Raw genomic sequence first — 57671 nt, forward strand, 5'->3', positions numbered from 1 at the left:
AATAGTATTCGTGTAACATTCGATTAAATTTATAAAATGAAAAAAAATGCTTGTAAATTTTGTGGTAAGACATTGACGGGAAGATCGGATAAGCTGTTTTGTGATTTGCACTGCAAAAGCTCTTACCATTACAGGAGATCTTTGGAAGAAGCACCTCGGTTTTATAATAAGGTAGATAATCAGCTAAAACAGAACAGACGAATCTTAAAGGCCTTTAATAAGGCGGGTAAGGCAACCGTTAGAGCTAAAGTTTTAACGGAGCAGGGGTTTAACCCCAAGTTTTTTACGCATTACTGGAAAAACAATAAAGGAGATATTTACTTGTTCGTATACGAATACGGTTTCATAAAAAGGATGGAGAACGGCAATGAAAAGTACGTTTTGATCCAATGGCAGGATTATATGAATTAAATTTTAATTGATTTGTGTGAAGAAATAAATAATATTGCCTGTTTCCATGTCGTAATGTGGGTATTTACCAAACTGATCATTTGGCAAATTGTTTACCGGAAAATAACGCTTAGTAAGCAATGCCTTAAGTTCTGCGATATCATTTTTGGAAGCAGGTTTGTTCTCCTTTTTTGTTAACAAAGATTTCACACCGTCAGCAGCTAAACTACCTAAAGCGGCATTACCAATACCGGCATAGGACATATTCGGTTTGTTGTCTTTGGACTTTTTTTCTGGTAAATTACCACTGTCTTTTTTCTGGGGCAGGGGTGGTTTGGATGTGCTTTTTAGTGTCCAATACCTGCTTCTACACGAATTGCAGCAAAATTTTTGTACACCACGTCGCTTAGGTATGTAATCATCGCCACAATGCAAGCATATTTCGGTTTTTTTCATTTTTATGCGTAAATTAAACGTTTAATTTACGCATAAATACAAATTTTTAATTTAATGGTCAATTTTAAAAACAGCTTTTAGAATACTGTTTTCAGATTCTTCTGGACTAATAAGGGGTATTTTTTTGGGTTTATCCTTATTTTTTGGAACCGTTGGAGTAGTGGAGTCCACCTTTTTAGGAACCTTGTAAAGCTCGGATTGATTTTCTTTTGAAATGACCTGTTTTAAATCTTTATAATGGCTGTTAATTAAATTTTCCAGATTTAAATTAACTTCGGTTGGTTCTGGTTTTTTAGAACAAAAATGTTCTAGGTATACCTCATGGTGCGCTTTGTAACTATTTTTTTGTAAAGCAAAAAGGCCAAAGGTGTCATTATTTGATGTAATATAATTACCAAGGTTGTTGTTAAGCCAATTCGTGATATAGGCCAATGTTTCTATTTGCTCTAAATATTTTTTAGAAACATAGTCGAATTCGTAAGGTTCCAGCTTAGCTTTTTGCTGCAGCAGATTGAAAATATTTTGTTCTAGAACGGCATTTTTTAAAACTGTTTTGGACCTGTCGTGGTTATCCCGTAAAATTATTGGACCTCTATGGTAATCCAAAACCAAAACGGTATTGTAAAGCTTGTTTTCTTTAAAGAGATCTATTTTTTCCAATGCATGTTTAAATAGTTTGCTATTTGGTATATAGAACACAAAATCAACCCACAGGTTTTTAACGAGCTCTAAATAGTAATCGTGTAAAGCCGTTCTATGCATGTGATGGTTTTAGCATTTCAGAATAATCTTCAGGTAATTCGGCATCGATGTCCCTTAAATATTTTTCAAGGGCCGACATCGTTGAATGGCCGGTAATGAGCATCAGCTTACTTTTGGCCTCAAAAGGTGACGAACCTTTGGCCAAAGCACGATATAGTTTGGTAATATAGGTATGCCTAAAACTGTATAGCCCATAATCTGCACCCAAGTTAAAATGATCTTTCACTACTTTTTTAAATCGTTTGGAAAAGTAGTTGCGTTTATTGATAACGGCGGTGTCCCAATGGCCTCCAATTTTATCGGGAGTGAACAGCATAGCGCCTTTATCCAAATTCGATAAGTCAGGCAGGTCATTCCATAAAATTTCAGGAATAATTTTAGTCTTTACCGGACTGTTTTTAGCTTTGAACTGTATGGTTCGATCGGCAAGATCAATATCCTTTACCTCCAACCGGCAAACCTCAATGGGCCTCAGGAAGTTGTAAGAGATAAATTTTATATATAACAGCAGTATCGGATCTTTTTCTTCGAGGTATTGGAAGATGGCTTCTTGAGTGCCCAAAGAATAGGTTTTGTTTCGCTCCGGTGTAGACTTCAAGACCGGTATTTTCTTTATGAAGTTGGTCTCTGCAATATCGTTGTCTTCCAATACCTGCACAAGGCTGCTCAGGTCGGTGCGGTAATTATTTCTGTTACGTGCACTGGTTCTGTCCAATATGTCATTTAAAAAGGCAGAAACCACTTTTTTATCCAACGAATTAATAGTTTTAATATCAGGATAATTTTCATCCACCCATTTTAAAAACGAATCTGCCCTGTTTTTGTAACCTCTTATTGTGGTCTTGCTGAGTAGTTTCTTTTTTATGTTTAAAGAAAACTCAAAAGCTTCGGTCAGGGCCATGCCTTTGTCTTCCTTAAAGGGTATTTCTTGGTTTTCAACAGGGCTGTTTGGTGTCTCTTTTTTAGAATTGAGTTTGTTGTACAGTGCGGTATTGTCTTCAAATGGATTATAACCAAGTTTAAGGAGTTTTAGTAAAGTTTTTCTATAAATGGTTAATACTTCCATACGTTCTTCTTTGGTTTTATACTTATTGGTTTCACCATAGAAGGGAGTAACACGTTTTAATTTTCCTGTTTCAGGATTTCGAAACGAAAAATAGACGTACCAGCGTTTGCTTAAATTACCGTTGGCCGTGTAGATTTTAGGTATTGAAAAATTCTTTTTTTGGGACAAATCGTATGCAGTTTCGTATTCACTTTCGTATGCAAATGTAAGTATTTGTTTAAATGTAAACATAAAAAAAACGGTTTAGAAAGGCTAAACCGCTTGTTTACATGTAATTGATTTTTGTAGCGAGAGGGGGGCACGATCCCCCGACCTCCGGGTTATGAACTCCAAAATCGTGTTCAATAAAACACGTTTACTGGGGTTCCCAAGCTATATTTTTATGAAATCGTGTTCAAAACCGTGTTCAGGTTGTGTTATAAAATTTAGAAAATTAAACAATAGCAACAAAATGACCAAATAAACAAATTAGTGAAAGTTAAATTTTCACATTTTTAGCGCTATTACTTTGTTCATTTTCTTTTTATTTATTTGTAAGTGTTTTATAATTGAAAACATTTATATTTACTAAATATCTTTATATAATTGTATTAAAATATTTTGATTATTAGTGAAATAGGAGACCATGAAAATTTATTAGAATCCCTTAAAAATGGGGATAAAAATGCTTTTAAATCCATTTTCAATATTTATTACAAACGCTTATGTGTTTTTGCGTTACATTACGTGGACGATCAGTTTGCTGCAGAAGAAATTGTTGAAATAACTCTGCTCAAACTTTGGCAGAAACGCAGTAAAGCCGATAAAATAAAAAATCTGAAATCCTACCTATATACCATGGTTCGCAATGCATCAATCGACCATAACAAAAAAGAGAAGAAATTTGTTCGATTGGAGATTGAAAAACACGATTCGGTTTCACAAAAAAATCAGTTTATAATTGAAGAGGAAACTCACGCTATATTGTTCCAAGCATTAGAGAAATTGCCAGAAAAATGTAGAAAAGTTTTCGAATTGTCATGTTTAGATGGTATAAAATATAAAGATATCGCAGAAGATCTTCAAATAAGTTTGAATACTGTTAAATCCCAACGAGCACGGGCCATTGAACTCTTAAAAAAGGAGTTGAAATATCACCCTTTATTTCAAATTTTACTTGCTACTTTTTAAAAAAGTTAATTTTTTTCCACCCTAAATGGGTTTTTTTAAGTCATATTAGTAAAGCAACAGTAGTTTAATTGTTTTTTTGACAAATACTAGATGAAAAAATTGAGATATTGGTAAATCTGAATTTTTTAAAATATACCAGACTAATGAATCAAAACACCCTTTCTGAATACCAAATAGCAGAACTTATATACAAGTCTATCGCAAAAGTTATAACTACGGAAGAGCAAACTCTTTTGGATAATTGGTTGAGCGAAGAAAGTAATCTGGCTTTATACGAGAAAATCACTAACAAGGAAAATATTCAAGATAAGTTTGCAATATACAAGCAAATTGAAACCGATCGGGTTTATAAAAATATTGAAAATAAAATATCAAAAAGTGATAAGCAGTTTAAAGAAGCCAGGTTTTATAATGTACTTAAATATGCCGCAGTTTTTTTGATTTTTTTGGGGCTAGGTTATCTTTATTACACGGGATATTTTAGCAACGATTCCAATGTGCTGGTGATGCCAAATGAAAGCATAACGTTGCAATTAGAAAATGGTGCTACCAAAATAATAAAAGAGAATAGTTCTTCTAAGATTTTGGATGCCAATGGGAATGTTGTTGGTGAACAAGATGGAACCCAGATTGTTTATAGTAATGAGACCAAAGGAGAGCGTTTAGTTTATAATACATTAAAGGTTCCTTATGGAAAACGATTTGAGGTTAAGCTATCCGATGGGAGTTCGGTGCATTTAAACGCCGGAACATCACTTAAGTATCCTGTTAAATTTTTAAAAGGACATAAGCGGGAGGTGTTTTTAAAAGGTGAAGCCTTTTTTGACATTGCAAAGGATGAAAGCCACCCTTTTTTAGTAAATACAGACGCATTGGGTGTTGAGGTTTTGGGTACACAATTTAATTTTTCAAGCTACCCAGAAGACTTAGAAACCGATGTTGTTTTGGTTGAGGGGTCCGTTAATTTATTCGCTATTGAGGATAAGGGCAACAGTGTAACGCTAGAACCTGGATTTAAGGGGAGTTACAATAAAAAAGAAACTGAACATATTTCTACAAGGCAGGTTATAACCAGTATTTATACTTCATGGATTGACGGTGAGTTGGTGTTTAGAAACATTACTTTTGCTAACATCCTTAAAAAATTAGAAAGACATTTCAACGTTGAAATTATCAATAGAAACGCAGAGTTGTCAAATGAAAAATTCAATGCCAGTTTCAGAAATGAGCCAATAGAAAAAATATTGGAATATTTTAAAATCACCTATAACATAGATTACTCGATCAGCGAAAATAAAATTTTAATCAACTAACTAAACTAAATAACAATCAGCCTATGATTTAGCTACATAAAAAAACAACCAAACCAAAAAACATCTTTCGCTCCTTTATTTATTACTGCGAGCAAAAAAAACCGGAAAATGGTGACGCATTTCCCGGCCATTTAAAGGTGTTATTAAAACTAAACCAATAACCACAATTAAACTCTTAAAAGTATGAAAAAACTTCTTGATAAGAAAAGAAGCCATCATTCTTCACCGTTAAAACTCGATTTAAAGATGAAGTTAAGTGCATTATTTATTTTTGTTGTGTTCTTTACCCTACACGCAAACACCTCGTATTCACAAAAAGCGAAAATATCTTTAAGCTTAAATAATGTTACCGTTGGCGAACTTATAGATGAGATTGAAAGCTCCAGTGAATTTAGATTTGTTTACAAAATAAAAGACGTAAACCTAAAAAGGAATGTTTCAATAAAAGTTGAAAAAGAATCTATCAACACCATTTTAAATGAGGTGTTTTCAACAACAGATACAGCTTACAATATTGTTGATCGACAAGTATTTTTGTTGAAGAAATCAGAAGATGACAGTTTAAAAAAGGCTGAAAGCTCCAGTACTACAGCCACGCTGCAAACTTGGGCGGTAAAAGGTTCCGTTGTCGATGATTTAGGTCAACCTTTGCCAGGAGCTAATATTCTTGAAAAAGATACAACTAACGGAACACAAACAGACTTCGATGGAAATTTTAGTTTAAATGTTTTAGATAAGAACGCTGTTCTTGTAATATCATATATAGGGTATCTTACTCAAGAGGTTTCTGTTAATGGTCAACCTAATTTAAGTGTAAAGTTGCGAGAGGACACTGCAGCATTAGATGAAGTTGTTGTTATTGGTTACGGTACGCTTAAAAAAGCTTTGGTTACCGGTGCCAGTGTACAGGTGAGCGGTGAAAATATTGAAAAAATGAATACTGCAAATGCTATTCAGGCTCTTCAAGGCCAGTCACCCGGTGTGCAAATTACGTCTACTTCAGGCCAACCGGGAGAGAGCTTAAATGTTGTAATTAGAGGTGTGGGTTCTACCTCAGGAAGTAACCCTTTATACGTCGTTGATGGTATTTTAACCGGAGACATTTCGTATTTGAACAATGCCGATGTAGAATCCATTTCTATTCTAAAAGATGCGGCATCAGCCGCTATTTATGGTTCCCAGGCATCAAATGGTGTGATTTTGGTTACCACAAAAAAAGGAAAAAAGGGTCAAGCTGCCCAAATAACGTTCGACCAGTTTTATGGACTTCAGTCTGTGACGCGAAAAGTAGACTTGCTTAATGCTACTGAGTATGCCACTATGATTAATGAAGCGGCAATGAATTCAGGAAGAAATCCATACTTAACCAATGCCGAAATAGCAGAATTGGGTGAAGGCACCACTTGGATGGACGAAATGTTTGTAGATAATGCGGCCACAAAAAATTATTCTTTAGGTGTCACCGGAGGATCAGAAGCCTCAGTGTATTCATCTTCTTTATCATACTTTGGTCAAGAAGGAGTAGTTGGAGGTAAGGATTTATCAAATTACGAACGTTATAATTTTAGGTTTAATTCCGAGCATAAGCTTTATAAGGATGTCGTAACTTTTGGTGAAAACCTAAGTTTTGCATACATTAAAAAAAATGGTATTGGAGTAGGCAACCAATACAATAACTCATTAAGGAGCGCATTTAGGGTAAGCCCACTATTGCAAATGTACGATGAGAACGGAAATTTTTATAACACTACAGGTGATAGTGAACCATGGTTAGCAGGCAGTGCAAACCCCTATGCGGAAATGTTGTTTAACAACCAAAATGAAAGTAATGACCAAAAATTATTAGGTAATATCTATTTGCAAATAGAGCCAATTAAAGGTTTGACCTTCAAAACTACTTTAGGTTTGGATTACTATGCGGGCGAAGGGCATTCCTATGGTCCAATATATGAGCTGTCTATTTATTCAAATAGAATTCAGGACAATACAAACCAAAGCATGAACAAAGGAAAAACTTTGACATGGGATAACCTATTAACTTATAAGTTTGAAATAGATGAAAGGCACAATTTTGAAACTATGGTTGGTTCATCTTCTATAAACTTTGATGGCACTTATATTAGTGGAAATAATGTGGATAATGTGTTTGTAGGACTAGGTACTGCTTGGTTGGACAATACTACGAACCTAGAAGGCGCGCCTTTAATGAGTATTGGAGGAGGAAAATCTGAAAACAAAAGGATGTCTTATTTTGGTAGATTAAATTATAACTTCAATGAAAAATATTTAATAAACGCTACGTTTAGAGCAGATGGTTCTTCAAATTTCCACCCTGATAACCAATGGGGCTATTTTCCCTCAGTTTCTTTAGGTTGGATAGCAACCAATGAAGATTTCTTAGGAAGTTCAAATGCTATTAATTTCTTCAAGTTAAGAGGTAGTTGGGGACAAGTAGGAAATCAAAATGTTGATGCTTTTCAATTTTTAGCGCCCATTCAAACTTCTACAACAAATTATAATTTTGGGAATGAAGAAGGTGTATTAACCCCAGGAGCATATCCTAATAGGTTGGCTAATCCTGATTTAGCCTGGGAAACTTCAGAACAAACCAACATTGGTTTTGATGCCAGATTATTTAACAATACCTTAAACGTTAATTTTGATTGGTATAAAAAAACTAATAAAGATTGGCTGATAGTAGCACCTATTTTGGCTACAGCCGGAGCCGATGCCCCTTTTATTAATGGCGGTAATGTGGAAAACACCGGTGTAGAATTAGCCTTGAATTACAATAATAACTTTGGTGACTTTTATTATAATTTAGCGGTTAACGGAGCTTACAATCAAAATGAAGTGGGTAAAATACCAACCGGAGATGGTATAATTCATGGTGAAACTAACCAATTGTTTGATAATGCGCCAGAATTTTATCGTGCACAAGATGGCTTCCCATTATGGTATTTTTGGGGATATGAAACAGCAGGTGTTTTCCAGAATCAACAAGAAATTGATGATTATGGAGTTCAGCCAAATGCAGCACCTGGAGACATTATTTACCGAGATGTAAATGGTGATGGAAGCATAAGTGATGCTGATAAAAAAATGATAGGTGATCCCAATCCAGATTTAACTTATGGTTTTTCTATTTCTGCAAGCTATAAAGCATTAGATTTCTCTGTATCTGCAAATGGTGTAGCAGGAAACCAGTTGGTGCAGTCCTACAGAAATCCTGGAGCTTTAGGAAATTATACTTCGGCAATTTTAAACCGTTGGACAGGTGAAGGGTCATCAAACACCATTCCTCGAGTAACGGAAGATGGAAGGAATTTTGCCCAGTTTTCAGATTTATATGTTCAAGATGGCGATTTTTTAAGAATTAATAATGTAACTCTTGGATTAGATTTAGCAAAACTAAACACTGGTAAAGCGTTTTTTGCTCGCGAATTCAGGGTTTATGTATCGGCATTAAACTTATTCACATTTACCAAATATGATGGTATGGATCCGGAGGTTGGTTTTGGAACAGGTGAGGGAACTGCGTCTGGTGTAGATATAGGGTATTACCCTAGACCTAGAACCTTAATGATGGGCTTAAACGTTAAACTTTAAAAAATACAGAAAATGAAAAATACATATTTATATATTTTATGTTTAGGGTTATTGACTCTAGGGTCTTGTAGCTTAGAAACAGAGCCTTTAACGCAAGTAACAGATTCTAATTTCTATTCAACTACCGATGATGCTTTTAGCGCATTAGTTGGTTGTTATGACGGATTGCAAATAGCCACAGGAGGTATTGGAGGTTTATCTTTTCCTGTCGCAAGTGAAGTTTTGTCTGATGATTGTTTTGGAGGCGTAGGAAATGCAGATGGTTTTGGTTTTCAAGCTGTAGATGAGTTTGATAAAAGCCGCTCACCTGCTGATGTTGATTTATTTAACTACAACTGGGTAACCTATTATAAAGCATTATATCGATGCAATGTTTTTTTATCGAAATTGGATCAGATTGATTGGGGCGGTGATGATGAATTAAGAAACACATACGAGTCTGAAACTAGGTTTATAAGAGCTTATCTTTATTTTGAAATGGCAAGATTATGGGGTAATGTTCCATTGCTAACTGAGCCAACTTCTGAAAATGTTCCACAAGCCTCACCAGAGGAGTTATATGCGGTAATTGCACAGGATTTAGCTTTTGCTTCAGATAATCTACCATCTGTAGCTTACAGTTCAGTTGAAAGTGGGCGCGTTACTAAATGGGCGGCAAAAGCCTTATTAGCGCGGGTTTACTTGTTTTACACGGGGTATTATGGTGCTTCTGATTTAGCAGGAATAATTAATCAAGTACAAGCTTTAGGGCATTTGGAAGATGTTATAAATTTAAGTGGTCATGGATTGGTTGATGATTACGCAACACTTTGGCCTGCTGCGTCTATAGAAAACTATGTTGGAGAAAATAACAAAGAAGTGGTTTTTGGAATTAAATACACATACACTAGTGATTATAATGGAAACACAGATGGAAACCATTGGATGGTTATGTTTGGTATGAGAGAGTTTACATCTTACCCATACGGAAATGGATGGGGTGTTACTGTTAACCCAAAATTATGGGATGCATTTGATGAGAATGATACCAGAAGAACAGCATCGATAATTTCGATTGATGATGAAGAAATTCCTTTTGATAAAATTGAAAATCAACGTGAATATACTGGATATTATAATAAAAAGTATTCTCCAATGTCTGATGAAGATGGAAACAGTGCGGTAACTGCTTTTGGGGTTACGGATTTTCAAATTAATCAATTCCAAGATTATGTTGTTATGAGGTATGCAGATGTTTTATTAATGGCAGCAGAGTTAGGCAGTCCAAATGCACAATCTTATTTTGACCAAGTAAGACAACGCGCTTACCAATCTAACTTTTCATCGATTACAGTTTCTCAAGAAAATATAATGGTTGAGCGCCATTTAGAATTTGCTTTAGAAGGTGTAAGGTATTGGGATTTATTACGACAAGGCATAAGTACAGCAGCATCAACTATTGCTGAAACTACAGAATTGTTAAGTGGAGGGGTTGCTGATACAAAAACTATCACTGCTGAAAAGATTCAGGCAACTAACGGGTTGCAACAAATACCAAATACTCAAATTACATTGTCGGATAACGTATTGAAACAAAATGCGGGTTGGTAATTATAACTAAACTAAATTTTAAACCATGAAAAAAATAAGAATATTAATCGCATCATTTTTGATGCTGGGAATAGCTTTCTTTGTACCATCGTGCAACCCAGAAACAGGAGCTTTAGGAGAGCTTCCAGATAAGTCAGAAATTCAGTTTGAGATAAAACAAGATTTTACTGTTGACCCAGGTGGAAACACGGTAATTATGACAAACCAAACACCCGGTGTCACTTTAACTTGGGACTATGGTACTGGGAAATCCAACAAAGCTATTGAAACTGTTAAATACGCTTTTAAAGGTGATTACACTATAAATATCGCAGCGGTAACAAAAGGAGGTATTGTAGAGCTAGACCCTGTTACTATAACAGTTACAGATGATAACTTAAGTTATGTTGACGATCCACTTTGGAATCTCCTTTCAGGCGGTGTGGGCAATTCAAAAACATGGGTGCTCGATTTAGATGCAGAAGGCGTTTCTAAGTATTTTAATGGTCCAATGTATTTTTACGGTACGGATAACGCTTGGCTAGAAGGTGGTGACGAAGGTTGTTATGGAACAGATTGTTGGAACTGGAGTCCAGATTGGAAAGGAAATGAATGGATAGCAACCCAAGGTGATTACGGAAGCATGACGTTTAGTTTAGATGGTGGGCCATTTTTAACCACAAATCATCTAATGATTCCTAGCTACGGCGAAGAATCTGGAACCTATTTTTTAGATGCTGATGCCAAAACACTTTCAACATCAGACGCAACTATTTTACATACTAATGAGAATGACGCCTGTGTAGATGATTGGAGAAATATGAAGGTGTTTTCAATTACTGAAAACACCTTGCAATTAGGAGTTTTAAGAAAGGAAAGCTGCGATGGTTTTGCCACATTAGTATTTAATTTTATTACTAAGGAGTACAGTGATAATTGGGTGCCAGAAGATTTGCCAGACCCAGACCCACCAATTGATTTAGATGGTGAAACCGTTGATGATTTATTATCTACAACAACTACAACAAGCAAAACGTGGTATATGAGTCCAGATAGTCCTTTTGATTGGACCGATTTAGACGGAAACCTGTTAAATGGTTGGCAAACTGTTGAAGATTATGAAGCCGCAGGTTGGCCAGGTTATACTTCTGCCGATCAAGCTTCGGTTATTGAAAATAAAATAACATTTTCAAATGACGGTACGGTTACGACAATAGATAGTAATGGTACAGAAATGGCGGGAAGTTATTCAACCAGTACTGATGGAACCAATATTATTACATTTACTGATATCACGCCATATTTCCCTATCGGTGGCTCTTGGGCAACCGTGGGTACAACTTCTCTAAATCAGTGGAAAATTGTTAAAACTGCAAAAACTGATGGAATAGTTACCGATATCTGGTTTGGTAAACGCGATGAAACTGGCAAAAATGAATATATGGTTTTCCATTTTGTTCTTGATGATAACTCATCTAATGCCGGTGGAGGCGAAGAAGAAGGTACAGAAGTGGCTGTCGATAACTCAAAAATAGCATATGGCGATTTGGAAGGAAATGGTAATTTCAGAATTGAATTCTTCAATGAGTTCGGATCTACATTTGCTGATCCACCAATCAATCCTGAGGATATAGCATTTGGAGATAGTATGGAAATTACCTTCACACTTTCGGGCATAAGCTTGACGAGTGGAGCTGTCGGTAGCTATACTGCAGATTATCAGTTTGCTTCTGATGGATGGGGTTTTCAATATTGGGGAGAAGGCACTAAAAATACTGGAGATACTACAATAACCGGTGATGGTACTTATACCGTTACATTTACTCCAGGTACAGATGTTTCTGGTCCAATTGTATTCACCATTGATATTTTTGGTTTGGGTGCAGATATTGAAGATATCTCGGCCGTTACAACTACAATTGAAAGTATAGTTATTAAATAAAAGTTGAGTTAAAACCACTGTGTTATCGGCACAGTGGTTTTTAAATTTCAGTTTTTAGTCCACATTTAAAATTTTCTTTCTATTAAATAGGATGGGGTTTAAAACGATAACAATCGTTAATTATCTCGCCTATAAGGGGATTTTAATGCCAAAAAGTAACAACCGAAAAAGTAAAAAAAGACTATATATGTTTATTTACAAACTAAGATTTAATGCATTATTTCTGCAAGCTGCTTTGCTGTTATTGGCAAATAGTGCGTGGGCTCAAATTCAAAATACAAATGTTTTAAATGAACCGCCAGACATTAGTAAAGATTTTGAGGATTACAGAAACACATATTATTTAGCTGATGAATTAGCTTCCTTTAATCCTGAAACAGGGGAGGGAACCATTAAATACCTCAGACATAATTATGCGACTCGTCAGGCATTTAATAATATGTTAAGCAAGTTGGCGCCTTCAGAAGCTAATGAATTTCCAACAACCGAATATGCAGTTTCGCCAGAACTACCGTTTTCAATTGACTTTGTTTCGGACAGAACCTTACGCATAAAAGCCACATCCGGTCCTCAGTTTAGAAATGAACAATCCTCTTTAATGTTGGTTGATGGCGTGGCGAAATACGCCAGAAATTTATGGTCGTATTCCAAAGTGGACAATGGCCATAAATACACCAGTAGCAAGGGTTCGGTGGTCATAACAGAAAAGCCATGGCATATTTATATTTACGATGCTCAAGGGAAGTTATTGACCAGCACGTTGCATCTAGATGATGTAAAAAGCACATATACACCAGTAACACCGTTTTCATTTGTAAGGCGTGCTGAGGATTACTCAAGAAGTATGGGTGTTGTTTTTTCCATGTCGCCCGAAGAAAAAATATTCGGATGCGGTGAGTCGTTTACCCAATTTAATAAGCGCGGACAAAAAGTGGTGTTATGGACCGATGATGCCAATGGGGTGCAAAACGAAACCATGTACAAACCCATTCCATTTTACATGAGCAGTCGTGGTTATGGCGTATTTATGCACCATTCAACACCAATTACGGTCGATTTTGGTAAATATTTTAATGGCGCAAATTCAATGATGATTGGTGATGACGAAGCCGATTTGTTCGTTTTCATTGGAGAACCAAAAGATGTTTTAGATCAATACACGGACCTCACGGGAAAACCAGACATGCCACCACTTTGGTCATTTGGATTTTGGATGAGCCGTATCACTTATTTTTCTGAAGATGAAGGAAGAAACATTGCAAAAAACTTAAGAAAGCATAAAATACCCAGTGATGTCATTCACTTTGATACCGGCTGGTTTGAAACCGATTGGAGGTGCGATTACGAGTTCTCAAAAAATCGATTCGACAATCCTGAAAAAATGATTGCCGATATGAAAGACGAGGGCTTTAACGTGTGTTTATGGCAATTACCATATTTTACGCCGAAAAATACTTTGTTTGATGAAATTGTTGAAAAAGGATTGGTAGTAAAAGACCAAAAAGGTAACATACCCTATGAAGATGCTACTTTAGATTTTACTAATCCTGAAACGGTGGCTTGGTATCAAGATAAAATAGGAAGTTTGCTAAAACAAGGTGTTGGTGTTATAAAAGTAGATTTTGGTGAAGCAGCACCAGCGTCAGGAATTTACAGTAATGGCAGAACAGGGTTTTATGAGCATAATTTGTTTCCGTTGCGTTATAATAAGACGGTTGCCGATATAACAAAAAAGATAACTGGCGAAAGCATTATTTGGGCACGAAGCACTTGGGCCGGCAGTCAACGTTACCCATTACATTGGGGTGGTGATGCCGCAACTACCAATACGGCAATGGCAGCAACGTTACGCGGGGGGCTGTCATTAGGCCTATCTGGGTTCTCATTTTGGAGTCACGATGTGGGCGGATTTACCACCAAAGCTCCCGAAGATCTATATAGAAGATGGACACCTTTTGGTATGTTAACATCTCATGTGCGCAGCCATGGGGAGCCACCAACAGAACCTTGGGAATACAGTGAAGAATTTTTGGAAGGTTTTCGAGCTGCCGATAATATGCGATACAGATTAATGCCATACATCTACGCACAAGCAAAACATGCTTCAGAAAATGGCTTGCCCATGCTTAGAGCATTATTTGTTGAATATCCAAACGACCCTGGGTCTTGGTTAGTTGATGACCAGTATTTATTTGGTTCGGATATGCTGGTGGCACCATTGTTTGAAAATGTTGCCGAACGGAGTGTTTATCTTCCGGAAGGTAAATGGATAGATTATCAAACAGGAAAAGTTTACGAAAAAGGTTGGCAAACAATTCAAGTGGGCGACATCCCAATTATTGCACTGGTTAGAAATGGCGCGGTAATTCCACATATAAAATTAGCGCAATCCACAAAAAACATGGATTGGAGTAACATTGAACTTAAGGTTTATGTTTCTAATACCAATGAAGCAAAGGGAAAATTATTTTTACCAAGTGATTCCAATTTATATGAATTGACTTTAGATAGACAAGGTCAAAATTTCGTCCTAAAAAACAATCCGGTTTCGAAAAAAACAAGATTCAAAATCACAAAATAAAGAGAACAAAATGTATAAACAGTTTTTAGTGACTTTCTTTGCGGCCATGAGTTTTTCTTGTGCCCAAAAGGAAAAAATAGATAGTTACAAGCTTACATCGCCAGATACTAAAAATAAGATTGTTTTTAAACTGGAAAAGGGCGTTCCTACTTATGAAGTGGGACATAACGAGAAAAATGTATTAAACACCTCGAAACTTGGTTTTGTTTTCAAGGAAAACGATTCGCTATGCAACAACTTTGAAGTTATAAGTGCCGAAGAAACCGCTTTTGATGAAACATGGGAACAAGTGTGGGGCGAAAAGCATAATATTCGTAATCATTATAATCAACTTTCGGTAACGCTTCAGGAAAAATCAGGTTCTAAAAGAAAAATTGAAATCCAATTTAGAGCCTTTAATGATGGTATTGCTTTGAGGTATATCTACCCAAATCAAGGCCAGAGCGATTTGGTAATCATGGACGAACTAACCTCATTCAATGTCGCTAACGATGGCGATACTTGGTGGATTCCTGCATACAAAACCAATCGCTACGAACATTTATACACAAAATCCAGATTAAGCACGATTGATACGGTACATACACCATTAACCATAAAAAGTGATAATGGATTATACCTGAGTTTCCATGAAGCCAATTTAAAGGACTATGCCAGCTATACCGTGGCACATAACGAGGGAACGCATTTTGATTTAGACCTTATGCCATGGAGTGATGGCGACAAAGTAAAAACAAATGGTAGCTTTACAACCCCGTGGCGCACCATTCAAATAGGAGAAAGACCAGGTGATTTAATTGAGTCGTATTTGGTTTTAAACTTAAACGACCCTAACAAAATAGAAGACACGAGTTGGATAGAAACCTACAAATACCTTGGTGTTTGGTGGGGTATGCACATTTCAAAATACACCTTTTGGGAAGGGCCAAAGCACGGAGCGAGCACCAAAATTTCAAAAGAATATATTGATGCTTCAAAAAAACTGGGTATTCATCATTTGTTGATTGAGGGTTGGAATAAAGGATGGACACCGGCCTGGTATGAAAACAAAATGCACGAGTTTAGTTTCACGGAATCAACCGATGATTTTGATTTAAAAGAAGTAACCGATTATGCTAAATCGAATGACGTAAAAATTATTGGATATCATGAAACAGGTTCAAACATCATCAATTACAGAAAACAAATGGATGAGGGGATGAAACTATATCACGATATGGGCATCAATGATATAAAAATTGGGCAAGTGGGCGATATGCTGAATATGACCGAATGGCATGGTAGCCAGTTTGGGGTTCAATATTATAGAGATGTTTTGGAAAAAGCTGCCAAATATAAATTAACAGTCAATTTCCACGAACCGATTAAGGATACCGGCGAGCGTAGAACCTACCCCAACATGATGGCGCGAGAAGGTGCTCGAGGACAAGAGTACAATGCCTGGAGCGAAGGCAACCCGCCAAACCACACTACAACTTTACCGTTTACGAGAATGTTGTCCGGACCTATGGATTTTACACCGGGTGTTATTGACGTATTGGAAACAAAAGGGTTTAATAACCGACGGGTTCATACTACGGCAACAAAACAATTGGCACTTTATGTAACCTTATATTCACCCATTCAGATGTTGGCCGATTTACCTGAAAATTATATCGATAAACCAGAGTTTCAATTCTTGGCCGATGTACCCACCGATTGGGAAGATACAAAAATTTTAAATGCCGAAATAGGAAAATACATAACTACGGTGCGTAAGGATTTAAAATCAGACGACTGGTATTTGGGCAGTATGACCGATGAAGACGCTCGAAATTTAGATATCGATTTATCCTTTTTGGATGAAGGAACATTCGAAGCCCAAATTTATGCCGATGCCGAGGGCACAGATTTAAATAACAATCCTTCAAAAGTGGCTATTTCCAAAAAGCAGGTTTCGGCTTCAGACAAAATGACATTAAAATTACCCTCTGGTGGCGGAACAGCTATTCGCTTCAAAAAAATAAAAAACTAAAACGAACTAAAAATGAAAACCAAATTTTTATACATACTTACCTTGGTGGTTACTGTTCAAATAACCTCTTGTAGGGAAAACAAAGCGGTTGAGGTCGCCACGGAAAAAATGATTTCAAAGGAATATGAAGGGAAGCCCATAACCCATGAATATGATGAGAAAATCGATAGCCTTATTGCAGAAATGACCATTGAAGAAAAATCGGGAATGTTACATGGTAATAGCATGTTTGCTACAAAAGCCGTGGGGCGTTTGGGCATTCCTGAATTAACCATGGCCGATGGGCCTTTGGGAGTTCGCGAAGAAATTTCTCTTGATTCTTGGGCTGCCGCTGGATGGGACAACGACTTTGCTACCTATTACCCCGCTGGTGGCGGTTTGGCTGCGACGTGGAATACCGAGCTTTCGTATTTATTCGGAACCAGTGTGGGCGAAGAAGCTATTGCGCGTGATAAAGATGTGTTGCTGTCGCCAGCCATTAATATCATCCGTACACCACTTGGAGGAAGAACTTACGAGTATTTTACCGAAGACCCATTTCTAAACAAAAAAATCACTGTGCCATTTATTGTGGGCGTTCAGGAAAACGATGTGGCGGTTTGCGTAAAACACTATGCCGCCAATAACCAAGAAACCAACAGAGACTTTGTTGATGTTCAAATTGACGAACGCACCCTTCGCGAAATTTATTTGCCAGCCTTTAAAGCGGCTGTTACTGAAGCCAATGCCTATAGCTTTATGGGGGCTTACAACAAATTTAGAGGCGAATATCTCTGTGAAAATAAATACATGCTTACCGATGTTTTGAGAGATGAGTGGGGATTTAATGGTATTGTAATCTCAGATTGGGCGGCTGTTCACGATACTAAAAAATCCATTGAAAGTGGCTTGGATGTTGAAATGGGAACGCCAAAACCGTTTAACGAATTCTTTTATGCCGGCAGCTTGATTGAAAAGGTAAAAGCGGGTGAAATAGCTGAAGCTGATGTCGATAAGGCCGTTAAACGCATATTGCAATTGATGTTTACTTTAAAAAGTATAGACGATAAAGGTCGTGCCAAGGGAAGCATCAATACCGAAGACCATTTTCAAGATGCTTACAAAATAGCGGCAGAGTCTGTGGTACTTCTAAAAAATGAAAAGGGGCAGTTGCCGTTAAACACCGATAATATAAAAAGCATTGCCGTAATAGGTAATAATGCTAAAAAGAAAAATGCATTGGGCGGATTTGGTGCTGGGGTAAAAACTAAGCGAGAGGTAACACCCTTGGAAGGTTTACAAAATAGACTGCCTGAAACCGTAACAATCAATTATGCCGAAGGCTATTTAGAGCGCTATTCCAACGATGAAAAAGCCAAACTTGGAGACATTACTTTAAACGGGCCGGTTACCATTGATGAACTGGAGCCAGAAATGCTTGAGGAAGCCATCGAGGCAGCTAAAAATTCTGATGTAGCTATTGTGTTTGCAGGGTCTAATAGAGATTACGAAACGGAAGCTTCAGACAGAGCGAGCTTAAAATTACCATTTGGGCAAGAAGAGTTAATACAAAAAGTATTGGAAGTTAATCCCAATACTATTGTGGTTATGATTGCAGGGGCGCCTTTTGATATTCAGGAGGTCAGTGAAAAATCTTCGGCTTTAATTTGGAGTTGGTTTAATGGTTCTGAAGGCGGTAATGCTTTGGCTGATGTTATTTTAGGAAAGATTAATCCTTCTGGAAAATTACCATGGACGATGCCCAAAAAACTGGAAGATTCGCCGGCACATGCCACCTATAGTTTCCCCGGAGATAAAAACGTAACATATACCGAGGGTATTTTAGTTGGTTACCGATGGTTCGATACTAAAAATGTTGAGCCGCTTTATCCATTTGGTTACGGATTATCGTACACCAATTTTGAATTTTCAGACCTAAAAACGGTTAAAGAAAATTATGATGCTGATGAAACCATAGAAGTGTCCTTCAACATAAAAAATTCAGGAAGTATGGACGGTAAAGAAGTGGCGCAACTTTATGTTTCAGACCCCGAGTCGTATGTTGAAAAAGCCGCTAAAGAACTTAAAGGATTCAAAAAGGTTGAGGTTAAAAGTGGCAATTCCAAACAGGTCACCATTAATTTGCCGGTAAGCGAATTGGCCTATTACAATGAGGTTAAAAAAGAGTGGTTAGTAGAGTCTGGTATTTATAATATTAAAATTGGAAATTCTTCCAGAAATATTCTAGGCGAAGTTTCTGTTCAAATTAATTAAAATGAAAAAAATGAAAAAATTCAAGAGTAAACTCATATTAGCCTTTTTGTTCCTTTTTGTTCAAATAGGTATGTATTCATGCAGTTCAGACACCACAAATGATGAACCCGAAGAAGAGGAAGAAGAAGTAGCGAAAACATTGACTGCCGATAAATCTTCTATAAATTTTGATAGCACCGAGGGCACACTGGAAATTACCATCTCCACAAATGTGGACACATGGGTAATAAGTACTTCGGGTACCAGTTGGTTGTCTTTAAGTGAATCTTCGGGTAGTGCTGGAACCACATCGGTTTCGGTTACAGCCGAAGCCAACACAAGCATTAATGACAGAACATCAACAATTACCATTAATGCCAATGCGGTGGATGCCGTAAAAGTTCAAGTAACGCAAGAAGGCGTAAATTCAACCAATGGTATTTATCCGGATTATAACCTAAATCCATTACCGGCCGATATGACTGGTATGAGTAGCACTGCTACAGAAATTGCTTCGAAAATATCACTGGGGTGGAACATTGGAAACACCTTGGAAGCTACAGGAGGGGAAACGGCTTGGGGAAATCCTAAGGTTACCAAAGATTTGATTGATTTTGTAAAAGCCAGTGGTTTTGATGCTATTCGAATCCCATGTGCTTGGGACCAATATTTGGCAGATGCCGATAATGCTAAACTTCAAGAAAGTTGGTTGAACCGTGTAAAAGAAGTTGTTCAGTACTGTGTGAATAATGATATGTATGTTTTACTGAACATTCATTGGGACAACGGATGGCTGGAAAACAACATTAATGAAGCCAGTAAAGTGCAAGTCAATGCCAAACAAAAAGCTTATTGGGAACAAATTGCTACCCACTTACGCGATTTTGATGAGCATTTGCTATTTGCCAGTGCTAATGAACCGGCGGTTGAAGATGCCGCTCAAATGGCTGTTTTAAACAGTTATCACCAAACCTTTATTGATGCTGTAAGGGCTACGGGCGGTAAAAATGCTTACCGTACTTTAGTTGTGCAAGGGCCATCTACCGATATTGAAAAAACGAATAATTTAATGACCACTTTGCCAACCGATACGGCTGAAAACAGAATGATGGTAGAAGTACATTATTACACGCCTTGGCAATTTGCCGGACTAACCGAGGATGCCTCTTGGGGTAAAATGTATTACTATTGGGGTAATGGGTATCATTCGGCATCCGATACCGAACGCAATGCCACATGGGGAGAAGAAGCAGATTTACAAAATTATTTCGCTTTGATGAAAACCCAGTTTGTAGATGAAGGAATTCCGGTTGTTTTAGGTGAATTTGGAGCCATTCGTCGAACAAGCTTAACTGGAGACGCCTTGCAACTTCATTTAGATTCAAGGGCATATTATTTAAAATCGGTTGTAAAAGAAGCGAAAGCCAATGGGTTACTTCCATTTTACTGGGACGAAGGCAGTTTGGGCAATAATGGCTTTGGAATTATAGAAAGAAGCAACAATAGCGTTTTTGATACACAAGCATTAAATGCGTTAATAGATGGTTTGAATGAGTAAAATATGATTAATAGTTATTTAGTTTGAGTTAGTTTTTTAAGATTCTGGTCTGTTTCACTATAGGCAAGAATCTTTTTTTATTTTATGACAACTGAATTATATTGATAACCAAAGCAGTACATTTATATTAATGAAAAATCTATTTTTAAAGTTAGTTTGGTGTTTCCTCGTAACACTAAGTGTTAGTGCGCAAGACGCATCCAAATATTTTCCAAAAGAAGATTTAATGTCCATTGGGATATATTATTATCCCGAGCATTGGGACAAAAACGATTGGGAACGCGATGTTAAAAACATTTCAGAAATAGGTTTTGAGTTCATCCATTTAGCTGAATTTGCATGGATAAATTTAGAACCACAAGAAGGTGTTTATGATTTTAATTGGCTTGATGAGGTTATTGGTTTAGCTGAAAAGTATAAGTTGAAAGTCATTCTTGGAACACCAACTGCGATTGCTCCCGTTTGGTTAGGTATAAAACATCCCGAAATTTATGCAATGGGCTCCAACTATTTACGGGCGGAACATGGAACACGCGCGCAACAATCGTTATGCAATGAAACTTGGAGAGATTTTTCAAAAAAAATCATAACAAAGTTAGGTGAACGTTACGGTCAAAACTCCACAGTGATTGGCTGGCAATTGGATAACGAACCCGAAGCTAAAGAAGATTACAGTCCATCATCACAAAAAGCCTTTCAAAAGTGGCTTCAAAAAAAACATAAAACAATTGAAGGGTTAAATCATGCTTGGGGCAATGCATTTTGGAGTCAGACGTATTCTAATTTCAATCAAATAAAAATCCATAACGCCAATCATGTGGGGTGGTGGGGAACCAACCCGCACGCTTTATTGGATTTTAAACGGTATTCTGCCGATACGCAAGCCGGTTTTTTAGATTTTCAAGCTGAAATACTTCGGCCGCTAATTTCAAAAAAACAATATATAACCACCAATTATACGGCAACAACCTATGGAGCAGACCCACAACGAACCGATAAATTGGATTTCAATGCGTTTACCTCTTACCCTAATAAAGGGCAGGCTAATATAGGTGAAAATGGTTTTCGCTTAGGCGACCCGAAAGAATTATCGTTTGCATTAAGCTACTTTAAACAACCTGAAAATGTTTCAGGAATTATGGAACTGCAACCAGGGTTTGTTAATTGGGGGAATATTAATCCGTTGCTACAACCAGGGGCTTTGCGTATGTGGCTGTATCATTGTTTTGGTGGTGATTTATCGTTTGCATGTTCTTATAGATACCGACAAATAAATTACAGTGCAGAGCAATATCACAGTGGTATTACAACATTAGATGGTGTAATATTATCGCAAGGCGGTAAGGACTATAAACAGGTTATTGAAGAAATGAAAGAGTTAAGGGCAGCCTATAACCCCAATGCCAAAATGCCTTCAGAATTAAAAAAACGAAAAACAGCTTTATTATGGAGTCATGATAATTGGTGGGGGTTGTCTCGCCAAAAGCAAACAAGTCAATGGAATACATTAGGCTTTTTTCAGAAGTATTTAGAAATTGTAAAATCGTTTGGGGCTCCTGCGCAAATAATCAATGAAACTGACAATTTGAACGATTACCATGTGGTTGTTATTCCCGCTTTCGAAATGGTTGATAACGCACTTATAAAAAAATGGGAAGATTATGTAAAACAGGGCGGAAACTTGGTGTTAACCGTTAGAACGGGAGTAAAAGACCGAAACGGACATTTATTTCAATCGGCTTATGCAGAAAAAATTTATCCTCTTATTGATGCCAAAATTGAGTATTTCGACCATTTATTACCGCATACTAATGGCACCATTGAAAGCTCAGGGAACACTTATTATTGGAACAATTGGGCCGATTTAGTTGAAGCCAATCACGAAGAAAACGTTTTGGCTACTTACACCAATCAATTCTATACCGGTAAAGCAGCCGTGGTAATCAACAAGATTGGAAAAGGAACTGTAACCTATATTGGTGTTGATACTGACGATGCTGACTTAGAAAAATATATTCTTAAGGCAGTATATAGTAATGCCAACATTTCAACAGAAAATTATCCTGAAGGCGTATATGTGCAGTGGCGCGATGGGTTTTGGGTTGCTGTAAATTATTCGTCAAAAGCATATTCATTAGAATTATCTAACAAAGCCGAAATTCTTATCGGAACAAAAATGGTAGAATCAGGTGGTGTAACTATATGGAAATAATCCAATAAGTTATGAAAGACAACAAAAACACATTAAACTCTTTAGTTATATGTACAAGGAGTTGGTTATTGGTTAAATTGTTTTTTAGCATTCAATTTCTTTTAGTCTTTTTTATAACTAGCACATTGTTTGCACAAAGTGCAATGATTAATGTTTCAGGAAGAAATACTATATCGCTTAACGGCAAATGGTATATCGTTATTGACCCAATGGAAAAAGGCGATTGGTTAAAAGTTTGGGAAGATAAAAAACCAGAAAATAAAACAGATTTTATAGAATATTCGTTTGATGAGGGTCCTGTTATTAATGTCCCAGGAGATTTCAATACACAATTACCAGAACTGGTATATTACGAAGGTACCGTGTGGTATAAAAAGGGTTTTAAGTATCAGTTGAATAAAAGCAAACGCTTATTTCTTCATTTTGGAGCCGTTAATTATAAGGCAACAGTTTATGTAAACGGAAAATTAGTAGGAATCCATGAAGGTGGGTTTACACCGTTTCAATTTGAAATCACTAATTATCTAAGCGCATCGGAAAACACTGTTATTGTTAAAGCAAATAACCAAAGACATGAAGAAGATATTCCAAGTAAGGGATTCGATTGGTTTAATTATGGAGGTATCACAAGAGATGTCTATTTGGTAGAAACGCCAAATTCTTTTATCGAAGATTATTTTATACAGTTAAAAAAAGATTCTTTTGATGAGGTTTTAGGATGGATAAAATTAGAAGGGGTTACTGCTTCAAAAAAAGTAAAATTGAGCATTCCAGAATTAAAAATAAATGTCAATACCAAAACAGATGATAATGGATTGGCTATAATAAAATTTAAGTCAAAATTTGAACTTTGGAGTCCAGAAAACCCAAAATTATATCAAGTTTTAATTCAAAGTGAGAGTGATACAATTCAGGATGAAATAGGTTTTAGAACCATTGCCACAAACGGCACAAAAATCAAGCTTAATGGAGAATCTTTATTTTTAAAAGGAGTTAATATTCTTGAAGAAATGCCAACACGAGCAGCAAAAGCTTATTCAGAAGAAGATGCAAAAACACTATTAAATTGGGCAAAAGAATTAGGTTGCAATATGGTTCGTTTGGCTCATTATCCTCATAGTGAATATATGGTTAAACTAGCCGAAAAAATGGGGTTAATGGTTTGGGAAGAACTTCCAATCTATCAACATATTCAATTTTCAAATAAAAAAGTGGAAGAAAAAATGGGTATTATGCTCAAAGAAATGGTTAAACGAGATAAAAACCGATGTGGCGTGATTATTTGGAGTCTGTCAAACGAAACCTATCATTTTACACCAAATAGAGACAGTGCCTTAATAAAACTATCAAAACAATGTAAAGTTTTGGATTCAACCCGATTAACAACAACAGTTATATCTACACAAGAATATAAAAATAACACATTCAATCTTTGGGATTCTTTGTATAATTATTTTGATGTTATTTCTGTAAATGAGTATGTGGGATGGTACGTTCCGTGGCAAGGTTCACCCGAAAATACCCAATGGGAATTTGTAAATAGTGACAAACCAGTAATTATTTCTGAATTTGGCGGAGAAGCACTTTATGGAAACACCAAGTTACCTAAAGATGCTGCATCAAGCTGGTCTGAAGAGTATCAAGAGCAAATTTACAAGGACCAAATTAAAATGTTTAAAACCACTCCAAATTTAGCTGGAGTATGCCCTTGGATTTTGTTCGATTATAGGTCTTTATCAAGAATGCACCCTATTTATCAAAAAGGATGGAACAGGAAAGGCTTGCTTTCTGAAAAAGGAGAAAAAAAGAAAGCTTGGTACATTATGAATGCATATTATCAAAATTTAAAAAACTAAACAAATGAACCTTTTAAAAAAGACGACCTTTTTATTAGTGTTATGTTTTATAACAAGTTGTTTACAAAACAAAAAAGCAGTAACATATGAACCAAATTGGGAATCGTTAGCTAAATATGATGAAGCTGCCGAATGGTTTAAAGATGCTAAATTCGGAATTTATGCCCATTGGGGTGTCATGTCGGTTCCGGCGTTTGCCAACGACTGGTATGCCCGAAATATGCATATTGAAGGTAGTTATGAGTATAAACATCATATGGAAACTTATGGAGACCCGTCAGAATTTGGGTATCACGATTTTGTGCCGATGTTTAAGGCTGAACATTTTGATGCAGATGAATGGGCAGAATTATTCGAAAAATCAGGGGCTAAATTTGCTGGGTTGGTAGCTGAACATCACGATGGTTGGTCGAACTGGGGTAGTGAAATTAATCCTTGGAACGCCGTTGATATGGGGCCAAAGCGCGATGTATATGGCGAATTGGCAAAGGCTATTCATAAAAAAAATATGAAATTAGTGGCATCGTTCCATATCGCTAGAAACCATCAAATTTTTAAAGAAGAGCCTAGAAAATGGTTGAATGATACATCATATTTTCCGTATAACCCTAAAATGGCGACAGCCTCGGAAGACCCAAAATTGGCTAAAATGTACGGTAATATTTCCAAAGAAAAATTCAGCAACGATTGGTTGGGGCAACTAAAAGAAGTGATTGATAATTACGGTCCAGATTTAATTTATTTCGATAGCCAAACACAAAAAGTACCCGAATCGTACAGAAAGGAATTTGCGGCTTATTATTTTAACAATGCCGTTGTTAAAAACAAGCAAGTCGTTTTTACACATAAAGAAGGCGAATTTCCAAAATCGGTGAGTTTGGAAGATTTTGAAAAAGGCAGAATGAACAGAATCACAAAAGACTTTTGGTTAACAGACGAAACTGTATCTGTAGGTAGTTGGAGTTATACCAATACTTTAGGACTTAAAACTCCGGCCGAAATTATTCATGTGCTGGTTGATGTGGTTAGTAAAAATGGGGCTTTAATGCTTAATGTTTCCCCAAAGGCCAATGGTATTATCCCACAAAACCAACAAGATATTCTTTTGGAAATAGGTGAGTGGTTAAACGTCAACGGAGAAGCCATTTATGGCTCGCGTCCATGGATGGTTTTTGGTGAAGGGCCAACAAAACAGGAAAAGTCAGGAATGTTTTTAGATAAAATTACCTACACCCCTCAAGATGTGCGTTACACCAAGAAGGGAAATACTATTTATGCTACTATTTTGGGTTGGCCAGGGAATGATGTGGAAATTACCCTGAACTCCTTTACCGAGGAAGTTTTGGGTGAAGACATACCAAGTATTAAAAATCTTTCTATTTTAGGCTACAATGAAAATATCGAATTTAACCAAACGAGCGAAGGTTTGAAATTTATAACTCCAGCTAAAGAAATTGATAACAAAGCATTCATCGTTAAAATTCAAACCCATTAAACTTATGAAAATTATCGTATCACTACTATTTTTATGTTTAAGCATTATTTGCCATGCACATGTTGAATTGCCAAAACTGTTTTCAGATGGTATGGTGTTGCAACGCAATAAACCCATTCCTGTTTGGGGCTGGGCAAAACCTAATGAAAAAATAACGGTTTCTTTTAAAAATCAAAAACTAAAAACCAAAGCGGATAAAACTGGGAAATGGAAGGTTGTTCTAAAAGCAGAAAAAGCTGGCGGACCCTTTTCAATGAACGTACAAGGAAAAAATAATATTGTTTTAGATGATGTTTTAATTGGTGAAGTTTGGATTTGTAGTGGGCAATCCAACATGGAATGGCCGGTAAGTCAATCCGATAATTTTGAAGCCGAAAGGAACGACAGCGATTATCCTAATATTCGCCATTTTCTGTTAGAAAAGGATATGGCTGGGAAACCTAAAGAAAAATTGAAAGAAGGAAATTGGGAAGTTTGTAGCAATAATACGGTAGGCCAATTTACGGCTGTCGGCTACTTTTTTGCGAAACAGTTATATGAGAAACTTGAAATTCCCGTAGGAATAATTAATACCTCTTGGGGCGGAACCTGTGTTGAAACTTGGACCAGTAAACAAGCTTTTGAAAATAACGATGAGTTTAAAAGTATGATTGCTGAAATGCCAAATATTGATATCGATTCATTGCAAAGTATTCAAATAAATCAAATCGCTAAGCGAATTGAGCGTATGCAGGGGGATAAAATAGATGTTTCTAATGAAAATTATTTTATGGATTTAGGTTTTAACGATTCAAAATGGCCAGAAATGTATGCCCCTAAATTATGGGAAAACCAAGAATTGGGAGAATTAGATGGTACTGTTTGGATGCGTAAATCGTTTATGGTTTTAAAAGAAGATGCTGGTAAAAAAGCCGTTTTAGAATTGGCAAAAATCGACGACCAAGACACCACTTATGTTAATGGAGTTGCTGTAGGCACCACAAAACGATACGATGAAAAACGTGTTTATCAAATAGACGAAAATATTTTAAAAGAGGGAAAAAATACTATTGCCATTAAAATATTTGATTATGCCGGCGGTGGTGGTATTTGGGGGAATGCAGTAGATTTGCAACTTTCAATAGGTGATACAGTAATCCCTTTAGCTGGAGATTGGAAATTTCAAGTCGTGGACTTTAAAAGTTCACTTTCACCCAATAGTTACCCTTCTTTATTATATAATGCCATGGTAAATCCATTGATTCCTTATGCCTTTCAGGGTGTCATTTGGTATCAAGGCGAAGCCAATGTCAATAGAGCAGAACAGTACAAAAAAGCATTTCCTTTAATGATTAAGTATTGGAGGAACCAATGGAATCAGGGTGATTTTCCATTTTACTTTGTGCAGCTATCCACTTTTGATGAGTTTGGAGGAAACAGTAACAAAGGAAGTAAATGGGCCGAATTACGGGAAGCTCAAAGTTATACCTTGCAAACCGTTAAAAATGCAGGAATGGCCGTAACAATAGATATTGGAAACCCCAAGGATATCCATCCAACAAATAAGCAAGATGTCGGCAGTCGATTGGCAGCAATCGCTCTGAATAAAGTTTATAAAAAGGATAATGTTTATAGTGGACCAACTTATGAATCAATGGCTATTCAAAATAATAAAGTGGTTTTGACTTTTGACAGTATTGGTAGTGGATTAACGACTCCCAATAAATATGGATATTTAAAGGGGTTTGAAGTTGCTGGTGAAGACAAAGTGTTTCATTATGTGAAAGCTGTTATAAAAGGCGATAAAGTTATTATTTCGTGCAAAGCTGTTAAAACCCCAAAAGCTGTTCGATATGGTTGGGCTGATGACGCTGGTGATTGTAATCTTTATAACAACGAAGGTTTTCCTGCATCACCGTTTAGAACGGATCGATGGGATAAATTAACTTCAGGTGAAATCTATAAGTTTTAGGATAATATTATTTTTTTAATTGTACAGGTAATAACTTTGTTTTAGACATCAACAGTTCTCCAAGATCTATTCTTTTTAGGTTTCTAAAGGGGTTAAATAAACCAAAGCTACCCATATACTTAATTGGTATTGTTGTTGTAAATAATAAAATGTCTTCTAAAATTTATTTCATTTGTTTTATAGGGTATATCAGAACACTCATATTCGAATAATGGCTTTAGACCAAGTTCATTAAAGAATTGTTTAATAGTATAAGATTCATCCAGTTCTTTAATAGTCTTAATTTGCCACAATAATGCTACCGATGCGCTTCTCATTAAGGAGGCATACCAAACATTTTCATTTAATTGTAATCTGGTGGTATAATGATTCACTGTATTTCTATAAATACTATCTGTTAACGCGTGGTGAATCTGTCTTTCAAATGATAGTGAATCAATTCTATTAAACCAAGGAAATCTATTGACATATTCTTCATTTTTTCTTAATGAGAATTCTAAGGCTTTACTTTCCCAAAATCTATGTTATCAATAAGGCTTTTAACATATTTAATATCTGGAATCAATTTTTGATATTGTTTTGGTAACTGTTTCTCTGAAGTAATGGTTTCAACAAGTCGGTCATCCAAAAATTTAATGGTACGTGTGCCAAAGGGATTGTTAATTAAATTAGGAGTTTCAAAAATCATCTTATGAGTCACCTTATTTTGGTTTAAAAGCGTTTGGATTGAATCTATCTCGTAACCTTATTTTAAGAACTTATTGCTTTCTTTTATATTAGTTTCTAACTCATTTTCAAGCAATGAAAAAACACTTTCTATATCGTTATTGATTTTGCGTTTTTCATTAAAATTATTTAGCTGCAATGCTATTAGAATTCCAATAACTAAAAGTATAATTTCTCCAAAAGCATATTTAATGTACTTTCCAGTTTTTCCTTCTGAAAGTAAGTTTTGCCTAATTTTTCTAAAGAATTTTATCATTGGTTAGCGGTTGGTCATAATTCTGACTAACAGTAAATTTAGTTATTTTTTGTTCTTATCCTTTTATTCATAGTCGATTAACCTAATTTTTATCTCTTTTTTTTATAAAAAATCTCAAAATTTTAGTGTTATCTGGAGAAATTAATCTCAGTTTTCCGTGATGTGGGGAATGAAGCACAACGTTGTTGTGTATGGTTAGTTGCGTGTTTAAGCAACTAATTTAGTAAACAAAAACGAGCGCGAGAAAATTCCGAAGGAATTTTCCAAATAAGCACTTGCCAAAGCAATTAATTATACACGGTGTTACCACAAGTTTTTTATTCGGTTCGTTGTTCAAATTCAGTCCAATATTTTTTACTTAATTCGGATAGTTGCTCAAAAGTCATTTCGGTCAATGATTGGTCATAAATTTTTATTCCTTTACAATCGAAATTTAAACTTCCTCCTATTAAGGCTGTTTTCGGTTGTTCAATTTCTACGTCGACTTGATATTTTCCGTTTTCGATTTTACAAGTGAAAATATTGTATTCCAATTGTCTGATTTTTTCTAAATCCGATATGTTTTTTCGAGGGAACCCTTTGTCAGACCAAGGTTCGAACTCCAATTCAGTCGGTTCAATTAGGTCAAGGTAAAAAGACTCAAATTCTGGGTTAATCATCTCCGATAAATAGTAACAATCGATTTTTAATTTCAGTCCGTTTGAGTGATTTTTAAATCCGCAAATTGTTCCATCGTGAAAGATTGAAAAAGTCTGTCTGATATTTTCTTTATCGATTGTCATTAAATTTGTGGTAACGGTTGGATAAACGCAATTGCGTTTATCCACATTATATTTATTTAAATATAAATATTATTCCTACAAATAAAACGGTTTTTATAAAATTAAACTATTTTGAGCCTTATATTTTGGAGTCTTACAAATAAATGTAAACCACCTCTTCAGTTTCTACATCGTAAAACGGGCGTCTTCCAAAATTATCATTTGGCATATTTTTGATAGGTAAGTACCGTGTTCCAGAAATAAAAGCCTTTAATTCCTGGATGTCTTTTTTGGTGGCCGATTTGGATTGTATTGGGGTTAGTAATGCCTTTCCTGCTTCATAAGCAACCATACCAACCACTGTTTCACCAACGCCTGTAAACTTCATTGTTTCCTTTTTAGTTATGTTTTCGGGTTTCTCATTTACCGCTGGTAGTTTGTCATTGGTTAGGGCTGGGGTGCTGGGTTTTGTCTTTCTGGCGTGATATGCCTTATTCCTGCAGCTGTTACTGCAATACTTCTGCACACGCCGTCTTTTGGGTTCAAATTCTTTAAAACAATAGGTACAGGTATAAAATCTACTTTCCATAATTTAGCGTAAAATAAACGTTTGTTTGACGTATAATTGAATATTTAACCGTTGATTTTCTGTTTTTCGGTGACATTTGTAACCTTATTTAGGGCCTATATTAAAAACCGATTCCAATAAAAAGGCATCCGCATCGGCATTACTGATTATCTGAGGTTTTTTAGGTTTTATATTATTATTTTTGGGTTTAAGCGTTTCGTTAGAAGTCTTTCCATTTTGATTAAAATGCATTGATCTATCTTGAAAAGGGCTCCCAGTTACAAAACCAAAAAACTTGGTCTTGATTTCTGTATGGTGCTTTAAAAAGGCACCAGATTGTAGCTTAAATAACTCGCTAATGTTCCCAGGTACACCATTGATGTATTTAGCTAAGTGAACAGACATTAAACAGGTTAGGTTCATATGGATATCCAGATGCTCCCAATACCTTGTCATTAAAAACTGAAATTGACTTTCTCCCAACTTCGATTGTGCGTCAATCAATAAAAAGACGTTTTCTTCAAAGACATTACATTTAGTCGATATTTCAAGTCTTTTAAACTGCGCCTCATTTGCTGTAAGCTCACCTTTTCGGTTCATGAACACCACGGTATTTGTAGCCTCTATGGGGATTAAATCTTTAAACTCGGTCTGTTGGAAATCCTTGTATAAGTATTCGGGTATATAAAAAATATATGATCTGATAAGATTGTCCCTAACGGTCTTAAAAATCTCGTTCATGTGCTATTTCAATAAGTGTGAATAATCATCTGCAACAGCGGCATCGATACTGCGTAAATACTTTTCTAAAGCATCCATGGTAGAATGCCCCGAAATCTGCATAATCCTGCTTTTTGCCTCGTGGGGCGGGTATTGTTTTATCAGCGACTGATATAGTTTAGTAATGAATGTATGTCTGAAGCTGTAAAGCCCATAGTTTTCGCCAAGTCCAAAATGGTCTTTGACCACTTTCTTAAAGCGTTTGGAAAAGTAATTTCTCTTATTGTTCTCTTCCGTGTCCCAGGCACCGCCCAATTTTTCAGGAGTAAACAAAAAACTATCGGGATCCAGTTTGCTTAGATCCGGAAGCTCGTTTAACAGCATGTCAGGGATGCGCTTTACCTCAAGGGCACTGTTCTTTGACTTATATTGAAGCAACCCCTCTTTAACATTGATGTCCTTAACTTTTAACCGACAGACTTCTACAGGCCTTAAAAAGTTGTATGAAATGAACTGAATAAAAAGGAGTAGGACGGGGTCTTCCTTTTTTAAATAGTTGAAAATTTTGGTCTGTACAGCTTGGGAATAAGTTTTGTGGCGTTCTGGCTTTGTTCTCAGTGCTTTAATTTTCTTAACAGGGTTTGCACTGATAACATCGTTATCTGCCATGGCCTGCAGTAAAGAACTTAAATTGGTTCTTCTGTTATTATAGTTTCTGGCACTGGTGTTGGAAAGTACCTGGTTGAGGTACTGTTGGATTAAAGGCTTGTCGACCTGTTCAATGGTAGTTGCTTTAGAGTGGTTTTCTTTTATCCAGTCGATAAATTTATACGCATGGAACTTATAATCTTTTAAAGTTCGCTCACTGACAACATTGGTTTTTAGGTGTAAGCTCAGATCGAAAGCTTCTTTTAGGGACTTGCCATTAGGTTGGATTGCTGTGGTTTCATTATTAGAGGTTTCGACTGCAACCGGTTTAGGATTTTGAGGTACTTCAGAACTGGAAGTAGTTTTAACCCTGGTACCGGCCTTTTCTTTTTCGAACAAATGTTCGTTATTTTCAAAAGGACTGTAGCCTTTTTTGAGAAGAATGAGCAGTCTTTTTCTATAAACCGTTAAAACAGCCAATCGGTCTTCCTTTTTTTTATGGGTATTGGCAATCCCATAAATATTTTTCATACGCTCTAGTTTTCCTGTTTCAGGATTTCGGAACGAAAAATAGACGTACCAACGTTTACTTAAATCACCGTTGGCCGTGTAGATTTTTGGGGATGAAAATTGGGGCTTTTTACTCAAATCGTGTTCTAAATCGTGTGCAAAAACGTGTTCACTTCTGTGTTCAAATGTAAGAAAATCATTTAATAAAGACATAAAAAAAACGGTTTGGAAAACCTAAACCGTTTGTTTTGAAATGATTACATTATGTAGCGAGAGGGGGGCACGATCCCCCGACCTCCGGGTTATGAATTCTGAATCAATTGTATCTATATGGTTTTAAATGTGTTTAAAATCAATTGATTATGAGTATTTTGTGTTTTTTGTGGATGATAAAAATTCAATAAAAATCATGAAAAAACACCAAATGTTGTACCTATGTTGTACCTGAATTTTGTATCTTTATACTAATAAAAACAAGAGCTATGTCAACAATACAGGCAGTTTTGAGACGAAAACCAAACAGCGCAGGTTTGTTTCCTCTAGCCATTCGTCTTACCAAAGATAGGAAATCTTCTTATTTATACACAGGTCAGTATATTGATGAAAAATATTGGGACAGTAAGCATAGTAAAGTAAAAAAATCTCATCCCAATTCTAAGCGATTAAACAATTTGCTACTTAAAAAGCTTTCAGAAGCGAATGACACCTTATTGGATAGTGATAGTAGTCGTGTAGACCAATCTGTAAGTAAAATAAAAAAGACAATAGTAGGAGAAGATAAAAAAGAGTTTTTTGAGATAAGTACAATATTCCTCGGTAATCTCTTAAAGCGTAAAAAGTTCAATCAACATTACAATCAAAGTAAGAGAATTGAGATTTTTAAAAACTTTATTGGTCGTTCAGAATTATCTTTTACTGATTTAGATTTCACATTGCTAAAAGGATTTGAAGCACATCTTCTATATGAAAGAAAGGTTTCACCACGGACAGCCGTTAATTATCTCATGCTTATTCGTACAATCTACAATTTTGCCCGTAAGGAATTTAATGTAAACGATAATAACTATCCGTTTGGTAAGGGTAAAATTCAGATTAAATTTCCTGAAACAGAAAAAATAGGTTTGAATAAAAAAGAAGTTCAACAATTAGAAAATGCTGAAGGTATAACCCAAGCTCAGCAACATGCTGTCCATGTTTGGTTGGTTAGCTTTTATTTTGCAGGTGTCAGAGTAGGGGATGTTCTTAAACTTAAATGGTCTGACTTTAAAGATGGTCGCTTATATTATCGTATGGGTAAAAACCAAAAACTTGTTTCTTTGGCTGTCCCAGAGAAAGCACAGATAATATTAAATTCTTACGAAGAGGAAAAAGGAAATAAGAATGGTTTGGTTTTTCCATTTCTAAAAGGCACTAATTTAAAAAATGAGAAAGAGGTTGCAACCAGAGTTAAAACAATAACAAGAAACCTTAATCGACGATTAGCAATAGTGGCAGAAAAACTTAAAATCGATAAGAAGTTATCTATGCATATTGCTCGACACAGCTTTGGTAATATTTCAGGAGACAAAATTCCAATACAGATGTTGCAAAAGCTTTATCGTCATTCTTCCATAACAACTACGATAAACTATCAGCAAAACTTCATGCACAAAGAGACGGATGATGCGTTGGATTCAGTTATTAATTTTTAAAACAAAAAGAATGAGAAAGTTTTCTAAAGAAGAAATAGAAAAAATATTTAATGACGCTCCTAAAATAGCACCAGAATTAATTGATGAGATTTATGAGGTTTTAGAAAAAGATGGGGTTGAAGCAGTTAATACTTTATTTGATACAAAAGGCACTTTCAATCCAAACTTCGAGAACAAACAAGCTGTTATAGACTTTATATCTATAATGAAGAAGTTCTCACAACTTAAATTAACCCCAAAAGAGGAAGCTGTTTTAAATATGAGAGTAAGTAAGAATTAAGAGAAGTCAGTTTCTAAATTTTTACGATATTAGCTTTATGCAAGTTGTCTGTTTACAAGAAGAAGCATTTTATAAACTTTTTGACAAGGTGGTTGAACATCTTGAACAAAAACGTACTAAGGAGACACCATTTAAGTGGATTGATGGTGAAGAGGCTATGAAATTGCTGAATATTTCATCTAAAACTACTTTGCAAAAATTAAGGGATGAAGGGAAAATTCGTTTTTCCCAACCTCAAAAGAGAATTATTCTTTATGACCGTAATTCAATAGATGATTATTTAGAGGGTCATGCTCGTGATACTTTTTAAGCTATGGAAGAACAAACGAAAGTAGATAAGGATTATATAGAAGCTTTTAATCAGGGCTATGAGGTAGCTAAAGAACTTGGACTAAAACCAGAAGATATTGATGGTATTAATGCAGGAAAAAATAGAATGCAGGCAATGAAAGATGGCATGCAGCAATATTCTAAAGAACTAACTCAAGAAAAGAATAAAGATATTATCCCTCCGTTTGATATGGATAGTATTGATAATTCTTATATCGATTTGGAGCCTACAAAAAACGATAAGGATAAAGATATTGATTTAGAACTTTGACCAATATAGGTGGTTTTATAATGCATAAAATTTAAAATGAGCCGATTAATTTTGTTAATCGGCTCATTTTTTATGTCAGTACACTATATCATTTTAATAGGTCATACTGCCTACATGACAAAAATAGATCTGTTTAAAATTTCTGAAATCGAACTCACCTATAAGCGAAAGGTGAGAGCAAGTGACCGTCCGAAAGTATCATGTTCAAAAGACGGTTATGAGTTGTTTCGTGAAAATTGGGATGATATGACGATTAACTTGCAAGAAGAATTTAAGCTCATGTTACTTGACCGTAATAATCACTGCATGGGTATAATCCCTATTTCTAAAGGAGGAGTATCAGGGACATTCGTTGACCCAAAACTGGTGTTTGCGTCTGCTTTAAAGGCACGTTCTTGTTCTCTCATACTAGGGCATAATCATCCATCGGGAAACATAAGCCCAAGTGAAGCGGATAAACGTCTTACTGAAAAACTTGTGCAAGGGGGTGAATATTTAGATTTACCTATTCTTGATCATATCATTATCACAGACGAAACCTATGCTTCATTTGCAGATTTAGGTTTAATGTAGCGGTCTTCCAGAAAAGTACGTTTCAAAAAAATCTTTTTGTTTCCTTACTGCCACAGAAATAGGTGTGCCGTCATTCATCGTTACTATTCCCGTCTTTTTGTTATACGCTTTCATTTGCTTGGTATTAATCAAATAGGATTTATGCACTCTATAAAAATGACTTTCTTCTAATAGTTCAGTACAATATTTTAATGTTTTGGAAATCAAAATCTTTCTTTCATCAGTTAAAAAGAAATCAGCATAATTACTTTCTGATTTTATATATAAAATGTGTTTTGACTCTACTTTAAAAGCACCTGACGATGTGGGTAGATGAATGCATTTATAGCCGTTGGGATTATTAAAGTTATGTTCAAGGCTTTTTAAGCGTTCCAGATGTTCTTGCTGGGTTATCTTATCCTCAACTCGTGATAGAGCATCCTTAAAATCATCTGCATTAATTGGTTTCAATAAATAATGCAGGGCACTAAACTTAAAGGCTTTAGCAGCATATTTGTTATAAGCCGTGGTAAATATTACATCAAAATTTATAGTGGGTGTAAATGCGTTAAGATAATCGAAGCCTGTTTTAGAACCTAAAACAACATCCAAAAACACAAGGTTGGGCTGTGTCTTTTTGGTCAAAGCGATAGCTTCTTCTAAGGTTTTTGCTGTGCCACAAATAGTATAATCGCTATATGGTTTTAAATGGTCTGCTAACGCATTAATTGCGTGTTGCTCGTCATCGATTATCAAGGCTTTTATCATGGGCTAAAATTCTAAAGACAAAGGTATTTGTATTATGACACGAACGCCTTGCTCTTTTTCAATAATCTCAACTCGTGCTTCCGACCTTTTAATCTGTTTAAACAACTCAACTCTGTTTTGGACACCGCTTATTCCAAACGATTTTTTATCTGTCTCTTGTTTCTGTTTTATGCCTAAACCATTATCATCAATAGTACAAACAAGCGTATTTTGTTCTTTTTCAAAAGTGATTGTTAGCTGTCCTTTTCCCTTTTTTTCTGGAAACGCATACCAAATGCTATTTTCAATAAATGGTTGGTAAAGGGCAGGCGGGACTAGGGTGTTTTCTTCATCAATATCACTGTCCACATTAACGGTATAATCAAATCTATTTTCAAGTCTTTGCTGTTCTAATTTGATATAGCCTTCTAAAAATTCTATTTCTTTTTCTAGGGGTATTTCTGCCTTTTGAGAATTGTCCAATATTTTACGCATTATGGCTGCAAACCTCTCAATATAATTGCGTGCCTTATCTTTTCCGTTTTTTTGTACATAGTCACCAATGGAGTTGAGACTATTGAATATAAAATGAGGGTTTAACTGTGCCCTTATTTTTTGAAGTTCGGAAGTGGCTAACTGACCTTTTAATTTTGCTTCTTTATTACGTCTTACAAGTGTTAAAACTATTCCCAAAACAACAATACCAAAAATACCTGCTCCTATACTAATATTTCTAATGAGCATTTGCTGTTTGATTTCGGCTGCATCAATGGCTTTGTCTTTTTCAAAATTTGCCTGTAATACTGCTTTTTCTTTTTCGTATTCGTATTTGGCTTTTAAATTGGCGTATTCATCTCTCTTTTCATTTGAAAGCAAGCTATCTTTAATCATAAGGGATTCAGCCTGTTCTTTATAAGCTCTCTTATAATTGGCTTTTAAGAATAAAGCCTTTGATAAACCTTCTTTAGCCAGAAACATAGCTCTTTTATCTTCTGCTTTTTTTGCATAGATGTAGGCAGAGTCAAACTGAACAAATGCTTTTTGAGATTGATTTTTGTCTAGATAAATATCACCAAGATTTTTATAAACTGTTGAAAGGTTTGTATTGTGCTCCAACTCTTTATATATCAATTTAGCTTTGTTTAAGTTTTCAATTGCGTTTGGGTATTGTTTCAGTTCACTATATGTAATGCCAAGATTTGTAAGACCATTTGCTAAACGATATTTATTATCCAGTTGTTCTTTAAGCTTTAAAGACTCTTTATGCGCTTCCAATGCTTTTTGATGTTGTCCTAATCTTCCATACAGTTTGCCAATATTTGCGTAGGTATTTGAAATACCAACTTTATAGTTATTCTTTTTATGGAGGATTAAGGCTTTGTTTTGATATTCCAGTGCTTTTTCAAAATCAGAAATCTTCTCATAGAGCAATGCAAGATTACCTTGAAGTTCGGCATAAAATTGTGTGGTGCTATTGCCTGTAAGCTCTAAAAACAACAATCCTTTTTGAAACGTTTCAATCGCTAAAGAGTAATCGCCTAAGTACATCTGATTTAAACCAATTAGATTATAGCTTCTGCTCATTCTTATTGAGTCCTTACCTTTTTTATAGAACCCAAGAGCTTCTTCAACATGATTGAGAGATTTTTTATAATTCGATCTATAGAAGTAAAAATTGCCAATATTAAAAGTTAAACCTGCTACAAATTTTTGATGCCCTGTTTGTGCATAGATATTTTTTGCTTTCTCGTAAAAAACGATTGTTAATGAATCTTTTCCCTGATTTTGGTAATTAAAGCCTTTACGTTCATAAGCTATTCCTAGCTGCAAGGAATCTTTATCTTTGATTGCGTTTTCTATGGCTTTATTGGCTCTGTCTATTCCTTTCTCCGAATTGGAAAAAGCGTAATACCAACTTAGTTCATTAAGGTTTTCAGCGATGCTTAGTCCATTACTTGGGTTTAAAAGCTGTTGTTCTAAAGAATCAATGACTTTTTGTTGTGCTATAAGATTATTCGTGATTAAAAGAAATAGACTTAGAGCAAAAACGCTTTTTATTTTCATTAAGTTGAAGTTGATAGATTAATTGCTGCTCTAATTTATATTTTTTTTCCAACAAAGGCTTATTGTAAATATAAAAACAACACCTTTAAAACGTTAACTAAATAATTTCGACGTAAACTAATTCAAACGCAATGTAATAACCAAAAGCACATATCTTTAGTTCAGATAAGGACTTTAAAATTCAACATACTTTCGCTTCCTGTAGAAAACTGGTTTTATACAATCCAAGCGAAAGACAAGGCACTAGGCTCATGGTTTCCATGGGCTTAGTTGCTATATAGGAATAACAATGGTTTATCCGATTTTTTAGACTAGTTGTATAAAAAAATAGAAAAAGGTTTGGCAAGATTATTGGAATCTCTATCTTAGATTCACTAAACGTAAATTGTATAAAACATAGATATATAACGAATAAATAAATTTTAAAATACAAGCGTTAGCTAACGAATTCGCTCCTCATAGAAAACTGGTAATTTTTAAATCCGAGCGAAAATTCAGAGCTAATGCCCACGGCAAGGCGTGGGCTTAGTTGCTGTCTTTGGATTAAGGTATACCAGTACCTCTATGGGAAAGGCACACTAAGTTTCACGCTATTTTTTTGCCGTATGAACACCTGTTTCTTCCATATCCGCGACCCATAGCATCTTTCTTTTCCCAAAGATATTTACCTACAGTTCTATTAATCTCCAGGGCAAAAGCATTTAACTTTTGATAAAAAAAAGTATTAAATCTTTAAATGCTTTTGCCCTGATTAATCTCTAAAAAATATTACATGAAGAAATTATTTTTTATGCTCTGCCTGATAACAGGTATGAGTCTGACCATACAATCCACTTATGCCCAAAAAGAAAAGAAAGGCATAAATGGATTGCTCGGTGTAAAAGTTACCACCACCCAAGATAAATTTGAAGGTACGACCACCCATCGCATGGAAGGAAACAAAGTTAAAATCAAGGGAGCCACTGGTAGTTCTATAGGCAAGGGCGCACTTGGTCTGGTATTGGGAGGAGGGGTTAAAATGAGTATCATGACCACCCGCCTTCAATTAGAAAACCATATTGTTAATGATAGCATCAGTCAGTTAGCTGTCATCTTAAAAGTAAGTGTTAAAGACGATGCCGCCTTTTATCCAATGGCAGGAGAATCCCTGATTTTTTTGGTCGATGGAAAGCGTATTGGATTATCGACCGAAGGCGAATATAACGCTGAAAGGTTTCAAGGGATTAATAACAATTCCAAAGTCTTTGCCCGTTACCCCATTACACAAGAACAGTTGGAAACCATTATCAATGCTAAACAAGTTCAGTTTCGGATGCTACAAGAGCATTTTATGGATGGGCAAGCCAAAACCCGTGATAAAAAAGACAGCAGTTTTGAAGGTGAATTTTCAAAAAAGAATTTCAAGGCATGGCAGGACTTTTATCAAAACTATGTTCTCAACACACCCAAAGAATAATTACAAACCTCTAAAATTTTAAAACATGCAATCACTATTAATCAGTTACAAATTTTTATTTATGACCCTTATGTCGCTTCCCCTTGCTCTGTGTTCAAGTGAAAGCGACAATGAACCAGAAACACCTGTCGATATTGAAGCATCAGCACAATTGGTAGAATTAAAATCAGTACGCTCAATGACACCTCATAATGCCTGTAAGGGCTACCAGTGGAAGGATATAGATTATCCCAATGCAAACCTTACTCTTGGGTCAAGGGGTGACTCCAATATAATAGGAGAGTTTGGAGCAAGTGATGCCGATGCCGAATTGGATTTCCGGATGACGATTGCCCGTAAAAAAACGATCGATAAGAATAAGGAAACATGGTCTGGTGCCGATTATATAAGAGGAGGTAATTATGATTTACTGGATGCAGTAATGACACAAACGGATTATTATTTTTATAAAAAAGGAGGTGGGGTTTTATTCATTTCAAAAGATAAAAAATATAAAATAGAACGTTATATTTTTGGGGACAGATATGTTGAAGGTTTTGCACTTTCATCTGCTGCCCAGTTTACTTCACATACCAATGGATATGCCTTAACGCTTGAACAAATTTTAGATGGGAACATTTATTATACAGAAGATGATATCTTCTCTTACGAAGATGCAACAAGTGTTACTGTATATCGATTTGTCGATTATAGGATGCTACTTCAATTACGATTTCTAATTAGAAATGGAGCAAGGGATGTTAGCCTGATTGGGTTTAAAGAAGGTGGAGGACAAATGGCTTTTTCTCTAAATGATGATTCAGATTTAATAGCCCTATCAGAAGAGTTTGAATCCAATAATATTGAGACAATTATTTTTTCAGCCAAAGGCGATTATCGGATAGATTATTTTAACGGTACAATTTATTCAAGAGAAGCTGGCGATGGAAAAAGCCATGAGATATTGTATAAAAATGGCAACCCTGTTTTTGATTAAAGACTCATTACAATAGAGGCTGTTTGAAACCAGACAGCCTCTATCATTCATAATCATCGGCTGGTGATGGGATTTTATCTATATCCTTTTCATTATTATCAAAATCAAGAAGGATTGGGTATTTATCAAACTTTTCTTTATCATCAAGGTCTAACTCAATGGATTGCTCCAACTCGATCTGTTTTTCAGCCTGACGTTCCTTATAAGCATTAAGCCCCTTTTCCACTAAAATAGGTAAATCATCTTTATCTATTTTTTGTAAAGCGGGCAAAAGGTGTTCTGCATCAGTTTCTATGACTTTTTCTTCCATAGCAGGCTTTATTTTGTCAGCATAGAGGGCTTCAATCCTTTTAATTTCTTGCTTTGTCTCTTCTACAGATTGCATTTCTTTGGTGTGCAATTTTGTTATCCGAATATCCCCATCAGGTTTTGGTGCGGGATGTGGCTCTTTAAAATTGACCTTTTGTTGTGATTCTATGGTCTTAATATCTAAATTTTTATCATTTATGAGGTCTTGCACTTTTTTGCTGCCCTTGCCTAATTCCCGAATAGCAATAAGCTCTAAATCATCAGGTTTCTTTGACATAAATTAAGTTTTATGTTAGACTTCGTTTTAACAATTTCAGGAGTTTTTATGCCCGTATATTATGGTCTAGAGGTCAATTCAGATAAGTTAGAGGCTTACGCCACAAAGGACTTGGATTATAAAATCCAAGCCCGTAACATTGTTTGTGACCGTTTGGGCTATGAACCTCCCATTGAGTTGTCAGTATTAGGTGAACTTTGTATCCGCACTGCGTTAAAAGGATATGACAATCAGGAATTTTCAAAAGAAAAACTTCAAGAAAAAATTGATTTTCATGTCAATACCATTAAAACGGTCATGCTTGAATATGCTCAAATAGGGCAGGCTTAAACCACTCCCAAACCTTCTTCCTCTATTCCATCATCCCAAATATCTAAGGGATTATAGTCGTCCACCATTTCTAATATCCCCTCGCGCATTTCCCTGCTTTTTGGTAATTCGATTGGCAGGGAAAGCCCTTTGGTTTCACTTTTGGGTTTTTCCTCTACCAATACATCGTGTTTCCATTTCATAATAAGCTGTTCATCAATAGCATCTAAAACCCGTTGTCTTGCCATATGTGCTTTCATAAAATTTCTAAACCCAAACATAAAACCGCTTATTAAAATTAGTATACCAGTACCTCGGGTAAATGGGATGAGGGCTAAAAACAATCCAATGATGACTGGAAGTGCAGGCTCTAATAGGATATGAACCCGATAACGGGTGATTTTTACTCCTAAATATTCCTTTCCGATAATGTCCCACCAAAAGGGAAGAATTTCTCCATCAGAAAGACTAAAACGGTCAAAATTATAGCTTGTGCCATATTTTGTGATCTCCATACGATGTCGGATAGCTTTCCAAAGGAAGAGCATCATAAAGGGCAACCAGGTAAATCCTAAAAATTCTTGTCCTTGATTGCCAACAGTTAACCAAGTAATGATCATTCCTAAAGAGATGAAAAGAGCATTAGCTGTCGTGAAATAACGCTGTCCGAAGCTACTACGGAGCCATATTTCGCATATATAGCTTGGATAAGATGTTATTGAAAATAAGATTCCTGTAATAAAATCAAATAAGAGGTTAGTACGTCCCGCTTGGGCTATTCTAAAAATACTTTGTTTTCCTGTTCGGAGTTGGTAAGGGTTGTGTTGTCGTTTCATAATAGTATTTGTTTTAAGGTTACTTTTTTATAATTCTTGCCTGTTGAGATAAAAGGTTTTCCCTGTCGGTGTATAATAGCTTCAGTCAAGAAATCATTTTCAGGACCACCTGTTTTAAGTTGGGTAAAAGTGGCAGGTGGCACTATATACTCTAGACTTTCAGATTGACCGCTATTAAAAGAAAATCCTTCTCCAAAGGATTCTCCACGGCTGTCAGTCCATAGATAATCTTTACCAATGAGGTCGGCAGCATACTCATTGGTTTCGGGGTCTGAATTGGCATGAAAAAATTTAGTGCTTATGTTGCCTGCTAATGCCTTAAAGCGTGTTCTTCCTGTTTCTCCACTTCCAGCATTTAAAAAAAAGTTGGGTAGATTTTGAGTAGCGTAAACACAACAAGCTCTATAGCTTCGACATGTAGACTGAAATTGAGGATCATTATCCGTAGTAAAATTTTGAAATTCATCAATAAAGATTGTGCAAGGTCTGCTCGTATTTTCAATTTCTCGTTTTTGCATGGATTTTTGCCACAAATGCTTCCATAGTGTTTGGATATCTTGTCCCGTCTTATCAAAAATCATGTAAGGCAGATTTAAGACAATAACTTTGCCTTCTATTGTATCGTCAGGAGAAATTGTTGTATGTGTGCTATTCATAAGGGAATAAATAGGCTCTCTCATAAATCGGTCACCAAAACCAAAGAACATTTGTTCAACAATACTTCTGGTCTTTTCGGAGAGATGCAACCAGCTTCCTAAAAAAAAGTCTTCGATATTCCGTAACCGTCTTTCAAGTTTGGAATTTTCTTTTGACACTGGTTGTTCTTTTAAGTGTTGGGCTACATGTTCCATTAACCGAAAACATTTCGATGATTGCCGCCACTCAACACTTTTAAGTTGCGTGCTATTTCTAGGGGCAGATTGCACAATTTGATAAACATGCTCAAACTTATTATTCTTGGTTAAAAGGCATAGGTCCACTGCATTGACAAGTAATTGTTGTAAAGTAGAGTCCCAAAATGCTTTATCACTTTCATTGCCATCTTGATTTCCTGATTTGATTACTGTTTTTAATGCGTCAGCAATATTATGAGCAATTCCTTTTCCATCACTTTTAGATGAAAGCATGTATTCAAAAAAGTTAAAATATTCACCAGAATCTGGACCAAAAATGACCAAATCTTTTTCACGTTTATAAGCTTTACAAAGTGATTGCCACCTTGAAATTTCATCCTGTTTACAAATAAGTGCTAAAATGCCATACCCGTTGGACAGATAATGCCCTGCAAGCAAAGAAAAACTAGATGTTGTTTTACCGCTTCCTGTCTCACCTAAAATTAAAGCTGATTGGAGTGAGTTCCTTACGGTAAAAAAGTCTGCATATTCCCATTCAAATAGAACTCTTTCTAAATGATCATTCATAATAATTTTGTTTAAGATTAGACAATAGTTATGCTGGCATTGTCCCTAAAGTATTTAGGACTGCCTTAATTAATTGATTAAAAAATTTCAGATATACCTAACTGGATTATGTTAGGTTTTTACAAAAACCATCAGCCTCGTCAGGCAATGGTTTTCATGACATTAACATTAAAGTTGCGCAGATAAATGTTAAGTCATCTTACTAAATCTTGCTCTCCAACAAACTTTAGTAATCTGTCTACTTCCCTTGATTTATTCTCAAGTTCGATCGAGTTGTTGATTCATGTCTGATAGATTTTCCATGTTCCTCTACTTTAGTAGTGCCACCATTACATGTATACTTCTTACCATCTACAGTTTTTACATCTCCATTCTTTAAACTACTCATAATAATTGATTTTTAAAATTAATATTTAGCCATCCTGTTCAAAGACAGGCAAAAGGGTCTATCGGTGTTTATGCTTACCGAGATTTGATGTTTGTACATAAATAGTTGGCTTACCAACTGGTTTAATTTTCGTTATTGATAGCCCAACATCGAATGTTGTTACTGTTTTTGTGTTTCTTACGTTTTGTTTGCGTTCATAATATGTGATTTTAAAAGTTAAATATTATTATCTTTCTTTCCTATCCAAAACTTATTGTTAGGAGCGTTCCTTTCATTTTTAATTACATAATGTAGCCTAAACAGCCATTACTTTAATACGTCTCTTTTGTTTTTACATGCTTAATCATGAGGTGTCTAAAGGCTTAATTATTGCAGAAACAAAATGTTTGGCTTCTTGAACCAGCAAAACAGTCATAAAAAATGGAATTTTCAAACTTCGATTTTAACGGCAAGTCTTCAATATTGAAATCTGACCTAAAAAATAAAATAGGTAGGTTTTCACCATGATCATTGCGTTCAATATATCTAAGTGAGACTAAATTATTCTTTCCTAAATCTTTTAATAATCTTAATTGAAGGCAGTTTGGTAAAGAATATATGGGAACAGTTTCAATTTTATTGTCGTTAATTACTTTCACAAAGTAACTATTTCTTGTATAGGTTAACACTATAGTTTTTTTAGACATAATCTCAAATTATTATTTATAGCAATAGAATATTCCATTTAAGGACTCTTATTTAGGGTGTATGCTCTAAGAGTATGCAATGTAGAAACTGGAGTAGTTGATTGGTTTAGCAATAACAAAGATGAGTGTATAAGTGTCATTAATTAAAAAGATAGCTACTCTGTTTAAAGTTAACAACTAAGATCTTGTACTAGTTGGAACCTATAATCACTCATCTTTTATCATTGCAAACGTGAGACCTGACCTCCTACAACCAAACAATCACGCCCAAATATGAAGAATTGTTTAACAAATCTTCATATTTATTATTCAGGGAACACCTGTGATTTCTTAAATTTTACTCGAATTTGAACAATACGACCTAAAGAACGTTTGATGGACGTATATTGATGATTGAAGTGTATTTAATAATACCTTTTTCATTAATTGAGGGAGGTCATTTGTAATATTACACTACAAACATATAAAAAAAAACATTAAAATCAAATGGATATTTGATTTTAATGTTAATTTTCTATAAATTGCATCTGCTTAATTGATAATAAACAAATTTAAAATGCCATATTTTGATACAGATATAAGACTAAACGAAGATATATACAGACCACCTAACAAAATAATTATTAGCATAAACCATAAATGGTCTGTGTGGTCTAATGCAAAGAGGTATTTAGAATTTATTTATAGCACTTTAGACGACTTATATAGTGACTGTAAAAAAATTAGCCAATTAAATGTTTTTTCAGCTTTTTATTTACATAGAGAATTTGGTACAATGCTAGGAGAGGATGAAAATTTTGAGTGTCTTATTGATTCTTGTAAAATATTGTCTGACACTCATGAATTAAAAAAGAGCTTAAACAGAAATGGAGTTTCTGAGGTGTCTAAAAAAGATAAAATATTTGAGTTTAATAAAGAAGATATTATTAACCCTGAAGATTTGGATGCAGTTAATCAAACTGCACTATATTGGATTAATCATAAAAAACCTGTCCAATTTTCAAGTGTTTATACCTTGCTTGAGAATAAAAAACTTTTAAGATTAATTTCGGAACTTAAAATAGATTTCTTATGTGAAAATGAGCCATTTTTATCAGAAAGAATATCTTCAGCTATTAGATATACCTCAAAAACTAGAGATGAAATTAATCGAGGTAATCCCAATTTTGGTAAACAAGTTTCAAGTGTTGCGGATGATTTCGCTAAAGAAGTGGGTCCTATAATCCATAAAATGGATATTGACGGCATTAAATCCATAAAAGATAAAACTCAAGAGTTAAACAGAAGAAAAATAAAAACAATCAGAGGGAAAACTTGGTATGGATCAACTGTATCGAGGACATACAAAAGATGGCAAAAATTAACTGCCGAAGAAGAAAACAAAGGAACTCCCTCTTCCAAAACTCCAAAACTAGAATAACTTATTTCTAAGGATCGGATTTAAAAATAATCCTAAGCACTGCTTAGGGGAGATGTCTGATGAAAATTAGCACTGTTGTATTAATGAAGAAAGCAATGCAGGGTATCAAGATTTTCCCTTAGATTGGGAATGTATAAAAAATCATGAAGTTCAAAATTAATCATTTTTGATGAAGCGATACATAAATTTATACAAGCAATGCTGGCTATGAAGGCATTAATTAAAAGCATTGTATTATTAATTATTAGAATTGAGATTAAACCTTTAAAATATCATCCATATTCTCTTAGGGTGAATTGTGTTTTAGCTTAGGGTATGGATTGTAAAGCAGAAAAATGTTCTGTCTCAAAGTTTTTTTGAAGAAAAAACAGGGCATCAATCAATGCCCTGTCTCAAATATTATATCTTACCAACTAGCTTGATAAATAACAGATTTCCAACAACCTTTTTGCTCTTTAACGAGCCAATTAAAAGCCTTTTCAAAAATTTCGATGGCTTCTTGTTTTTCTTGCTCATCATTCTCACTTGTCCCGAAAAAGAACCCTGTTGTCTTGGGCAAACGATCTTCTTTAATAGCATTTATAATGTCTATAAAATTATCGGGGTTTAAGTTAATAGGTTTGCAATTGTCAATTCCTTTATTAAACGTATTAACGATATACCCATGCAAATCAGGGTGTTTTCTCCAATACCCAATTTCTAAACTATGCTCGGATACTTCAAAACCATCTTCAATTCTACGTTTATATCCTTCATAAGTAGTGAAGAATTTTTCGCCTTTTAGATACATATCTAATCCCATGACATTATCTCCTTTGTCTGTTCGTCATAAAAACGCATGGTGGCAAAAATCCGCAAGGAGCAGAATTTGTCCTCCCTGAAACCGAATAGGCGCTTGCGGGGATGGATAAATTCTGGTTCTTGTGATAGACAATAACCCTGCGTTCAAAGAACGCACAGACAAAGAACTTTACCTTAAAGAAAAGCGAGCGTAGCGCTGCAAGCCCCAACATCTATCGAACAAACCATATGCAATGTGAGGTACCTCTAAATACTAGGTTTATATTGATTTAAAAACTCAACAGCTTTTGAGGCTTTAGCTGATGCTTTGAAGATGTATGCTTTATTATCTTTTAGGGATTTCAACCAGCTTTTAATATTAATTGTATGGTGTTCTGGATGTATTTGGGTAATACCATGATGGGCGCAAAGAAAAGCTGATCCTAGTTCTGCCACAAGTTCTTCAAATGCATAGTTTTCTTTTGCAGTCTTATTGCCAATATCTTTTGAATCAAAACGATTTAATCGATGTTTAGCTCCAGTCCAATGGGTTAGTTCATGAAGTAAAGTTGCATAATAATTTTCAGTTGCATTTGCTTGAGGCGTGTTTTGAAAAAGAGGTTTTTCAGGCATATTGATGTAGTCTAGACGTGTATTGTAATACGCTCGATACCCATTGTGCTTTATAATAGCTTTAGTCTCTTTACAAAACAGATCAATATTTTCAAGGCTTTTGACATCATTTCGTACGGGTTTATCATTTTTTGAATTAGGTTTATAACCTTCAACCTGATTGGCATTAAAGACGTTATAGACTTTGAGCATGGGAATTTTAATTTCTTCTATATCTGCGTTTTCAGTCTCTTCTGATTTAGTAAGTGTTTTATAGAAGATTATTTTACTGGATTTTTCGCCTTTTTTAACGGAAGCATCAACCTTTTTCCATTGTTTGAAGGTTGCCCATTCATTGGAAGTATAATTTTTAGCTTGTTGATAAAGCCATAGATTTAAAATATTGATACCGTTATAAGCATGTTTTGTAATAGGGTTTTTGGGTAATCCTAAAGAAGATAACTCACCAAAGGGTGGGTGGTAGTCTTCAATATTGACACTTTCAAGAAGGTTAATAATCTGGTTGGTAATGGTTTGTTGGATATCAAATTGTTTTGACATTTTCGTACTCCTTAACAAAAAGAATAAGGGGAGCCGAAGCTCCCCTTTGGGTTATGGTTGCGGTTGTCCGTTAGTTGCAATTTTCTTTGGTTGCTCAACATCACGCGGTTTATTTTCAAAAATCACCAAGTCGCCAAGGTTGACTTCAAAGCAATTTTTTTCTTCGTCGGGTTTGATTTCTCCAAACTTGATGGAAGCATCTTTGCCATAGAGTTTTGTTTTAAGGAAGAGCTGGAAACGAGGTTCGCCATTTTTGGCATTTGGATTTTCCCGAATTTGCAATTTTTCAGGGCTAAGGCTCATGTATCCTTTTTCGGGATAGTTCCATACTCCAGAAAGGCGGAAAGGAATTTCATTGCCGAATTGTTCACTCTTAATGAAAAGTCCATGCGTAGGGCGGTCGCCTTTTTTCTCAACTTGTTTTGTACTGTTAGTCATCTTTAAGTCTCCTTTGTTTGTTAATCAGATGATGAGTCGTATTCACATCAAGGCAGAGGATATTTGCCTAGAACCACACGTTTATGCGGGCAAGTGGCGGGCAAATATCCGCGTTGGTGTTATCGCTTTTGAATCATCTGATGCACCAATAAGGCAAAGGAGTAATTGCATGTACTGACAGATATGAAATAAACAAAAAAGAAAGATAAGCCTGTCAGGATATTTTTGTATTTTCATTGCTCCTTAAGAACTTTCAAAATCTGTCAGTAGGATAGTTTTAGAAAGAGATATATCCGTACCCTTTAAGAATTAATATGTGATGGGCTATGATAAGAATGTTCCAAAGTTCAACATCGGCACAAGCCAAAGACTATTTTAAGGATGCACTTGCCAAAGCGGATTACTATCTGGAAGACCAAGAAGTCAATGGACAATTCAATGGTAAGATCGCTAAAAGATTAGGTTTAGAGGGTAAGGCGGTTGATAGGGCAACATTTGAGAAGCTTTGTGATAATATTAATCCAAAAGATGGCGGTTCACTAACGCCTAGAACGGTTGCTAATCGGCGTGTTGGCTATGATATTAGTTTCCATTGCCCAAAATCGGTATCTATTCTTCATGCGCTAGGAGACGATAAACGTGTTTTAACTGCCTTTGAGGAAAGTGTTTATGAAACCATGTTGGATATCCAAGAAGATATGCAAGTAAGAGTTCGTACACAGGGGCAAAATGATGATCGCTCTGCACCAGAATTACTTTGGACAAATTTTGTTCATCAAACAGCACGACCAGTTGACGGTCAACCACCAGACCCGCATTTACATTGCCATGCTTTTACATTTAATACGGTATTTGAAAAGGAAACAGGACAATTTAAAGCGGGGCAGTTTCATAATGTCAAAAGAGATATGCCCTACCATCAGGCAAGGTTTCAAAAACGATTAGCCGATAAACTTTCTGATATGGGGTATGGTATTCGTAAAACTAAAAACGGTTTTGAATTAGCTGTAATACCTCAAAAGGCAATTGATCATTTTTCTAAACGGACAAACCTTATAGGACAGGTCGCCAAAGAAAAAGGCATTACCAACCATAAGGAACTTGATAAGTTAGGAGCAAAGACCAGGGCAAAGAAACAGAAAAACTTCATCATGTCCCAATTGCAGAAAAAATGGCGTGACCAACTCCATAAAAATGGAATTAATGAAAAAACGCCTGAAGAAAATAAAACTACAAATAAATATCATTCAGCATCAAAATCAATTGACCATGCCATAGAACATGTATTTACGAGAAATTCGGTCAAACGAGACCGACAGATTCTAGCTGAAGGCTATAAACATGCTATTGATAATAAGAATATCACATTAGACCAAATTGACCGTTCATTGGAACAAAACCAGACGGTTTTTAAAATTCAAGTTGGCAGTCAACGGCTTTGTACAACAAAGCTAGTCCATGCAGAAGAAAGAAGAATGGTAGAATTGGCGCGAGATGGTGTTGGAAAATTACGTCCTATAAAACCGAATTTTGATGTTTCAAAATTCAATCACCTAAATGAGGAACAGTGTTTGGTTATGAACCATGTCATGACCAGTCAAGATAGAGTGACTATGATACGTGGCGCGGCTGGAACGGGCAAAACAACATTGCTCAAAGAAGTTGTCCCACAGATTGAAAAATCTAATAAAGACGTGTTTTTATTTGCGCCAACGGCAGAAGCTTCCCGTGATGTCTTAAGAAAAGAGGGATTTAAAAATGCTGATACCGTTTCACGGCTTTTAATGGATAAGGAATTGCAACGAAATATTGAGGGTAACGTCATCTGGATAGATGAAGCTGGTATGTTGGGGTCACAAGATATGGCAAGCATTCTCTCACTTGCTAAAAACGCTAAGGCTCGGGTTGTTCTCTCAGGCGATCCAAGACAGCATACTGCCGTTATGCGTGGTGATGCCATGCGGTTGTTACAGGATGTTGGCAAAATTCCGCAAGTCTCGATGGAGCGTATTTATCGTCAAAAGGAAGCAAGTTATAAACAAGCCGTCAAGGAAATAAGCAATGGCAATATAAAAACAGGCTTTGATATGCTTAAAAGCCGTGGGTCTATCAAGGAATGTGAGCCAACTAGATTGAAAGAGCAGATGATTGGAGATTATTTAGCCTCACGAAAATCTAAAAAATCGGCTTTGGTTATTACACCAACCAATCAACAAGCCAAGGAAATCAATGCAGATATTCGAGATGGTCTCAGGGAGAGTAAATTAATAGGAAAACGACAAAAGCGTTTTACGGTTTTTGATAATCATTATTTGACTATTGCTCAAAAACAGGACATCCGCAATTATCATCGAGGGCAAACTATCCAAACGCATCAAAACCTACCAGATATTAAAAAGGGGTCGGTTTTAGAGGTTATAAATACAGAAAATAATCGTGTAAAAATAAAAGATAAGCAGGGAATACATCATATCCTGCCCCTCCACAGAGCAAAGGATTATGATGTGTATTCACAAAGAGACATTCAATTAAGTAAAGGGGATGAAATCCGTATCAATAAAAATGGATTTGATGCAAACGGCAAGCGCATTAACAACAGCACGATTTTAACCGTGAGTGGTTTTGATAAAAAAGGGAATATAAAAGCGGTTAAGCAGTTGGCTAAACGGCGCAGTGATTTTTTATTAGATAAAAATCATAGTAATTTTGATTATGCCTATGCGATTACCTCATACAGTTCGCAAGGAAAAACGGTTGACCATGTGATTATTTCACAACCAGCTTCAACATTTCCGGCATCAAATGAAAAACAGTTTTATGTATCGGTTTCAAGAGGGCGTGAAAATGTTTCGATTTATACCGATGATGCAGAAGAATTGTTAAGCCATGTAGAAAAACATGGCGATAGGCAAGGCGCAACGGAACTCATTAAACCAAAATTTTCAAAAACTATCCAGATGGATAAGACAAAAGAAAAAGATGTTGAACCAATAAAAACAGTTGATATTGAGCCAGAAATATAATTTTAAAAGCTTGAAAATAGCCAAGAATAATCAAGAAAACCAGTCAGAACAAAAAGACCCAAATGCTCTAACGGTTTTTGAAACAGGCGATACCCGCACCATCGATTTTGTTTTAAAAGATGGAACACGGCAAAATTTTGCTTATGCCCATTATATGACCGCATGGATTGGAATAGATAAGGAAAGTGAAAATAATGAACGGTATATCAAGATATTTTTTGCTACCCATTTGGTAACAATAAATGGTTATTGTCTTGACGAAATTTATAATAGCTTAATTAGTTTTTCGCTTAAATCTGTCAAGGTTATTGATGATAGATACCTTGATATGGCAGGGGATGATGAATCTTTTGTGAAGGACATTACGATTACATGGAAGAAGGAAGAGGGTAAATCTATAGAGAATTAGCAACTCTTGTTTCCACTTTTTGACGGATAAAGAAGCTTTTTTCTAACCCTAAACGCCCATAGCGGTTACGCAAAAAATCTTCTGAACTTAATTGCTTGGCAGGATAAGCTTGTGCCATGATACCATTACCTTTTTTGTATTCCCTTTCAGCCAAATAACTGTGAACAGCAAATTCCTCTAGTAGAAAGGCTATACCATTTTGGAATGTTTCATTATTATCATTAACACCTTGACGGATTACCCATCGTTCAGCATCCAAGATAACGCATGACTGAAAGGGTTTTATGGTTTGATACATTTTATGTAGCTTTGAGTTTAAGTCTTTTACTTTTGTTAAGTTTAGCCACTTATCCCAACGGGTAATTTCATGAGAAATCGTCAGCTTTTCTAAAGTATTTTGATTAGCATTGAGCCATTCATCACCTAATGCTAAGGCTCTCGAATAAGCTTCTTCTTTAGACAGCCCTTTGCTCATGAGATTGTGACGCTGTAAACTATCAGACACATTAATAATACAATAATCAAAATTGCTGTTTACCCAATCAATCATGGCTTTTAATTTATCCCCAGTTTGATTGGCATTATTCATACTGATATTAAGGCTACAAACCCTTGCACCCGTCTGACTAGCGGCTGGTTTAGCTTTAATCTTGTAATGCTTATATTCCATATGTTACTGCCTAATCATAGGTTTCTGGTGCAGTTGACTTTGTTGGAGTTTCATAAGAATCCCAAAGTTGGTTAAAAATATTTCTCATGACTTCCGCTTGGTTTTTATCTCGGATGACCATTGCCTTTGTGTTGTTGTCTAGCATTGAAGCGACTTTATCGCCAAAAATGATGACATTATAGTTGGCATAATACTGTCCAGGGATATAGCGATATTCTTTTAATGGATATAGTAGGTGTGTATCGCCTTCACGAACCATAGACCTAATATTAGCAATTTTACGAATGCGTGATTCACTTTCTATGACCTCGGGCGGCGAAAGAGAATTGTCCACAAACATAAACAGTAATTCACCTTTTTTCTCTTTAAGGGTATAATACACATCGTCCAATAGTTTGAGATAGAAGTCTGAACCATCATAAATTGTGATGGTATCTTGACGGCGTTGAACACCCTCACCGTCAATAAACTCTATACCTTCATCTATAAATGTTTGATAAATTGCTTTGAGGTTCTTTTGTTTTGGGTGGACACGACTTTGCTCAAAGGCTCGGATTGTTGGTGTTTTTACTCCAACGGCATCCGCCAAATCTTCTTGCGACCAGTCCAAAAGATTGCGCGCATTACTGCATTGTTTTCCTGTTATCATGATTCGTACTTTAGCAGAAAACAATAGTATTAGTCAATAAAATTGATAGTAATAAAAACTAATAATAATTATAAAACTATATGCTAAAAATATTAATAGTATCATTTTTTCTTGACATATCACTTTCGAATCGGTAATGTCAGAATTGTGAGGTAGCCCGAAAGGAATTTTTCGGGTGTGTGAAAAAACACTTTTAAGAGGAAAGAGCAATGACACTCCAAGATACATTGGTTCTCAATGCTAATCAGAATGACAGGTTCAACCCGAACTTTAACTTCGATGCAATGGAATATGCAGTTTTGAAAGGATTTGTTGACCCTTTCAAGGAGTTTGATTGCTATGAAGAAGAATGTCAAACACGTGTTAGGATTTCCGTTTAAAAGTTTTTCACGGTAAATAGGCTCCAGATTTAACGTATTCCTTCACCCTGTTATCATTAATGGGATGCGTAGACCTGTACCTATATTACGGGCGACATGACCATCTTTTCTCTTGATATATAAATGGTCATGTCCCCACTCACGCTTTTTTAAACAAAAACAAGTGAGGACTAAAAATGACAAATAATAATGATGATGGCTTTGAAGATGACACCCCTTTGGAAAAAGCCTTGGAAGGTGTAGCGGATTATGAGGTGGAAGTGGATTTAGACCCACATCTCAAACGGGCTTTGCGCCATTTAACGCAAAGTGCTGATGAACTTAAAACGGCTATGCGTAAACGAGGATTGTTTCCGATTGGCAAGCATTAACCAACAGAATTCACTAAACGGTGTCGAGTGAATAATTGTGAGGTAAGACACCCTAATCTACAACGTAAGGAAATAAAATGAACACTACAGATAAAATACTCCCAGAACTTGACTTGGATAAAATTGTCAAGAAAACAGCCAATAAAAATGGCTGGTCGCAAGAACAAGCTGATATAATTGAAAAGAAATATCGGGGTTTCTTAAAGTTGAACCAAGATTATGCAGGAACTGAATTTGCACCCGATCCAGAAATTGATGAATTGTGGCATGCTCATATTCTTGATACTCAGAAGTACATTGCTGACTGTGGGAACTTGTTTGGTTATTTTTTGCACCATGAACCAAGCTATAAAGAGCCAAATGAGCCTAATATCTCATTAGCAGATGCTTCAAAAAGAACGCAAGCACTCTTTAGAGAGAATTTTGGTATTGATTTGAGCTTTGGTATTGGAAATGATGCAATAGCCAAAACATGTGGTAGTCAAACGCGCTGCCGTACTAAAATTAAAGGAAACCAGATTCTTGCTGCATAAAGACAAGTCAAATAATGAGGGGATTGAGGTGTTTTCGAATGCCTCAATCCGCATTTATCAATACGGTCAAGGGTTTGAGCTGCCCATAGCCTATGCAAAAGCAATTAAAAATATTCAGTCTTTAGCCATTGATAGCATTAAAGAGCATTTTACGGACGAGCAAATTCAAGCATGGCAAGCGGGAAAGGCAGAAGACTTTATTGATTTCATTAGAAACTGTCATGCTAGCTACTTTGTATTTGATGAGAAAGAAGAAATTATCGGTTATGCTATTCTGCCAAAGATTGGCTTCTTGCAACAGTTTTTTATTCATCCGGATTATCAATTTAAGGGCATTGGTGCAAGGCTGCTTTCTACTATTGAAAAAGAGTCTTCCAATAAAGATGGCAAAGGAAAGCTGTCTCTTAATGGTAATAAAGGTAGTTATCAATTTTATCTTAAACAAGGATATTCCATTATCAAAGAACATGACCTAATTATGCGAGGTGTATTAATTCCCGTGAAATTAATGGAAAAATTTGATGCCTCTTGAGTCTTTATGAATTAAAATCGATTCCTTTAAATGTAAGATTATGATAGACTGCTAGCCAGAACGCTAGCCAGAGAGTTTTTAAGGAATATATGATTTTCTGAAAGCCTTGAAAATAATGGTGCCTCGAGGCAGACTTGAACTGCCGACACAACGATTTTCAGGTTTAGTATGGGTCAGTATCATGACATCATATAATACTCTATGAAACCTTTGTTTGCTGGTGTTTTTAACACTTTTAACCTTAAACAAGGACACATAGAAATGCATATTATTTCACAAAATAACACCTCATTTGCTAGCCAAAACGCTAGCCAAAAAACATCAGGGAAAAGAAACATTTCCCCTAACTATATAAAGTATACAGATTTGTCTATAAAAAGCCTCAAACCAAAAACCTCGAGAGTTATTTATTGGTTTGAGGGATATAATGGCTTCGGAATAAGGGTTTCTCCTAAAAATAGAAAATCTTGGGTTTATATGTATCGTTATAATAATAAACCAAGAATGATGACTTTAGGAACCTATCCTAGAGTTTCACTAAGAGAGGCTAGAATACTATTTTCTGAATATGATCATCTGGTAGAGATGGGATTTGACCCTGCTCAGAAGAAAGTTGAAGAGAACCAATTTGAAAGAAATGCTGACACGGTTGAGGATTTACTTGTTCGATATATTGAATATAGCAAAGCACAGGGTAAAAAATCTTGGAAAACAGAAGAACTAGAATTGCGAAAAAATGTAATACCTGTAATAGGTCATATGAAAGCCCACAATGTCAAAAAGAAGGACTTAATGCCTATTTTCCACGAAATGATTGTTAAAAGGAAAGCTCCAATTGGGGCAAAGCACCTTTTCGCCTATATAAGACGGATGTTCAATATTGCCGTTATGTGGGGCTTAATGGAATATAATCCTTGTTTAGGTTTAAAACTTGGGATCAAAAGCAATAAGAGGCAAAGACATCTTACCCCTATAGAAATTCATCAGTTTTGGCATATGTTGAATAATGCAGGTACGGCAATGGTTATCCGTTTAGCATTAAGGTTTATGTTATGTACCGCCTGTAGAGGTGTTGAAGTTCGTACTATGGAATGGGAACATTTGGATTTCGATAACATGATATGGACAATTCCGAAGACGAAAAATAAAAAGATGCACCGTGTCTATCTGCATGGTCATGCAAAATCTATTATTGAACAAGTAAAACTTTATACTGGTAATTCTAAATATGTCTTTGGGTCGATGAGACATGAAAAAGTGCCCGATAATCCTCCAAAGGATTTAAATCACCTCGGTCAAACAAGTTTAAGTCGAGCGATTAATAACAACCGAAAATTGCTGGATATGGAAGAATTTAAACCACACGACTTACGACGTACTGCGGCAACATTGGCAGCAGGGCTAGGGTGTCCAAGACAATGGGTGAAAATTCTACTTAATCATTCAGATAGTGATATTACAGGAATCTACGACCAATATGCTTATGATTGGGAAAGGAACAAAGCTTCTGAAATTCTTAATTATGCCATAAAAAGAATTGTATCCTGTTCTAATATTGAAGATGTGCCGACTTTGCTGAAATTAAGGGAAGAGATTATAACAAAAGGAATTTATAAACGTGAATTTTAATAAAAGTAGCCCGCTAATTTAGCGGGCTACCTATTAGACCTTAAATGATTTGTTGGTAGCTCTTTGGATTTTCAAGCCAGTTTTTTAAATCCTGTACCCTGTAAGCTTTTCTTCTTCCATGATGGGTCAGGGAATGGAGTTTAGGAAAACGTCCTTCTTTGCGTTCCCGATATTGAGTTGTTTTATCCAATGTTGTTAGGATTTCGGCTGTTTTAATAGAAACAAAGGCATTTGTTTCTAGCAATAATCCGATAACAACTTCCTTTTCTTGATCAGGGTCAATTAGGATTACAGAATTGTTTTCTATGGTCTTCATTAAAGTGTTTTCCTCTTCATTAGTGGGGTTGAAAAGGGTTGTAAAAGAATTAATTAGCATTATGTACTGACCTATTTCCTGTATGTTTAAAATATTATGGTATTTAAAGAAGCCATTTTGTTTCTTTTTCCTTGAAAAAATCAAATCTGTCAGTATAGCGTCCCAGACTTCCAATTTATAGGTATAGAAAGCCTCATAACAAATTGAAAGGAAAGAGAAAATGCATATTAAATTTAACTATCCACATAAGGTAAGAAAAGATTTTCTTCATGATGTGGTAAAACAGCTTATCAATCAACGACACCTATTAGGTGTTACGCAAGATGAATTAAACCATGCGCTTGGTGTAGCTGACCGCTTGGTTAGTCATTGGGAATGTGGAGTGAGAAG

General features: G+C 35.6%; 50 protein-coding genes (1 of these 50 running past the window's edge). 30 read left to right on the plus strand and 20 right to left on the minus strand.

Annotation, left to right across the window (positions count from 1 at the left end; genetic code table 11):
- Positions 1-36: 36 nt before the first annotated feature.
- Complete coding sequence (locus tag ACIEHO_RS13915) at positions 37-411, plus strand: RING finger protein (protein ID WP_406972763.1); 375 nt, start codon at positions 37-39, stop codon at positions 409-411.
- A gap of 3 nt (positions 412-414) precedes the next feature.
- On the opposite strand, the gene ACIEHO_RS13920 is transcribed toward ACIEHO_RS13915, so the two are convergent.
- The 3 genes from ACIEHO_RS13920 to ACIEHO_RS13930 are packed head-to-tail and all read right to left on the minus strand — an operon-like array spanning position 415 to position 2905.
- Positions 415-846: a hypothetical protein gene (locus ACIEHO_RS13920; RefSeq protein WP_406972765.1), complete on the minus strand. Its 432-nt coding sequence runs from the start codon at positions 844-846 to the stop codon at positions 415-417.
- Positions 847-897: 51 nt separating this feature from the next.
- Positions 898-1608: a hypothetical protein gene (locus ACIEHO_RS13925; protein ID WP_406972767.1), complete on the minus strand. Its 711-nt coding sequence runs from the start codon at positions 1606-1608 to the stop codon at positions 898-900.
- The gene (locus ACIEHO_RS13930) at positions 1601-2905 is read right to left on the minus strand and encodes a tyrosine-type recombinase/integrase (protein WP_406972769.1); all 1305 of its coding nucleotides are present in this window, start codon (positions 2903-2905) and stop codon (positions 1601-1603) included. Before ACIEHO_RS13930 ends, ACIEHO_RS13925 begins: the two co-directional genes overlap by 8 nt.
- 369 nt (positions 2906-3274) lie before the next feature.
- Here ACIEHO_RS13930 and ACIEHO_RS13935 point away from each other — a divergent pair, with 369 nt between their 5' ends.
- From ACIEHO_RS13935 to ACIEHO_RS13995, 13 genes are all read left to right on the plus strand, one after another.
- Positions 3275-3844, plus strand: a complete 570-nt coding sequence (locus ACIEHO_RS13935) for an RNA polymerase sigma factor (RefSeq protein ID WP_406972771.1) — start codon at positions 3275-3277, stop codon at positions 3842-3844.
- Positions 3845-3987: 143 nt separating this feature from the next.
- The gene (locus tag ACIEHO_RS13940; RefSeq protein ID WP_406972773.1) at positions 3988-5157 is read left to right on the plus strand and encodes a FecR family protein; all 1170 of its coding nucleotides are present in this window, start codon (positions 3988-3990) and stop codon (positions 5155-5157) included.
- Between the two features lie 183 nt (positions 5158-5340).
- The gene (locus ACIEHO_RS13945; protein ID WP_406972775.1) at positions 5341-8766 is read left to right on the plus strand and encodes a TonB-dependent receptor; all 3426 of its coding nucleotides are present in this window, start codon (positions 5341-5343) and stop codon (positions 8764-8766) included.
- 12 nt (positions 8767-8778) lie between these two features.
- Positions 8779-10356, plus strand: a complete 1578-nt coding sequence (locus tag ACIEHO_RS13950; protein WP_406972777.1) for a RagB/SusD family nutrient uptake outer membrane protein — start codon at positions 8779-8781, stop codon at positions 10354-10356.
- Between the two features lie 25 nt (positions 10357-10381).
- Positions 10382-12277, plus strand: a complete 1896-nt coding sequence (locus ACIEHO_RS13955; protein ID WP_406972779.1) for a hypothetical protein — start codon at positions 10382-10384, stop codon at positions 12275-12277.
- 187 nt (positions 12278-12464) lie between these two features.
- Positions 12465-14858: a glycoside hydrolase family 31 protein gene (locus ACIEHO_RS13960; protein WP_406972781.1), complete on the plus strand. Its 2394-nt coding sequence runs from the start codon at positions 12465-12467 to the stop codon at positions 14856-14858.
- A gap of 10 nt (positions 14859-14868) precedes the next feature.
- A complete protein-coding gene (locus ACIEHO_RS13965) occupies positions 14869-16872 on the plus strand; it encodes a glycoside hydrolase family 97 protein (protein ID WP_406972783.1) in 2004 nt (667 codons plus the stop codon).
- Between the two features lie 12 nt (positions 16873-16884).
- A complete protein-coding gene (locus ACIEHO_RS13970; protein ID WP_406972785.1) occupies positions 16885-19125 on the plus strand; it encodes a glycoside hydrolase family 3 C-terminal domain-containing protein in 2241 nt (746 codons plus the stop codon).
- A 10-nt stretch (positions 19126-19135) separates the two neighbouring features.
- On the plus strand, positions 19136-20662 hold the full coding sequence (locus ACIEHO_RS13975; protein ID WP_406972787.1) for a cellulase family glycosylhydrolase: 1527 nt from the start codon (positions 19136-19138) through the stop codon (positions 20660-20662).
- 130 nt (positions 20663-20792) lie between these two features.
- Positions 20793-22874, plus strand: coding sequence for a beta-galactosidase (locus ACIEHO_RS13980; protein ID WP_406972789.1), 2082 nt, complete (start codon positions 20793-20795; stop codon positions 22872-22874).
- Between the two features lie 11 nt (positions 22875-22885).
- Positions 22886-24730 (plus strand): glycoside hydrolase family 2 protein, encoded by a 1845-nt coding sequence (locus tag ACIEHO_RS13985; protein WP_406972791.1) that lies wholly within the window; start codon positions 22886-22888, stop codon positions 24728-24730.
- Between the two features lie 4 nt (positions 24731-24734).
- The gene (locus tag ACIEHO_RS13990) at positions 24735-26225 is read left to right on the plus strand and encodes an alpha-L-fucosidase (protein WP_406972793.1); all 1491 of its coding nucleotides are present in this window, start codon (positions 24735-24737) and stop codon (positions 26223-26225) included.
- A gap of 4 nt (positions 26226-26229) precedes the next feature.
- Complete coding sequence (locus ACIEHO_RS13995; RefSeq protein WP_406972795.1) at positions 26230-28176, plus strand: sialate O-acetylesterase; 1947 nt, start codon at positions 26230-26232, stop codon at positions 28174-28176.
- A 496-nt stretch (positions 28177-28672) separates the two neighbouring features.
- Here the strand turns inward: ACIEHO_RS13995 and ACIEHO_RS14000 are convergent, their stop codons facing one another.
- The 6 genes from ACIEHO_RS14000 to ACIEHO_RS14025 form a co-directional block, all read right to left on the minus strand.
- Complete coding sequence (locus ACIEHO_RS14000) at positions 28673-28876, minus strand: hypothetical protein (RefSeq protein ID WP_406972797.1); 204 nt, start codon at positions 28874-28876, stop codon at positions 28673-28675.
- 45 nt (positions 28877-28921) lie between these two features.
- Positions 28922-29158, minus strand: a complete 237-nt coding sequence (locus tag ACIEHO_RS14005; RefSeq protein WP_406972799.1) for a hypothetical protein — start codon at positions 29156-29158, stop codon at positions 28922-28924.
- A 317-nt stretch (positions 29159-29475) separates the two neighbouring features.
- The gene (locus ACIEHO_RS14010; RefSeq protein WP_406972801.1) at positions 29476-29985 is read right to left on the minus strand and encodes a hypothetical protein; all 510 of its coding nucleotides are present in this window, start codon (positions 29983-29985) and stop codon (positions 29476-29478) included.
- An 88-nt stretch (positions 29986-30073) separates the two neighbouring features.
- On the minus strand, positions 30074-30508 hold the full coding sequence (locus tag ACIEHO_RS14015; RefSeq protein WP_406972803.1) for a hypothetical protein: 435 nt from the start codon (positions 30506-30508) through the stop codon (positions 30074-30076).
- An 84-nt stretch (positions 30509-30592) separates the two neighbouring features.
- Entirely contained in the window at positions 30593-31228 is a 636-nt protein-coding gene (locus ACIEHO_RS14020; RefSeq protein ID WP_406972805.1) for a hypothetical protein, read from the minus strand.
- A 3-nt stretch (positions 31229-31231) separates the two neighbouring features.
- A complete protein-coding gene (locus ACIEHO_RS14025; RefSeq protein ID WP_406972807.1) occupies positions 31232-32578 on the minus strand; it encodes a tyrosine-type recombinase/integrase in 1347 nt (448 codons plus the stop codon).
- A gap of 269 nt (positions 32579-32847) precedes the next feature.
- On the opposite strand from ACIEHO_RS14025, the gene ACIEHO_RS14030 reads away from it, so the two are divergent.
- Genes ACIEHO_RS14030 through ACIEHO_RS14050 form a run of 5 tightly spaced genes read left to right on the plus strand, consistent with a single transcriptional unit; the run spans position 32848 to position 35510 of the window.
- Positions 32848-34056, plus strand: a complete 1209-nt coding sequence (locus ACIEHO_RS14030) for a tyrosine-type recombinase/integrase (protein ID WP_406972809.1) — start codon at positions 32848-32850, stop codon at positions 34054-34056.
- A 10-nt stretch (positions 34057-34066) separates the two neighbouring features.
- Positions 34067-34336 carry a hypothetical protein gene (locus ACIEHO_RS14035; RefSeq protein WP_406972811.1) on the plus strand — a complete coding sequence of 90 codons (270 nt, stop codon included), beginning with the start codon at positions 34067-34069 and terminating at the stop codon, positions 34334-34336.
- Positions 34337-34373: 37 nt separating this feature from the next.
- Positions 34374-34646, plus strand: a complete 273-nt coding sequence (locus ACIEHO_RS14040) for a helix-turn-helix domain-containing protein (RefSeq protein ID WP_406972813.1) — start codon at positions 34374-34376, stop codon at positions 34644-34646.
- Positions 34647-34649: 3 nt separating this feature from the next.
- The gene (locus ACIEHO_RS14045) at positions 34650-34937 is read left to right on the plus strand and encodes a hypothetical protein (protein ID WP_406972815.1); all 288 of its coding nucleotides are present in this window, start codon (positions 34650-34652) and stop codon (positions 34935-34937) included.
- 36 nt (positions 34938-34973) lie between these two features.
- Positions 34974-35510 (plus strand): JAB domain-containing protein, encoded by a 537-nt coding sequence (locus ACIEHO_RS14050; protein ID WP_406972817.1) that lies wholly within the window; start codon positions 34974-34976, stop codon positions 35508-35510.
- Here ACIEHO_RS14050 and ACIEHO_RS14055 read toward each other — a convergent pair.
- On the minus strand, positions 35502-36257 hold the full coding sequence (locus ACIEHO_RS14055) for a LytR/AlgR family response regulator transcription factor (RefSeq protein ID WP_406972819.1): 756 nt from the start codon (positions 36255-36257) through the stop codon (positions 35502-35504). The two genes, ACIEHO_RS14050 and ACIEHO_RS14055, sit on opposite strands and share 9 nt — an antisense overlap.
- Positions 36258-36260: 3 nt before the next feature.
- Positions 36261-38300 carry a tetratricopeptide repeat-containing sensor histidine kinase gene (locus ACIEHO_RS14060; protein WP_406972821.1) on the minus strand — a complete coding sequence of 680 codons (2040 nt, stop codon included), beginning with the start codon at positions 38298-38300 and terminating at the stop codon, positions 36261-36263.
- 772 nt (positions 38301-39072) lie between these two features.
- Between ACIEHO_RS14060 and ACIEHO_RS14065 the strand changes: the two genes are divergently transcribed.
- Together ACIEHO_RS14065 and ACIEHO_RS14070 are read left to right on the plus strand one after the other, a co-directional pair.
- A complete protein-coding gene (locus tag ACIEHO_RS14065; protein WP_406972823.1) occupies positions 39073-39756 on the plus strand; it encodes a hypothetical protein in 684 nt (227 codons plus the stop codon).
- A gap of 25 nt (positions 39757-39781) precedes the next feature.
- Complete coding sequence (locus ACIEHO_RS14070; RefSeq protein ID WP_406972825.1) at positions 39782-40732, plus strand: hypothetical protein; 951 nt, start codon at positions 39782-39784, stop codon at positions 40730-40732.
- 43 nt (positions 40733-40775) lie between these two features.
- Here the strand turns inward: ACIEHO_RS14070 and ACIEHO_RS14075 are convergent, their stop codons facing one another.
- On the minus strand, positions 40776-41318 hold the full coding sequence (locus tag ACIEHO_RS14075) for a hypothetical protein (RefSeq protein WP_406972827.1): 543 nt from the start codon (positions 41316-41318) through the stop codon (positions 40776-40778).
- Positions 41319-41330: 12 nt separating this feature from the next.
- Between ACIEHO_RS14075 and ACIEHO_RS14080 the strand changes: the two genes are divergently transcribed.
- Complete coding sequence (locus ACIEHO_RS14080) at positions 41331-41648, plus strand: hypothetical protein (RefSeq protein ID WP_406972829.1); 318 nt, start codon at positions 41331-41333, stop codon at positions 41646-41648.
- Here ACIEHO_RS14080 and ACIEHO_RS14085 read toward each other — a convergent pair.
- Positions 41645-42463 carry a hypothetical protein gene (locus tag ACIEHO_RS14085; protein WP_406972831.1) on the minus strand — a complete coding sequence of 273 codons (819 nt, stop codon included), beginning with the start codon at positions 42461-42463 and terminating at the stop codon, positions 41645-41647. The two genes, ACIEHO_RS14080 and ACIEHO_RS14085, sit on opposite strands and share 4 nt — an antisense overlap.
- Positions 42460-43884: a type IV secretory system conjugative DNA transfer family protein gene (locus ACIEHO_RS14090; protein ID WP_406972833.1), complete on the minus strand. Its 1425-nt coding sequence runs from the start codon at positions 43882-43884 to the stop codon at positions 42460-42462. The genes ACIEHO_RS14085 and ACIEHO_RS14090 overlap by 4 nt, the downstream gene beginning before the upstream one ends.
- A 1630-nt stretch (positions 43885-45514) precedes the next feature.
- Here ACIEHO_RS14090 and ACIEHO_RS14095 point away from each other — a divergent pair.
- The gene (locus tag ACIEHO_RS14095; RefSeq protein WP_406972835.1) at positions 45515-46378 is read left to right on the plus strand and encodes a hypothetical protein; all 864 of its coding nucleotides are present in this window, start codon (positions 45515-45517) and stop codon (positions 46376-46378) included.
- A 406-nt stretch (positions 46379-46784) separates the two neighbouring features.
- Here the strand turns inward: ACIEHO_RS14095 and ACIEHO_RS14100 are convergent, their stop codons facing one another.
- The 3 genes from ACIEHO_RS14100 to ACIEHO_RS14110 all read right to left on the minus strand — a co-directional run bounded on the left by ACIEHO_RS14100 (position 46785) and on the right by ACIEHO_RS14110 (position 48769).
- Positions 46785-47180 (minus strand): hypothetical protein, encoded by a 396-nt coding sequence (locus tag ACIEHO_RS14100; protein ID WP_406972837.1) that lies wholly within the window; start codon positions 47178-47180, stop codon positions 46785-46787.
- 245 nt (positions 47181-47425) lie between these two features.
- Positions 47426-48331 (minus strand): ArdC family protein, encoded by a 906-nt coding sequence (locus ACIEHO_RS14105; protein ID WP_406972839.1) that lies wholly within the window; start codon positions 48329-48331, stop codon positions 47426-47428.
- 51 nt (positions 48332-48382) lie between these two features.
- A complete protein-coding gene (locus tag ACIEHO_RS14110; protein ID WP_406972841.1) occupies positions 48383-48769 on the minus strand; it encodes a hypothetical protein in 387 nt (128 codons plus the stop codon).
- 326 nt (positions 48770-49095) lie between these two features.
- Here ACIEHO_RS14110 and mobF point away from each other — a divergent pair, with 326 nt between their 5' ends.
- Both mobF and ACIEHO_RS14120 read left to right on the plus strand, forming a co-directional pair.
- Complete coding sequence (gene mobF / locus ACIEHO_RS14115; protein ID WP_406972843.1) at positions 49096-51792, plus strand: MobF family relaxase; 2697 nt, start codon at positions 49096-49098, stop codon at positions 51790-51792.
- Between the two features lie 10 nt (positions 51793-51802).
- A complete protein-coding gene (locus ACIEHO_RS14120; protein ID WP_406972845.1) occupies positions 51803-52201 on the plus strand; it encodes a hypothetical protein in 399 nt (132 codons plus the stop codon).
- Here the strand turns inward: ACIEHO_RS14120 and ACIEHO_RS14125 are convergent.
- Positions 52188-52871, minus strand: coding sequence for a hypothetical protein (locus ACIEHO_RS14125; RefSeq protein WP_406972847.1), 684 nt, complete (start codon positions 52869-52871; stop codon positions 52188-52190). The genes ACIEHO_RS14120 and ACIEHO_RS14125 overlap by 14 nt on opposite strands.
- Before the next feature lie 10 nt (positions 52872-52881).
- Positions 52882-53481 (minus strand): helix-turn-helix domain-containing protein, encoded by a 600-nt coding sequence (locus tag ACIEHO_RS14130; RefSeq protein ID WP_406972849.1) that lies wholly within the window; start codon positions 53479-53481, stop codon positions 52882-52884.
- A 595-nt stretch (positions 53482-54076) separates the two neighbouring features.
- Here ACIEHO_RS14130 and ACIEHO_RS14135 point away from each other — a divergent pair.
- The 4 genes from ACIEHO_RS14135 (at position 54077) to ACIEHO_RS14150 (ending at position 56965) form a co-directional block, all read left to right on the plus strand.
- Complete coding sequence (locus ACIEHO_RS14135) at positions 54077-54271, plus strand: hypothetical protein (RefSeq protein ID WP_406972851.1); 195 nt, start codon at positions 54077-54079, stop codon at positions 54269-54271.
- 77 nt (positions 54272-54348) lie between these two features.
- Entirely contained in the window at positions 54349-54804 is a 456-nt protein-coding gene (locus tag ACIEHO_RS14140; protein WP_406972853.1) for a glycine-rich domain-containing protein, read from the plus strand.
- Entirely contained in the window at positions 54794-55336 is a 543-nt protein-coding gene (locus ACIEHO_RS14145) for a GNAT family N-acetyltransferase (protein ID WP_406972855.1), read from the plus strand. The genes ACIEHO_RS14140 and ACIEHO_RS14145 overlap by 11 nt, the downstream gene beginning before the upstream one ends.
- A gap of 201 nt (positions 55337-55537) precedes the next feature.
- On the plus strand, positions 55538-56965 hold the full coding sequence (locus tag ACIEHO_RS14150; protein WP_406972857.1) for a tyrosine-type recombinase/integrase: 1428 nt from the start codon (positions 55538-55540) through the stop codon (positions 56963-56965).
- A 40-nt stretch (positions 56966-57005) separates the two neighbouring features.
- Here the strand turns inward: ACIEHO_RS14150 and ACIEHO_RS14155 are convergent, their stop codons facing one another.
- Entirely contained in the window at positions 57006-57281 is a 276-nt protein-coding gene (locus ACIEHO_RS14155; protein ID WP_406972859.1) for a helix-turn-helix transcriptional regulator, read from the minus strand.
- A 220-nt stretch (positions 57282-57501) separates the two neighbouring features.
- On the opposite strand from ACIEHO_RS14155, the gene ACIEHO_RS14160 reads away from it, so the two are divergent.
- Positions 57502-57671, plus strand: partial view of a helix-turn-helix domain-containing protein gene (locus ACIEHO_RS14160; RefSeq protein ID WP_406972861.1) — the 5' end (the start) only. Its footprint extends 199 nt past the window's final position; 170 of the gene's 369 nt are visible here — the first part of the coding sequence; the start codon lies at positions 57502-57504; its stop codon lies off the right edge, out of view.

Origin of the sequence: Flavisericum labens (genome assembly GCF_045446075.1) — a bacterium.
GTDB classification, from domain to species: Bacteria; Bacteroidota; Bacteroidia; order Flavobacteriales; family Flavobacteriaceae; genus Flavisericum; species Flavisericum labens.

Coding starts and splice junctions, on each gene's coding strand:
- ACIEHO_RS14005 (WP_406972799.1), bottom strand. CDS start 29,158: ATGATAAAATTCTTTAGAAAAATTAGGCAAAACTTACTTTCAGAAGGA.
- ACIEHO_RS14045 (WP_406972815.1), top strand. CDS start 34,650: ATGGAAGAACAAACGAAAGTAGATAAGGATTATATAGAAGCTTTTAAT.
- ACIEHO_RS14060 (WP_406972821.1), bottom strand. CDS start 38,300: ATGAAAATAAAAAGCGTTTTTGCTCTAAGTCTATTTCTTTTAATCACG.
- ACIEHO_RS14055 (WP_406972819.1), bottom strand. CDS start 36,257: ATGATAAAAGCCTTGATAATCGATGACGAGCAACACGCAATTAATGCG.
- ACIEHO_RS13945 (WP_406972775.1), top strand. CDS start 5,341: ATGAAAAAACTTCTTGATAAGAAAAGAAGCCATCATTCTTCACCGTTA.
- ACIEHO_RS14080 (WP_406972829.1), top strand. CDS start 41,331: ATGTTAGACTTCGTTTTAACAATTTCAGGAGTTTTTATGCCCGTATAT.
- ACIEHO_RS14135 (WP_406972851.1), top strand. CDS start 54,077: ATGACAAATAATAATGATGATGGCTTTGAAGATGACACCCCTTTGGAA.
- ACIEHO_RS14020 (WP_406972805.1), bottom strand. CDS start 31,228: ATGAACGAGATTTTTAAGACCGTTAGGGACAATCTTATCAGATCATAT.
- ACIEHO_RS14015 (WP_406972803.1), bottom strand. CDS start 30,508: ATGGAAAGTAGATTTTATACCTGTACCTATTGTTTTAAAGAATTTGAA.
- ACIEHO_RS14125 (WP_406972847.1), bottom strand. CDS start 52,871: ATGGAATATAAGCATTACAAGATTAAAGCTAAACCAGCCGCTAGTCAG.
- ACIEHO_RS14030 (WP_406972809.1), top strand. CDS start 32,848: ATGTCAACAATACAGGCAGTTTTGAGACGAAAACCAAACAGCGCAGGT.
- ACIEHO_RS14110 (WP_406972841.1), bottom strand. CDS start 48,769: ATGACTAACAGTACAAAACAAGTTGAGAAAAAAGGCGACCGCCCTACG.
- ACIEHO_RS14025 (WP_406972807.1), bottom strand. CDS start 32,578: ATGTCTTTATTAAATGATTTTCTTACATTTGAACACAGAAGTGAACAC.
- mobF (WP_406972843.1), top strand. CDS start 49,096: ATGATAAGAATGTTCCAAAGTTCAACATCGGCACAAGCCAAAGACTAT.
- ACIEHO_RS14070 (WP_406972825.1), top strand. CDS start 39,782: ATGCAATCACTATTAATCAGTTACAAATTTTTATTTATGACCCTTATG.
- ACIEHO_RS14035 (WP_406972811.1), top strand. CDS start 34,067: ATGAGAAAGTTTTCTAAAGAAGAAATAGAAAAAATATTTAATGACGCT.
- ACIEHO_RS14100 (WP_406972837.1), bottom strand. CDS start 47,180: ATGGGATTAGATATGTATCTAAAAGGCGAAAAATTCTTCACTACTTAT.
- ACIEHO_RS13985 (WP_406972791.1), top strand. CDS start 22,886: ATGAAAGACAACAAAAACACATTAAACTCTTTAGTTATATGTACAAGG.
- ACIEHO_RS13925 (WP_406972767.1), bottom strand. CDS start 1,608: ATGCATAGAACGGCTTTACACGATTACTATTTAGAGCTCGTTAAAAAC.
- ACIEHO_RS13940 (WP_406972773.1), top strand. CDS start 3,988: ATGAATCAAAACACCCTTTCTGAATACCAAATAGCAGAACTTATATAC.
- ACIEHO_RS14105 (WP_406972839.1), bottom strand. CDS start 48,331: ATGTCAAAACAATTTGATATCCAACAAACCATTACCAACCAGATTATT.
- ACIEHO_RS13930 (WP_406972769.1), bottom strand. CDS start 2,905: ATGTTTACATTTAAACAAATACTTACATTTGCATACGAAAGTGAATAC.
- ACIEHO_RS13980 (WP_406972789.1), top strand. CDS start 20,793: ATGAAAAATCTATTTTTAAAGTTAGTTTGGTGTTTCCTCGTAACACTA.
- ACIEHO_RS13915 (WP_406972763.1), top strand. CDS start 37: ATGAAAAAAAATGCTTGTAAATTTTGTGGTAAGACATTGACGGGAAGA.
- ACIEHO_RS14150 (WP_406972857.1), top strand. CDS start 55,538: ATGAAACCTTTGTTTGCTGGTGTTTTTAACACTTTTAACCTTAAACAA.
- ACIEHO_RS14140 (WP_406972853.1), top strand. CDS start 54,349: ATGAACACTACAGATAAAATACTCCCAGAACTTGACTTGGATAAAATT.
- ACIEHO_RS13975 (WP_406972787.1), top strand. CDS start 19,136: ATGAAAAAATTCAAGAGTAAACTCATATTAGCCTTTTTGTTCCTTTTT.
- ACIEHO_RS14090 (WP_406972833.1), bottom strand. CDS start 43,884: ATGAATGATCATTTAGAAAGAGTTCTATTTGAATGGGAATATGCAGAC.
- ACIEHO_RS13965 (WP_406972783.1), top strand. CDS start 14,869: ATGTATAAACAGTTTTTAGTGACTTTCTTTGCGGCCATGAGTTTTTCT.
- ACIEHO_RS13990 (WP_406972793.1), top strand. CDS start 24,735: ATGAACCTTTTAAAAAAGACGACCTTTTTATTAGTGTTATGTTTTATA.
- ACIEHO_RS13955 (WP_406972779.1), top strand. CDS start 10,382: ATGAAAAAAATAAGAATATTAATCGCATCATTTTTGATGCTGGGAATA.
- ACIEHO_RS13995 (WP_406972795.1), top strand. CDS start 26,230: ATGAAAATTATCGTATCACTACTATTTTTATGTTTAAGCATTATTTGC.
- ACIEHO_RS14065 (WP_406972823.1), top strand. CDS start 39,073: ATGAAGAAATTATTTTTTATGCTCTGCCTGATAACAGGTATGAGTCTG.
- ACIEHO_RS14050 (WP_406972817.1), top strand. CDS start 34,974: ATGAGCCGATTAATTTTGTTAATCGGCTCATTTTTTATGTCAGTACAC.
- ACIEHO_RS13970 (WP_406972785.1), top strand. CDS start 16,885: ATGAAAACCAAATTTTTATACATACTTACCTTGGTGGTTACTGTTCAA.
- ACIEHO_RS13920 (WP_406972765.1), bottom strand. CDS start 846: ATGAAAAAAACCGAAATATGCTTGCATTGTGGCGATGATTACATACCT.
- ACIEHO_RS13960 (WP_406972781.1), top strand. CDS start 12,465: ATGTTTATTTACAAACTAAGATTTAATGCATTATTTCTGCAAGCTGCT.
- ACIEHO_RS14040 (WP_406972813.1), top strand. CDS start 34,374: ATGCAAGTTGTCTGTTTACAAGAAGAAGCATTTTATAAACTTTTTGAC.
- ACIEHO_RS13950 (WP_406972777.1), top strand. CDS start 8,779: ATGAAAAATACATATTTATATATTTTATGTTTAGGGTTATTGACTCTA.
- ACIEHO_RS14085 (WP_406972831.1), bottom strand. CDS start 42,463: ATGAAACGACAACACAACCCTTACCAACTCCGAACAGGAAAACAAAGT.
- ACIEHO_RS14075 (WP_406972827.1), bottom strand. CDS start 41,318: ATGTCAAAGAAACCTGATGATTTAGAGCTTATTGCTATTCGGGAATTA.
- ACIEHO_RS14095 (WP_406972835.1), top strand. CDS start 45,515: ATGCCATATTTTGATACAGATATAAGACTAAACGAAGATATATACAGA.
- ACIEHO_RS14155 (WP_406972859.1), bottom strand. CDS start 57,281: ATGAAGACCATAGAAAACAATTCTGTAATCCTAATTGACCCTGATCAA.